Annotated in this window: 57 protein-coding genes (2 of these 57 running past the window's edge); 11 read left to right on the forward strand and 46 right to left on the reverse strand. The window is 46.5% G+C overall.

Going from position 1 to position 57486, the window contains the following annotated elements; genetic code table 11:
- From EVJ26_RS09645 to EVJ26_RS09705, 13 genes are all read right to left on the reverse strand, one after another.
- Positions 1 to 249 carry the 5' end (the start) of an abortive infection family protein gene (locus EVJ26_RS09645; protein WP_131470340.1) on the reverse strand. The gene continues 585 nt to the left of window position 1, outside the view, so only the first 249 of its 834 coding nucleotides appear in the window; its start codon is at positions 247 to 249; its stop codon lies off the left edge, out of view.
- 69 nt (positions 250 to 318) lie between these two features.
- A complete protein-coding gene (gene pglX, locus EVJ26_RS09650; protein ID WP_131470341.1) occupies positions 319 to 3843 on the reverse strand; it encodes a BREX-1 system adenine-specific DNA-methyltransferase PglX in 3525 nt (1174 codons plus the stop codon).
- Positions 3844 to 3854: 11 nt separating this feature from the next.
- Positions 3855 to 7421 (reverse strand): BREX system P-loop protein BrxC, encoded by a 3567-nt coding sequence (gene brxC, locus EVJ26_RS09655; RefSeq protein WP_131470342.1) that lies wholly within the window; start codon positions 7419 to 7421, stop codon positions 3855 to 3857.
- A 22-nt stretch (positions 7422 to 7443) separates the two neighbouring features.
- Positions 7444 to 8022, reverse strand: a complete 579-nt coding sequence (locus EVJ26_RS09660; RefSeq protein ID WP_131470343.1) for a DUF1788 domain-containing protein — start codon at positions 8020 to 8022, stop codon at positions 7444 to 7446.
- A complete protein-coding gene (locus tag EVJ26_RS09665; RefSeq protein WP_131470344.1) occupies positions 8019 to 8621 on the reverse strand; it encodes a DUF1819 family protein in 603 nt (200 codons plus the stop codon). The genes EVJ26_RS09660 and EVJ26_RS09665 overlap by 4 nt, the downstream gene beginning before the upstream one ends.
- Before the next feature lie 24 nt (positions 8622 to 8645).
- Positions 8646 to 8888 carry a TIGR04540 family protein gene (locus EVJ26_RS09670; protein ID WP_131470345.1) on the reverse strand — a complete coding sequence of 81 codons (243 nt, stop codon included), beginning with the start codon at positions 8886 to 8888 and terminating at the stop codon, positions 8646 to 8648.
- A gap of 546 nt (positions 8889 to 9434) precedes the next feature.
- Entirely contained in the window at positions 9435 to 10151 is a 717-nt protein-coding gene (gene istB, locus EVJ26_RS09675; protein ID WP_131459130.1) for an IS21-like element helper ATPase IstB, read from the reverse strand.
- Entirely contained in the window at positions 10148 to 11584 is a 1437-nt protein-coding gene (gene istA / locus EVJ26_RS09680) for an IS21 family transposase (RefSeq protein ID WP_131470346.1), read from the reverse strand. Before istA ends, istB begins: the two co-directional genes overlap by 4 nt.
- A gap of 143 nt (positions 11585 to 11727) precedes the next feature.
- The gene (locus EVJ26_RS09685; protein ID WP_131470347.1) at positions 11728 to 12411 is read right to left on the reverse strand and encodes a hypothetical protein; all 684 of its coding nucleotides are present in this window, start codon (positions 12409 to 12411) and stop codon (positions 11728 to 11730) included.
- A 7-nt stretch (positions 12412 to 12418) separates the two neighbouring features.
- The gene (locus tag EVJ26_RS09690; RefSeq protein WP_131470348.1) at positions 12419 to 13693 is read right to left on the reverse strand and encodes a TIGR02679 family protein; all 1275 of its coding nucleotides are present in this window, start codon (positions 13691 to 13693) and stop codon (positions 12419 to 12421) included.
- Positions 13690 to 17784, reverse strand: coding sequence for a TIGR02680 family protein (locus EVJ26_RS09695; RefSeq protein ID WP_131470349.1), 4095 nt, complete (start codon positions 17782 to 17784; stop codon positions 13690 to 13692). Before EVJ26_RS09695 ends, EVJ26_RS09690 begins: the two co-directional genes overlap by 4 nt.
- The gene (locus EVJ26_RS09700; protein ID WP_131470350.1) at positions 17781 to 18938 is read right to left on the reverse strand and encodes a TIGR02678 family protein; all 1158 of its coding nucleotides are present in this window, start codon (positions 18936 to 18938) and stop codon (positions 17781 to 17783) included. The genes EVJ26_RS09695 and EVJ26_RS09700 overlap by 4 nt, the downstream gene beginning before the upstream one ends.
- Entirely contained in the window at positions 18935 to 20410 is a 1476-nt protein-coding gene (locus EVJ26_RS09705) for a TIGR02677 family protein (RefSeq protein WP_131470351.1), read from the reverse strand. Before EVJ26_RS09705 ends, EVJ26_RS09700 begins: the two co-directional genes overlap by 4 nt.
- 262 nt (positions 20411 to 20672) lie before the next feature.
- On the opposite strand from EVJ26_RS09705, the gene EVJ26_RS09710 reads away from it, so the two are divergent.
- On the forward strand, positions 20673 to 21545 hold the full coding sequence (locus EVJ26_RS09710; RefSeq protein WP_070329022.1) for a tyrosine-type recombinase/integrase: 873 nt from the start codon (positions 20673 to 20675) through the stop codon (positions 21543 to 21545).
- Positions 21546 to 21641: 96 nt separating this feature from the next.
- Here EVJ26_RS09710 and EVJ26_RS09715 read toward each other — a convergent pair whose 3' ends face one another.
- From EVJ26_RS09715 to groES, 4 genes are all read right to left on the reverse strand, one after another.
- Entirely contained in the window at positions 21642 to 22391 is a 750-nt protein-coding gene (locus tag EVJ26_RS09715; RefSeq protein ID WP_131468230.1) for a hypothetical protein, read from the reverse strand.
- Positions 22379 to 23338: a hypothetical protein gene (locus EVJ26_RS09720; RefSeq protein ID WP_131468232.1), complete on the reverse strand. Its 960-nt coding sequence runs from the start codon at positions 23336 to 23338 to the stop codon at positions 22379 to 22381. Before EVJ26_RS09720 ends, EVJ26_RS09715 begins: the two co-directional genes overlap by 13 nt.
- Positions 23339 to 23472: 134 nt before the next feature.
- Positions 23473 to 25113, reverse strand: coding sequence for a chaperonin GroEL (gene groL, locus EVJ26_RS09725; protein ID WP_016510836.1), 1641 nt, complete (start codon positions 25111 to 25113; stop codon positions 23473 to 23475).
- A gap of 42 nt (positions 25114 to 25155) precedes the next feature.
- On the reverse strand, positions 25156 to 25440 hold the full coding sequence (gene groES, locus EVJ26_RS09730; RefSeq protein ID WP_016510840.1) for a co-chaperone GroES: 285 nt from the start codon (positions 25438 to 25440) through the stop codon (positions 25156 to 25158).
- A 213-nt stretch (positions 25441 to 25653) separates the two neighbouring features.
- Here groES and EVJ26_RS09735 point away from each other — a divergent pair, with 213 nt between their 5' ends.
- On the forward strand, positions 25654 to 26349 hold the full coding sequence (locus EVJ26_RS09735) for a CPBP family intramembrane glutamic endopeptidase (RefSeq protein WP_236635546.1): 696 nt from the start codon (positions 25654 to 25656) through the stop codon (positions 26347 to 26349).
- A gap of 16 nt (positions 26350 to 26365) precedes the next feature.
- Positions 26366 to 26575 carry a YdiK family protein gene (locus EVJ26_RS09740; protein WP_070329018.1) on the forward strand — a complete coding sequence of 70 codons (210 nt, stop codon included), beginning with the start codon at positions 26366 to 26368 and terminating at the stop codon, positions 26573 to 26575.
- Positions 26576 to 26588: 13 nt separating this feature from the next.
- On the opposite strand, the gene EVJ26_RS09745 is transcribed toward EVJ26_RS09740, so the two are convergent.
- Positions 26589 to 26990: a hypothetical protein gene (locus EVJ26_RS09745; RefSeq protein ID WP_070329017.1), complete on the reverse strand. Its 402-nt coding sequence runs from the start codon at positions 26988 to 26990 to the stop codon at positions 26589 to 26591.
- A 176-nt stretch (positions 26991 to 27166) separates the two neighbouring features.
- Positions 27167 to 27544: a hypothetical protein gene (locus EVJ26_RS09750; RefSeq protein WP_131470352.1), complete on the reverse strand. Its 378-nt coding sequence runs from the start codon at positions 27542 to 27544 to the stop codon at positions 27167 to 27169.
- 121 nt (positions 27545 to 27665) lie between these two features.
- Between EVJ26_RS09750 and EVJ26_RS09755 the strand changes: the two genes are divergently transcribed.
- The gene (locus EVJ26_RS09755) at positions 27666 to 27944 is read left to right on the forward strand and encodes a hypothetical protein (protein ID WP_131470353.1); all 279 of its coding nucleotides are present in this window, start codon (positions 27666 to 27668) and stop codon (positions 27942 to 27944) included.
- Between the two features lie 55 nt (positions 27945 to 27999).
- Here the strand turns inward: EVJ26_RS09755 and EVJ26_RS09760 are convergent, their stop codons facing one another.
- On the reverse strand, positions 28000 to 28644 hold the full coding sequence (locus tag EVJ26_RS09760; protein WP_131458217.1) for a response regulator transcription factor: 645 nt from the start codon (positions 28642 to 28644) through the stop codon (positions 28000 to 28002).
- Positions 28645 to 28851: 207 nt separating this feature from the next.
- Here EVJ26_RS09760 and EVJ26_RS09765 point away from each other — a divergent pair, with 207 nt between their 5' ends.
- Positions 28852 to 29832, forward strand: a complete 981-nt coding sequence (locus tag EVJ26_RS09765; protein WP_131458215.1) for an arsenic resistance protein — start codon at positions 28852 to 28854, stop codon at positions 29830 to 29832.
- A 16-nt stretch (positions 29833 to 29848) separates the two neighbouring features.
- On the opposite strand, the gene EVJ26_RS09770 is transcribed toward EVJ26_RS09765, so the two are convergent.
- From EVJ26_RS09770 to EVJ26_RS09810, 9 genes are all read right to left on the reverse strand, one after another.
- A complete protein-coding gene (locus EVJ26_RS09770; RefSeq protein ID WP_070329012.1) occupies positions 29849 to 30493 on the reverse strand; it encodes a response regulator in 645 nt (214 codons plus the stop codon).
- Complete coding sequence (locus EVJ26_RS09775) at positions 30490 to 31545, reverse strand: sensor histidine kinase (RefSeq protein ID WP_083274130.1); 1056 nt, start codon at positions 31543 to 31545, stop codon at positions 30490 to 30492. The genes EVJ26_RS09770 and EVJ26_RS09775 overlap by 4 nt, the downstream gene beginning before the upstream one ends.
- Positions 31542 to 32573, reverse strand: a complete 1032-nt coding sequence (locus EVJ26_RS09780) for a cytochrome d ubiquinol oxidase subunit II (protein WP_070329011.1) — start codon at positions 32571 to 32573, stop codon at positions 31542 to 31544. The genes EVJ26_RS09775 and EVJ26_RS09780 overlap by 4 nt, the downstream gene beginning before the upstream one ends.
- Positions 32567 to 33970, reverse strand: coding sequence for a cytochrome ubiquinol oxidase subunit I (locus EVJ26_RS09785; RefSeq protein WP_070329010.1), 1404 nt, complete (start codon positions 33968 to 33970; stop codon positions 32567 to 32569). The genes EVJ26_RS09780 and EVJ26_RS09785 overlap by 7 nt, the downstream gene beginning before the upstream one ends.
- Positions 33971 to 34005: 35 nt before the next feature.
- Complete coding sequence (locus EVJ26_RS09790; protein ID WP_236635548.1) at positions 34006 to 34755, reverse strand: sulfite exporter TauE/SafE family protein; 750 nt, start codon at positions 34753 to 34755, stop codon at positions 34006 to 34008.
- 115 nt (positions 34756 to 34870) lie between these two features.
- Positions 34871 to 36253, reverse strand: coding sequence for an MBL fold metallo-hydrolase (locus tag EVJ26_RS09795; RefSeq protein WP_131470354.1), 1383 nt, complete (start codon positions 36251 to 36253; stop codon positions 34871 to 34873).
- Between the two features lie 15 nt (positions 36254 to 36268).
- Positions 36269 to 36832: a hypothetical protein gene (locus EVJ26_RS09800; RefSeq protein WP_131458213.1), complete on the reverse strand. Its 564-nt coding sequence runs from the start codon at positions 36830 to 36832 to the stop codon at positions 36269 to 36271.
- A gap of 11 nt (positions 36833 to 36843) precedes the next feature.
- Complete coding sequence (locus EVJ26_RS09805; RefSeq protein WP_131458211.1) at positions 36844 to 38037, reverse strand: NAD(P)/FAD-dependent oxidoreductase; 1194 nt, start codon at positions 38035 to 38037, stop codon at positions 36844 to 36846.
- Between the two features lie 196 nt (positions 38038 to 38233).
- Complete coding sequence (locus tag EVJ26_RS09810; RefSeq protein ID WP_070329005.1) at positions 38234 to 38881, reverse strand: peroxiredoxin; 648 nt, start codon at positions 38879 to 38881, stop codon at positions 38234 to 38236.
- A 290-nt stretch (positions 38882 to 39171) separates the two neighbouring features.
- Between EVJ26_RS09810 and EVJ26_RS09815 the strand changes: the two genes are divergently transcribed.
- Positions 39172 to 39624 carry a Dps family protein gene (locus tag EVJ26_RS09815; protein WP_070329004.1) on the forward strand — a complete coding sequence of 151 codons (453 nt, stop codon included), beginning with the start codon at positions 39172 to 39174 and terminating at the stop codon, positions 39622 to 39624.
- 250 nt (positions 39625 to 39874) lie between these two features.
- Here the strand turns inward: EVJ26_RS09815 and bsh are convergent, their stop codons facing one another.
- The 3 genes from bsh to EVJ26_RS14480 form a co-directional block, all read right to left on the reverse strand.
- On the reverse strand, positions 39875 to 40849 hold the full coding sequence (bsh, locus tag EVJ26_RS09820) for a choloylglycine hydrolase (protein WP_131458209.1): 975 nt from the start codon (positions 40847 to 40849) through the stop codon (positions 39875 to 39877).
- Positions 40850 to 40981: 132 nt separating this feature from the next.
- The gene (locus EVJ26_RS09825) at positions 40982 to 41377 is read right to left on the reverse strand and encodes a hypothetical protein (RefSeq protein WP_131458207.1); all 396 of its coding nucleotides are present in this window, start codon (positions 41375 to 41377) and stop codon (positions 40982 to 40984) included.
- 14 nt (positions 41378 to 41391) lie between these two features.
- Complete coding sequence (locus EVJ26_RS14480) at positions 41392 to 41550, reverse strand: hypothetical protein (RefSeq protein WP_016509914.1); 159 nt, start codon at positions 41548 to 41550, stop codon at positions 41392 to 41394.
- A gap of 117 nt (positions 41551 to 41667) precedes the next feature.
- On the opposite strand from EVJ26_RS14480, the gene EVJ26_RS09830 reads away from it, so the two are divergent.
- Positions 41668 to 42027 carry a TM2 domain-containing protein gene (locus tag EVJ26_RS09830; RefSeq protein WP_131470355.1) on the forward strand — a complete coding sequence of 120 codons (360 nt, stop codon included), beginning with the start codon at positions 41668 to 41670 and terminating at the stop codon, positions 42025 to 42027.
- Between the two features lie 38 nt (positions 42028 to 42065).
- On the opposite strand, the gene EVJ26_RS09835 is transcribed toward EVJ26_RS09830, so the two are convergent.
- From EVJ26_RS09835 to EVJ26_RS09855, 5 genes are all read right to left on the reverse strand, one after another.
- Positions 42066 to 42650 carry an NADPH-dependent F420 reductase gene (locus EVJ26_RS09835; RefSeq protein WP_236635547.1) on the reverse strand — a complete coding sequence of 195 codons (585 nt, stop codon included), beginning with the start codon at positions 42648 to 42650 and terminating at the stop codon, positions 42066 to 42068.
- A 14-nt stretch (positions 42651 to 42664) separates the two neighbouring features.
- Positions 42665 to 43138, reverse strand: a complete 474-nt coding sequence (locus tag EVJ26_RS09840; RefSeq protein ID WP_131458200.1) for a hypothetical protein — start codon at positions 43136 to 43138, stop codon at positions 42665 to 42667.
- Positions 43139 to 43235: 97 nt separating this feature from the next.
- The gene (locus tag EVJ26_RS09845; RefSeq protein ID WP_131470357.1) at positions 43236 to 44039 is read right to left on the reverse strand and encodes an ABC transporter ATP-binding protein; all 804 of its coding nucleotides are present in this window, start codon (positions 44037 to 44039) and stop codon (positions 43236 to 43238) included.
- Positions 44036 to 45082 carry a FecCD family ABC transporter permease gene (locus tag EVJ26_RS09850; protein ID WP_131458196.1) on the reverse strand — a complete coding sequence of 349 codons (1047 nt, stop codon included), beginning with the start codon at positions 45080 to 45082 and terminating at the stop codon, positions 44036 to 44038. Before EVJ26_RS09850 ends, EVJ26_RS09845 begins: the two co-directional genes overlap by 4 nt.
- Positions 45079 to 46059 (reverse strand): FecCD family ABC transporter permease, encoded by a 981-nt coding sequence (locus tag EVJ26_RS09855; RefSeq protein ID WP_131458194.1) that lies wholly within the window; start codon positions 46057 to 46059, stop codon positions 45079 to 45081. The genes EVJ26_RS09850 and EVJ26_RS09855 overlap by 4 nt, the downstream gene beginning before the upstream one ends.
- 125 nt (positions 46060 to 46184) lie before the next feature.
- Between EVJ26_RS09855 and EVJ26_RS09860 the strand changes: the two genes are divergently transcribed.
- The gene (locus EVJ26_RS09860; RefSeq protein WP_131458192.1) at positions 46185 to 47120 is read left to right on the forward strand and encodes an ABC transporter substrate-binding protein; all 936 of its coding nucleotides are present in this window, start codon (positions 46185 to 46187) and stop codon (positions 47118 to 47120) included.
- Between the two features lie 84 nt (positions 47121 to 47204).
- Positions 47205 to 47387 carry a PspC domain-containing protein gene (locus EVJ26_RS09865; RefSeq protein WP_035386443.1) on the forward strand — a complete coding sequence of 61 codons (183 nt, stop codon included), beginning with the start codon at positions 47205 to 47207 and terminating at the stop codon, positions 47385 to 47387.
- Positions 47388 to 47428: 41 nt separating this feature from the next.
- Here EVJ26_RS09865 and EVJ26_RS09870 read toward each other — a convergent pair whose 3' ends face one another.
- The 5 genes from EVJ26_RS09870 to EVJ26_RS09890 form a co-directional block, all read right to left on the reverse strand.
- Complete coding sequence (locus EVJ26_RS09870; RefSeq protein ID WP_131458190.1) at positions 47429 to 48775, reverse strand: FAD-dependent oxidoreductase; 1347 nt, start codon at positions 48773 to 48775, stop codon at positions 47429 to 47431.
- Between the two features lie 192 nt (positions 48776 to 48967).
- Positions 48968 to 49261, reverse strand: coding sequence for a hypothetical protein (locus tag EVJ26_RS09875; protein ID WP_131458188.1), 294 nt, complete (start codon positions 49259 to 49261; stop codon positions 48968 to 48970).
- A 266-nt stretch (positions 49262 to 49527) separates the two neighbouring features.
- Positions 49528 to 50316, reverse strand: coding sequence for a twin-arginine translocase subunit TatC (gene tatC, locus EVJ26_RS09880; protein ID WP_131458186.1), 789 nt, complete (start codon positions 50314 to 50316; stop codon positions 49528 to 49530).
- 3 nt (positions 50317 to 50319) lie between these two features.
- Entirely contained in the window at positions 50320 to 50538 is a 219-nt protein-coding gene (locus EVJ26_RS09885; RefSeq protein ID WP_016509907.1) for a twin-arginine translocase TatA/TatE family subunit, read from the reverse strand.
- Positions 50538 to 51194 carry a redox-sensing transcriptional repressor Rex gene (locus EVJ26_RS09890; protein WP_131458184.1) on the reverse strand — a complete coding sequence of 219 codons (657 nt, stop codon included), beginning with the start codon at positions 51192 to 51194 and terminating at the stop codon, positions 50538 to 50540. Before EVJ26_RS09890 ends, EVJ26_RS09885 begins: the two co-directional genes overlap by 1 nt.
- Before the next feature lie 149 nt (positions 51195 to 51343).
- Between EVJ26_RS09890 and EVJ26_RS09895 the strand changes: the two genes are divergently transcribed.
- Positions 51344 to 53245, forward strand: a complete 1902-nt coding sequence (locus EVJ26_RS09895; protein WP_131458182.1) for an ABC-F family ATP-binding cassette domain-containing protein — start codon at positions 51344 to 51346, stop codon at positions 53243 to 53245.
- A complete protein-coding gene (locus EVJ26_RS09900; RefSeq protein ID WP_233589699.1) occupies positions 53242 to 53649 on the forward strand; it encodes a hypothetical protein in 408 nt (135 codons plus the stop codon). The genes EVJ26_RS09895 and EVJ26_RS09900 overlap by 4 nt, the downstream gene beginning before the upstream one ends.
- Positions 53650 to 54029: 380 nt before the next feature.
- On the opposite strand, the gene EVJ26_RS09905 is transcribed toward EVJ26_RS09900, so the two are convergent.
- From EVJ26_RS09905 to rimI, 4 genes are all read right to left on the reverse strand, one after another.
- Entirely contained in the window at positions 54030 to 54986 is a 957-nt protein-coding gene (locus EVJ26_RS09905; RefSeq protein ID WP_131470358.1) for a DUF2599 domain-containing protein, read from the reverse strand.
- Positions 54987 to 55576: 590 nt separating this feature from the next.
- A complete protein-coding gene (locus EVJ26_RS09910) occupies positions 55577 to 56143 on the reverse strand; it encodes a hypothetical protein (protein WP_071399028.1) in 567 nt (188 codons plus the stop codon).
- Between the two features lie 13 nt (positions 56144 to 56156).
- On the reverse strand, positions 56157 to 57179 hold the full coding sequence (tsaD, locus tag EVJ26_RS09915; protein ID WP_131470359.1) for a tRNA (adenosine(37)-N6)-threonylcarbamoyltransferase complex transferase subunit TsaD: 1023 nt from the start codon (positions 57177 to 57179) through the stop codon (positions 56157 to 56159).
- Positions 57176 to 57486, reverse strand: partial view of a ribosomal protein S18-alanine N-acetyltransferase gene (rimI, locus tag EVJ26_RS09920; protein WP_131470360.1) — the 3' portion only. It continues 151 nt past the right edge of the window; only the last 311 of its 462 coding nucleotides appear in the window; the start codon falls outside the window, past its right edge; its stop codon occupies positions 57176 to 57178. The genes tsaD and rimI overlap by 4 nt, the downstream gene beginning before the upstream one ends.

The following is a 57486-nucleotide window of genomic DNA, read 5'->3' on the forward strand; positions in this document are numbered from 1 at the left end:
ATCATAGTAACCTAGTAATTCGTTCATCAACTTTCCGACTATTAAATCTGATTCTTGATTCCAGAATTGACGTAATTTATTTGCTTTAGAACAGTGTTCTTCATAACCTCTGTCCGAATAAATATTTAAATTCACAGTATCAGCAATAAAACTTTGAAAAGTAGCATTAGTAAAATCTAACACATAGCCACCAGACATCTCGAACATTTCTTCAAATTTCGCTTTTTCTAGTGCCGATAGGTTAGCCATCTTCAATCCTCCAAAGTTTTAGTGAATACAAAGTGCCTGTGTAGAACACACAGACACTTATTTAATCCTTCAGTTAATTTTTGCAACAAGCCCTTTAAATTTCTCATAGTTTACTTTGACACCATCATCCAAATCAATCTCAATTTGTTGATCAGCCATATGATGCAACAATTCATCGTAAGCCTTCAACTCATCAATTTTCTTATCCAAGGACTTCAGCATTTTCTTCGAATTGCTGATTTCTTTAGTTGTGGAATCACCCTCAATGACAGCAAGCAAATCTTTCTTCTCAGCGTCCATTCGATTTTGTACCTCATGAAGATAGTCCGTACGAATTCGTGAGAGGGTTGTTTTATCGTAACGATGCATGTAAATAAGACAGTTAAATGCTTTTTCTTTTCCAGAGGTGAACAACCAATAGATTGGACGTTTTTTGTAAGTCTGGATATGATCTTTATAGAAATCATTTAAGAAATAACGTCGTAGTGTTTCTCTCGATGTTTCATTCGATTTACGTCCTAATGCGTCAGCAATAAAACTCAAGTTATCCTCTAAAGTCTCTTCACTAAACGTAACTCTTACAAAATCGATTACTTTTGTGACGATATCATCTTCAAAGTATGCCTCCGGTAAAATAGGGATAATATTGTCTTGGTCAGCAGGGAAGATTTGATAACGTGAAAAATTAAATTCTCCTCCAGCGTAGATGAGACCTTCTTCATCGAGAGAGTAGCGACCATACATACATCCAATGGCGTACGACAGGAATTTTTTTGTATCTCGTTCTGACTTTGAATTGAAGATCGTAACTCCCTGCTTTTCAATTTTCGGAGAGATTTCTTTTTGTAAATCATACATTTCAATAAAGATTTCATTCAATCTCTCTTCATTAAACACTAACTTATTAATATTATGTTCAAGAATTATTTGCCAAGCATTAAATGCACTCTCTATTCTTAAATCATCTTTTCGTAGCATTAAAAGTGGATTCATTTTAAAATCCCAAGAAGTTTCTTCTAAATCCCAATTATCTTTAGAAATTCTTATATTTTCCTTAACTAAATCGACTATTAAATCTTTATTATTCCATTCTTTTATCGGTAATGATCCAATCGTTCCTGGTTGATAATTCAGTGTTGGATTAATCAAAGGAAATATTACTTCAACTATTTTTGAACTCAGATAGCCCAGAATAATGTATAGTTCATCGATATTTTCATTATCGATAAATAGAGATGAACCCGAATTATCAAATAAAAAGCCAGAATTAAAAAAGCGAGAACTAAATTTTCCAGAACTAAGAGCAGACCAGGTAATCCCTGGTTTGAATATATATTCCAGATTATAATTATGTGATCTAACTTTGCCTTTGGCATCTGTAAAATTTCTTATTTTCTCTCCGTCATTTTCCCAATTCACAACATACTCATTATTACCATACCATTTTCTGTATTCTCCGCCCTTGTTATATGGAAACCATTTGCATTTACTAACTAAGGCTTCCTCTCTTAACCTTGCAGAAAGCTTGATTTTTTGCCATTCTACTTCGTGCCAAAACCTTAAAAATTGTTCATTGCTTGCTGTTGCCATTCCTAATCTAGGAGATGAAATACTCGCTATATTCTTACTCTCACTAAAAACCTTCAGCAATTGATTAGACGTCCAAAAAGCAATTGGGTGACCAGGTATTTTAGAAAAATTAAACTGCTGAAAAGAATATCTATAGGATACTTCAGGATACTTTACGGCCTCTAATGCTTTTATAGACTGATTTGAAGCCCCACGAAAATCAGAAAGTTTGATATACTCTCCATTAATATCAACACGATAATTCTTTAATGTAAAAGTACAAATTGGAACTGTTGCTCCCTCAAATCCTGAATACTCAAGTTGAACTAATGTACTAATGTTTTTATTTTTAACAATTTTATTCCTTAATTTTTCGTAAGAAGAAATAAACATCCATACAAATGGTGTCATGAATCCTATTTGCCCGTGTTTTTTTGTAACCTCAAAACTATACTCTATAAATGCAGAGAATAAGTCTGATTTCACATCTGGATAATTCGTATTTAAATAGGTAGCTACTTCAGGAGTGACATATTTTGAACCGGCATAAGGTGGGTTCGTCACAAATACATCGTATTGCGTATTCATTAGGACTGCTTGTGTAATTAATGACTCGTAAAGTGGTAAATTCCTTTCTTTCTTTTCTATTTCAAATAAATCGCCCGTTTGTTCCTGTAGATTTTTTAAGCGCCCTATTAAATAATGGTAATCAAACTCTTCTAATTTTAGTAGAGAACCAATTGCTTTCGCATGCTGAAATTGAGTAATGAAAAGTTTCATTTTTTCATAAGACTCGCCTGAAGATTCGCCACTCAAAAAAACAATATCTTCATCTATTAATACATTAGTTTCTTGAATCGCTGTAAGATTCATAACGAGTCCTTCTCGTTCAATGTTTCTTAAAAATCGTTTATTGTACTGGAGCGCTTTCATCACGACAGAAAAACTTGCCAATTGGTAAGCTCGGTCATCGATATCGAGTCCATATAAATTGTTCTCGATAATTAGACGAGGGATCTCCCGTTCCATATATCCACACTTTATATAAATTTCGTAAAGTACATCAAACATGTACACAAGGATATGTCCACTTCCCATAGCCGGATCAAAGCATTTAATTTCTTCAACACTTAAATTTTTATTGATGTATGGCTCAATTTTTTCTTCGAAATGTGAATCTTGACTTTCTAAGAAGAACTCCCAGTTTTGCAGTAATTCTTTTTGCTCTGGATGCGATTCAATCCAGTATCGTCCTAACGCATTTTGTACCATGTAGCGAACAATCCACTCTGGCGTAAACAATTGCGTCGCATACGGTAATTCTTCAGCCTTATATCGCTTCTTCGCTTTAATAACCCGTTCGTTTTCTTCAGAAATATAATACTGATATAGCCAACCGATAATCTCAACTTTCTTCCAATCTTCCTCAGCAATCACTTCATAATTCGTCATTTTTCTCACAAATGAATCTGTCCCCAGCAATCCTTCGGGGAATAATATTTCCTTATAGTCCTCGATTGACTCAAACATGAAAGGCATATATCGATTTAAATCGTTACAGTGTACTTTAATTAAATATTTGAAAAGTCCATCCGTGTCATTATTCATTTTTAATTCATAGACTAGTTTTTTATCTACCTCTAAATCAAGTGATAGTGCTTCTCTCATCATGTCTGGTTCTACACTCTCTTCATTCGAAGAAGACAAGACACGAACCTTTGTCGGAAGGTACTCATTTACTTCCATAAAACGCAACGCAACGAGTCGGTTGAACCATGTATACGCAGTCTCATCCATCACACGTTCGAAGCCAATTTCATCAATACGTGCAATCAATTTATTCCGCTGCTTTCTTTCAACATGGGAAAGATGGATACCGTCAATAAAGACGGCATCCGAGCTTTCTACGTTTGCGGTTTGAATCAAATCTTTTGTGATTCCAATTTTGCGTGCCTGCAGTTCAACACGCTCCAATAGCTCTCGTCGAGCCTCAGTTGCGAATTTTTTTAACGCACCTTTATTCATCTCAGTCACCTTCACTCTGTAAATTCAATTTGTTTATTTGATTTAATGATTTCTTTTAATTTTCGTGACAACGTATTTACGTAATTCTCTACATCTTGTTCCGATGATAACGTTCTAATTGATACCAAATCTTGGACTCTTACTTTCTCTGTCCGAATCAATGGTTGAACAGGTGGATCAACAATGTTTTCCTTACCATTTGTAATTCGCTTTTCTCGCTCTTGTGCTTCTAAGATTTCACGTTTTATTTGTCGAAGTTTTTGTTCTTTAAACGTATGACTTCTTGCACTTGCTGCATCAACTTTAAAGATATCCGTGTATTGTTCTACTTCTTCGATTTGTTGAAGATAATGCGATTCAATCTGATGTCCCGTTTCTGGCAATACTCCGTATTGTGCAGAATGCAACTTTAATTCTTCTAAGTCAGCTACTAGGTTTTCCATGACCGTTTCTTTTTTCTCTGTCAGAATGGCTTCTAATTCTTGACGAAGTACGTTCACCAATCCAGGAATCTCTTTAATCTGTTTATAAGGACTTGAGTTATTTATTATCGATTCTAATTGACGCATCGCATGGTCTACTTCTTCAGTCATGAGGTATGTCTTATTTTCTTCGAATTTCGTCAGCCCATTTACTCCCTGATCAAAAATCTCTCGTTGACTCGACCCAAAGAAACTCTTCACGTAAGCCATATCCTCTTCCCAATCAGCTAACGGTTCTTGTAATTCTTTTAGTTTTTGTAGGAAAGATGCGTTATCAAGCTGTTTCGTAAATTGATTAAAGTATTCCAATCCCTTTTGTAGTAAAGAAAGGCCTGGATACTTATTCACATTATAGTTTGCTTTCAATACTGCAATCTCTTGACGCTGTTGCTCGATGATTTCTCGAATATCTTTTACCAAGCCATCTTCATCATCAGCCACGTCCGGCTTTTGAAATACTTCTTTACAGATTCTTCGCGCTGTACGGAGTAGTACCTCGTCTACTTTAACTCGTTTAAGCACAAGTGCTTTATCAGCCTCTTTTGCATTCGTTAATACTGTCATCAACTGATTGATATCCGTCTCCGTCTCTAAATATTCAGAGTTAAAGCGAACACGTATCCGCTGTTCTTTTAATGCTTGTACCAGTAAAGATGCAATATCTAACTGCTTCCATCCATATGGCTTACTCATAAAGCGATCATAAATCAGTTTGATCCGAATCTGTTTATCTAAATCATTTTGCATATCAACATATTGAGTGACTTCACGTTGCGCCAAATCATTTGGATGTGCTTGAATCGTATCTCCAAACGAAATTTGTTGAGTCGTGTCAGTCAATAGCGAATGAAGTTCTTTTTCATTCTCTACATGCTGTTTCACATATCCCAATTTCGTATAAACGTTATCGACTAGTTGCTTGAGTGCGACATTCATCTTTTCTTTCACCGAGGAACCTTTTACGTCAATTTTGTCTCCATTCACGAAGTAAGTACCAGACTTAATTGCTTCTTCGAGTAGCATTTTTACTCGTTGACGACGCTCACGAGCCTCAGCTTGCTTATTGTTTAAGATATTTTGAATGTTCTCCGGTAATTGTGTAATATTCTTTTTCTTGCGATACTCTTCAATCCGCAGTACCTCTTCCATTTCTTCTACATATAATTGGTTTCCACCGAGTTTCAAAATCAATTGATCGGCACTTGAAGATAACATCATCAATTCTTGTTCTGCACTCCCGAAGTAATCTGACAACGGAGATAGAATATGGATACCAATCGTAGCGGTTTGATTTCCGTATGGTCTCTCGTCCATCACTTGATTAAAAGCAAATGAGTATTCTTTCGAATATGCAAATCGTTTATCGTCATATAATTCACTGAAAACATATTGAGCCAATTCTCGTTTGACGAGTGTTTCGTCTATTTGAAGCTGTTTGATATCACGGTTAATGTCTTGTTCATCATCAGTTAAGAAAATATAGTCATCTCCGTTTTTACCAATCAATGTTTGTGACATTAGTTTACGAAGTGCAACCTTAATCTTCTCTTTCAATTCAAGTTTGTCTTCATCAATATGGTTCACCATTAACGTAGCAATATTATCTAAGTTTGCTGGCAACTCTTTAACATATTTGACCATGAATAGAACTTTCAACAAATCGACGTTAAATTCGTCATCCATTAATGCAGGGTTATGACGTGCCCCTTCGATCACACGTGAAATAGACGGATTTAAAAACTCATTAATCGTGTCGTAAAAAGCGTAAAACGGAATGAGCGATCCATCCTCGCTATCTTTATAACGAAGAGCTGCTTCTTTGAACGCAGACAACATCGATCGTTCTCCTTCTGACAAATGCTTCCCAGAAGAACCATGACGACGGACTTGTTCGAACACATTTTGAAGTAGTTTAAATTGATAAGGGACGAACGGATAAACTTCTGCAAATTCTACGTCATCTTGATAACCACGTAAGTCAGCCGTACTTTCTCGGAAGCTAATCAAGTTTTTTAAGATGGCGCTCTTGTTTGGGTGATCCGCTCGTAGTTGATCAAGCACATGAGGTTGCTTCTCTAAAATCCGTTTTTTAATGACTTCATCGACTGAAATCGAAGATAAAGAAAGACGTGTATCGAATCGTCCTTGGATACGTGAGAAATCGTCACCCTTTACTTTTATGATCGAGTCGATACTTTCTTGGGAAGTCACGATGATCCATACTTTTCCTTCCGCATGTGTCCCCAGGTCTTCAGCCACCGTTTGGAGATTTAACATAAGACCGCGGTTGTCTCCGATGTATTGACCAATCTCATCCACTAGAAAGACAAGATGGAAGTTAGATCCTTTGCTATCAACGTAGTCTTTCACGTCTTTCGCAAACTTTTCAATCGTAATTTCAACTTGATCGAGACGCTTCTCAAACCAGTTTCTTGCTGTCTCATCTGACATGTCTGTCGCTTCCGTTAGCGCCTTCACAATGTAGTCCATGTCGAAGTAGACACTGTTCCGTCGCTCTTCCCACGGTTCCCCAGCTGCTATTTCAAATGCTTGTTTAAATGTGTCGTACACACCTTGCTTATCAAGGTACTTCTCCATTTCCGCAACGCCAGGAGTATCGCTGTAACCACGATGCTCGTTAAATACATTTACAAACACTCGAAGAATCGCATCATTTTTTGATTTGTTATCTAAGGCACTCTTCGAATCGATATTGAATAGTACTGTTTCTGTCTCAAGTGTTGAGGTGCGTTTCATGTTCGCATAAACAAGCGGATCATTAATTTTTTGTTCAAAGAAATCAACCGGCAACTTCCCGTTTACCGGCTTATTTTGCAATAAGTACGATAAGATTTTCAGGAAGTGTGATTTACCAGACCCAAAGAAACCACTGATCCATACACCCATCTTGTCCGTCTTTCCGTCTATTCCTTTTTGATAGTTAGTGTAGAGCTTGGAAAAATGTTTATGTAATTCTTGCGTGACAACATATTCGTCCAATTCCTGATAAACATCTGTGTCAGTCGTTTGTGCGACTTTGATAACTCCACGGATATCACGTTCAATATCTTTTAAAAACATCTGCTTAAGTTGCATATATCATTACTCCTTTATTGATTTAGTCGACTAATCGAAAAGCACGGTAGTAGTTATCATCTTTAAATTTTCCAAACAACCGTAATGACTGACCGTCATACGTGCCAGGGAAAAACATAATGACAGGCGTTTTATCTAGGACTTCTTGTAAGTTATTTAAAATAGTATGGGACCGAAGAAATGGATAGACTTTCCCGATGCCTGTTAAAAAAATGACTGGATTATTCATAGATACAGTTTCTAATCGTTCTCTTACTTTATTTAAGAAAATATCAGGCTTCGCAAATGTCGTCATGGCTTTAAATAAGGCATCTGGACCTTGTTTTTCTTCCATTTCAAATATTCGGTTGAATATTTTTTTCTCTTTCGTGATATCGATTAACATGTCGTATAAATCAAACTCGAGTATTTGACGATCTGTACCGTCGTAGTTGAATGTTTTTTTTATCACTCTTACGTAATCACGTACTTTTAGTTCATATTCAGGTTCATAATCAAAGACGTAAAAACTAATCTCATTTCCTAAGCCTCTTCCTTCGATGAATTTTGGTTCCTTCATCTTCGGAATGATCTCTCCTAGTCTTGCATCAATTGATTTCATATACTTTCTCCTATTGCTCGTAAATATTCTTTGTCTCCGATTGCGATGAGGTGTGATTTTAGACTCGGCTCTACCCAAAGCGGATTCAATTCTGTACCTTGTCTTGTTTTTAACAAACCACTCTCAAATAATACTTGCATCATTGCTCGCTTTAATTTTTGAGCATTGATTACACTCCATCCTGCAACTACAGTACTACTTTCCGCCTTCGTAGCAAAAAATAAATTCAAGTCTCTCTTTTCAATTGAAGGATTGTTCGAGGAAAATTTATCTCCTATTACTTCACTCATAAATTCGTAAAAGAGACGATCTGTCTTCATAATCGAGTATAAGTTGACGACCTTCGCATCTTCTAAAGAACCATGCAAAAGAGAATGACGTAGTGTCTCATCAAGCACTTTTAACCTGCGCATGATGGAAGGTAGTGTGCGATTAATACGGCCTTTGTTTTCAAACTGAAAATAGTTGTCATTCATGACTTTTAAACGTATTTCATTCTCGGTAAATCCCTGCTCTTGCAATTCGGCTGCTTTTTTTAATTCAAAAAGTAAAAATGATGCTCCATTTAAGCTAGATGAATACTCAAGTGAATGATTCATATATTCTTTCCTTCCCAAAACCATTTAATCAATGTGATCAGTTAGAATTCTTTTGACGATAGCTAATCTTCGCTTTCCACTCTGTTGTATTAAAACCGTTGTGAATTGACGATTTTTAATCATTTTGTCTCCGTTGTGTTCATAGAGGTCATGAACACCTTGAAGCAAATAATCTTCATCAATGTCACGATTCCAATATGAATCAATCAGTTCATTCAGAGCTTTGGCGACATCTCGCTGGGTGCGATAAAATAGCCTAAGTTTCATAAGCTCACTCCAACATTATTTTTTTCTTACTCTATTCTTATTCTAACTATGGCTGGTCAAAGGTACAATCTTATTTAGAAAGATTTGTGTAAGGAATATATGATTATCTTATAAAATTTTTAATTCTTACCCTTGTATTTTTTTATTTAAGGTTGAAGCCATTCCTTTTTCTTTTTGAAAGGAATGGCTTTAATAATAGAATTTATATTTTTTGAGAAGACTGAATTTTAATTGAAATAGCATCGTCATAGTTATATATAGCTTCAAAAGATTTAACAATCAAACTAGCGTCACTCAATTTATTGCCTGTGATTTTAGATATGACTTGAGTATCAATATTTTGTCTGATCATATTCACTATAGAGTGTTGAATTAGTCCACTAAAGTCATTTCTTTTAGTAATCTGTTCTAGTCTTTCAGCAAAAAAACCTGTTTTTAAATCTAGTCGATTACCGTCGAGACTTAGGAATAAATAATCTGATGTATTTTGCAATACAAATGTGCACAATAATGCAACGAAAAGTACAGAACTTTGCCAGCTGGGTTTTAGTGTTTCGACAACGCATGCGTGACACGATAACTGTCACCTGTGAAGTTTAGTATGTGAGCGTGATGGATGACGCGATCGACGAGTGCCGCCGTTAGGCGCGCGTCGCCAAAGATGCGATTCCACTGGCTGAACTCAAGGTTGGATGTGATGATCAGGCTCTTTCGCTCGTACCAGTCGGTGATGAGATGGAACAGGAGTTCCGCAGATTCTTTTGTGAGAGGGATGTATCCCATCTCGTCTAAAATGATAAGGTCTGCCGATTCGAGACGTGAATGGAAGCTGCTCAGTTTCCCATCCCGCCAGGCCTTGTTGAGTTGCTCTACGAGCTCGGAGACCCGGAAGAACCTCACCTCATAACCTTTGTGACAAGCTTCTCTCCCGAGTCCGATGGCCAAATGGGTCTTTCCTGTTCCCGGGGACCCTGTCAGAACGACGTTCTGTGAATGCTCGACGAAATTCAGTGAGGTCAGTTCGTCCTTATCCAAATGCTTCGGAAAGTAGATGTGATTGCCCCAGTGATAGTCGTCGAGTGACTTGTTGTTGATGAATTTCGCCTTTTTGATAAATCGTTGCGCCTTCGCTTCTTCGCGGAGGCGCATTTCCATAGAGAAAAGTTCCATAAGAAATTTTTCAGGAGATTCCGTTGGAATCGATTCATAGATTTCGGCGACGTAGGCAAGGCGGAGCGACTTGCACATTTCTTTTAGGCTCATGCAGTGCCACCTTCTCCCCACGGCCGGTTTAGGCTATCATATTTGCTCCAGTCCACATCATAAGGATGGTCCTCAACCACGGCTGGATCATCGTCCTCGCTCAGGAGTTCGTATAGGCGTTCATTGACCTCGAGGATCGGATACAGTGCGAGCTTGGCTCGGATCCAGGCCAGTCTTTCTTGCCGGACGAGTAAGTTCGGTACGCCCAGGTACTCTTTGATTCTACCCGGCAGGTATTCGGAATAACGGGAGTGACCGAAGCTTCTCGGTTTCTTGTGCCAAGTGCTGATGATGTTTTCCCACGGGAGCGCACGTTTTGTCATCATGTAGGGACGTTTTTCTTCGTAGAGGATTTCTCCGTAAAGTGAGAGAATCTTCATCGAATCCCATCTTAGTATGGCGCGTACTTGCCCATGACGAGCTCCAGAGGGGATCAAGACTTTCGTCTTATCGATCGTTATTTCGCCGTACTTGTTCACCTTGAACAGTTCTACTTTGAAGACAGGGAAGTCTTCTTGGGGCAATCGCAATAGATGTCTCTGCTCTTCTTCGAACAGCTCACGGATCAGCACATGCTTTTCGTAATGCACTCTCTCCATGTCGTCCCGTAGGGAAACTGCGAGTTGTCTGTTCATCGAATCGTAATCATGCATGACAGGGGCCGGGACAAGAAAGTTGTATCGAACGTATCCCACCTTGTTCTCGACACTTCCTTTCTCGTTCCCACTGTAAGGATTACAGCTTTGGACTTGGAAGCCATAATGAGCCATGAACTGCAGGAAAGCATCAGTATAGATCGCCTCTTCTTTCGTCGTTCGCGGTTGGATGACTGCGGCAGGGAGATTATCGATTCTGAGTTGTTGCGGCACACCGCCGATTTCTTCAAAAAGCATTTTGAGTCCCGTAAGGAAGCACTCTTGGTTTTCTGCGGGGAGAACGACGGCTGCCGTGCGGTTGCTGAAGGGCAGACTCATGACGAGGCACTTCACATCGACCGCATGACTATCTTTGACGACTTCCATCGTCCCGAAATCCACCTGCGCCTCACCCGGAGGGTGCTGCAATCGTTCGTGCCTTGTGTCGTTTTCCTCCTCGCTCGTCATATGCCAGCTCTTGATGAAATTGCAGACCGTTCGGTAAGAACCCTCGAATCCGTTCGCCACCAGCGTTTCATAAATCTTTTTATTCGTTCGTCTTAACTTTTTCTGAAGCATCTGATCCTCGGTCAACCAATCCTCGACCATCTCGCCCCATTTTGTTCCGTACATCATGCCCCTCTTGGGGCGAATGGTTTCACTCGGCAATTGAGCTGAATCCGCGTATTTTTTTACTGTCCTCCAATTGAGGTCTAGATTTTTAGCGATTCGATTGATTGAATGTGATTTGTGGTTTCTGAGAAATTTGATACAATTGATATCGGACATTGCTAGCATTCCTTCCATCTCCTAACGTTCTTGTGTCGCAACTTAAACGTTAGGGTGAGATTGTGGTTGCTGGCAAGTCCTTTTTCTTTTCTAAAATAGGAGTGCAGAGTTGTGTACGTTTCCGTTGCACACTTCTGCACTCCTATTTTGCACTACACATCTGATTCAGATTTAATATTGTTTCTAATATTAATATACTTCTCTAAATCATCTAAAATTTTTTCGTTGAGATGTACTTTTATACCATTGATGTATAAGTAGTTATATTTAAAATTTAAATCATTAATTTTTATATTTCTTAAAACACTATACTTTGTTCCAAAACAATAAACAAAATTAATTACCATAGCAAATAACATATCGTTGTAAGTTTTCTTTTGATTTTTACTCTGATGATCCATTAATTCTCGACATTTACTAAGCAGTAATGACATATCCTTATCAGTGTATGGATTAAACGATACGTTTTCTTTTAATTGGGGATGATTTTCTATAAAATAATTTGTCTTAGACAAAAATGAATTTTTACTGCTGTTTCCTTCTGCCAATTCTAATTTAAACTCCGAATTTCTAATAACACCTTTTTCAAGTAAATAATTGAAGTAATTGCGTAATCCTGTCCTGTAGTGTTTTGCTCTTGCTTTAGAAGAGATTCCTTTTTCGATGATAAACTGATTGATACTTTCAATTACTAAATCAGTCCATATACCGTTAGAAAAAACTCTCTTTTGTTCATCAATGTTAGAAATGTAATCCGCAAAGTATCTGACGTGACTTTCATACTTAATACCATCACTTAGTATAAAGTCATTAATTGTTTTCTCTGAAAAAGGCACTATCTATTCACTCCTCACAATTATTTAAATCATTTCTCATTCTTTTTATAAACGCCTCCTGATACCCCGCTCTCCTTCTCACTTTCATCTCTTCCACCACGTCTTCCAACTCAACAGCGGTCACCCGAGTCAACTTCACCAACCGTTCTGTGGACAACTCAACACTCGGTTCGGACGCGACATAACTTTCTAAATCCATGCACCAATAATCGAGCTTGTCGTCATAGCGATCCTTTAACCGTGCCGCCATCTGCAAGCCTTCCGGATCAAAGTCTCCGGCGTACTTCAACTGACAACCCGATGCAACGAGCGCGTCTAGTAAGCGATACGCCGCGAGTTTGAACTGTCCGTGGGTACAAACGAGCGGAGCATTCGGCACGTCATCGAGTAAACTCGAGAACACTCCTGAGTTTTCAACAATCCACACCGTTTCCCCATAACTCGGATAAATCCGGTCTACGTTCAACAACTCCCGCATCGGAACGTTCAAGACACTGTGTGTCGTTCGTGCCCCTTGCCACATCGCATGTTCTACACCCTTACTGTCGGCCGCTAAATTTGCACACGACACATAGTTCGTGATGTCGTCCCGAAGTAGTTTGTACTCAAGCAACAGTTCGTTCACCCGCTCCGTGTCGCTCGGTGGCGGACCACCTTGCCCACGTTTGACGTGCAGTACGTGAATCAACAGTCGCCCTAAATCGTTCGTTCGGTCGAACGCATGCGGATTTCCGACGATGCGTTGCCCAAACACCGGCAGCCGCTCATAATCGAGCGGCAACCCGTCTAGTGCTTGCGTCAGCTGTCTACAATACAGATCAAACTGATCCGTTCCAAGCATCCGGTTGATCCAATGCGTATCGGCTGACTTTTGTTCGATGTGGGTGAACCAATAGCCAAGCTGCGGATACGTCAGCGCGAGCTCACGAAAACGTTCCGTCCGCTGTTCTTCCATTTGGATAAGCGCTTCTTGTTTCGTTACGAGCGCCTCCCCGAAATACGCCTCGAGTAACTCGAGTAACATCACGCCTTCAAACTTTGTCGTCTGCAGTTTCTTCTCGAACGCTCGAAGCGTCACCGTTTTCTTCAACCGGATCGTCGCAACGTCGTCTCCGAAGAAACGGGCGATCGCGTAGAGTTCATCATCTTTAAACGATTGAACCGAAACCGATCCACCTATTTTCCCGAGCGAGGCATACTTGTTTCGAAACTGTTCAAACAGACGCAAGAATCCTGTCGATGTTTTAAAATAGTGTGCGGCTTCTTCGACTAGCATCTTCATTGGAGTGTCTCTTCTCTCGCGTGCCGTTTCTCCCCGTCCCACACGTAATGGAGGACGGTGACATAGTCCGCGTTTTTCGGGCGCAACAGCTCACAAATCGACAGCGACGAAATCGTATCGTAATCGCCCCACAGAATTTGGGAGTTCATGATGTAATCGAAGCCGAGCTGCTCGACAATCTCGAACATCTCGCGGATGTTGTTCTCGTCGACCCCGGCGAACGCCTCGTCGAGAGAGATGATATACGGCGCTGTATCAGCCGCCTCTTGATAACGCGAGTAACACGCTGTGAAGAGAGGGATGTACATCGCCATCGCTTTCTCCCCGCCGCTGAACTTAAAGAAGTTGTTATTTGTTAGTTCACGCTTTGGTTCATTCGTCCGCTCGAAGTACAATACGAACGAGAACCATTTCCGATAATCGAGCACTTCACGAAGCACTTGCAGGAGCGTCTGTCCATCCCCGTCTTCTTTGATCATCTGCTTCGCTTTAATCAGTTTCGACCGGAAATGGGTCGTGATCCGCTCGAAGTCCTCGTCTTTCAACAGCTTCGCATCTTGTTTCAAAATATGGACCAAATCTTTCGTGTCGAGTTCTTCCTCACTCTCTGCCGTACGTGGCCGCCATTTGATTGAGAACGTAAGGCCTGACGACGTGTTCCGACTCTCCATCAACGCATTCATTTTCTCAGTCCATTGTTCGGCGCGGCGAATACGAGAGCGGAGCTTCGTCCCGACTGATTTGAAGAGGATTTCTTCATACAGTTCTTTATCGCTCTCATTCAAGATGCTCTCTTGGCGTGCGAACTCTTCCTCGACCGTTCGTTTGACCGCTTGCGGGCTTGCCTGCTGACCACGTAAGTCGAGCGAGATGATACGACGTGTCGTCTTCTGTTGCCATATCTCGACTTCTCGTCTGAACCGGTCGTCGACGCCCTGCATCCACGCTTCAAGCGGTAGCTCTTCGGTGAAGTTTCGCATCCGATATTCCATCAAATCATTTTGTTGGTCGATGAACGCTTTCGATAAAAGTTCGTCGGCTTTTGATGCGCTACTCGTAAGTCGTTTCCTGTATACCGCTTCAATCGTTTGGGACAACACTTCGGGATCATCCCCGTCCACGTCGAGTGAGACGATTCCTCGTTTCCACTCCGCTTTTAGGGCCGTGTCCCATGCTTGCCGCATCTGTTTTGACAGCGTATGGCTATGACTCTTAGCGTCTAGCTTGGTCGCATCCGCCTCAAGTTGTGTTTCTCGAGTCGTGACGAGCTTCCACGATCTACTCAATTCAGATTCAATTCTTGCCAACTCCGCTTGAACAGCTTGACTTTGTTGATGGATGTCGTCAGCGTCCTCTTGTTTCAGCTGTTCTTCAATTTTCGCGATATTTTTTCGAACTCGTTCCATCCCGTCCTCGAGCTCGTTCAGTGCACCCATCAGTTCGATGATGTCTTCCTCTGCTTCCTCGATGGTCGCCTCGATCGTTGCGAGCCGTTTGTTCGACGCGACCGCATTGTCGTGCTCCCGATGCGTCTCGAGTAATAAATCTTTATAATTCACCATCGCCCGCTTCGCTTGCTCAAACACGGATTGCGTCTTTTCTAGTTCGAACGGCTCGGCCAATGTATATACTTCACGCTTCAACACGTTGAAACGCTCACTCGTCTGTTTCAACATGTCTTCAATCTGCCGGCAACGTCGCTCCAGGCTCTCGATCTCAAATCCGACCTTTTGAATCTCTTGATGGCTCATCCGCAGATCGCGGTCGGACGGAAACACGTTCCATGCCGCGTCGGCCAACTCGATTTGTTGGCGCAACTCCGCTTGCTCACCACGTAACGTCACGCGCTCGAGTTGAAGTTGTTCAATCTCATGCGTTAACTGTTCAATCTTCTCGTCCCGATAACGTTTCCGGGCAACGCGTCCGAGGAAACGGACGTGTTCGACCGGCACCGCATGTCCTTTCAATTGTCCGAGTCGATACGTCCCGTCTTCTCGGATCGACGTCTCACCGTCGCCAATGAGGACGCTGCGAAGCACGTCGTCGATCCGGTCTGAAGCAATCCCCGTATCCCCCGGGCTCGGCTTCAAATAATCGGCTAACGTGTGTGCCATCATCTGTGGCGCCGGCAACAAGACCCGGTCGTATGTGACATCCGCCTCGGTGATGAGGGCGTCTAACATCCCGCTGTCAATCAACGCCGCTTCGATCCGTTTTTGAATGTCTACATCCACCCCATCCACGAACTCGACGAGCGCATATAGTGGCGCGAAGACGACGCCGTCGGCCCGCATCTGGTCACGGTATGCTTTCGTCATCGGATCGATGGCTGGTTCGGGATCAGTCTTCATTTCCCACTCAGAAAGCGTCGTCTCGACGGCTTGAATGTTCGTATTGATCGCCTGTTCGGCCGCTTTCTTCAAAGCAACTTTTTCGCGCAGTCGGTTCTGATAACGGACCACATGTGGTTGAACGAGACGCAACACATCCTCATACGTCGACGGGTCATAGTCGTTTCGAAGCGTGCGCTCGATGTGCCCGACCGTCTCTCTTTCGACGTCAAATTCGGGATGTTCCTCGGTCCAGCTGTACACGTCTGCGAGATGACGCTCGATGTCTTGATCGAACGTCTTTTTCCAATCATTCTGTTCGTGCTTTTTCTGATCACGCGCTTGTTGCTCGTCGGCGAGTTGCTTGTTTTCCGTTTGGAGCTTCTGCTTCGTCTCTTCGAGCGCCCGCATCCCTTCTGCTACTTTGCTGAGGCGGTCCGTATGTTCGACCACTTCTTGTTTCCACGTCAGGAAGTCGAAGTCTTGATTCAAGCGTCGATAGTCGGAGACGTTCAACTCATGACGGTCGAACGCCGCCTGTTCCGCGTCGTACTCCATATCCTCGATCAGTCCGTCAATTGCTTGACGCGTGGCGCGATGGACCAACTGTTCTTCGTCTTGGCGCTGTTTCGTATCATGGATTTTTTGAGCGGTCTTCGTTCGCCGCTCGTCTTGACGTTGATAATCAGCCGTGATGCGCTGTAACGTCTTCCCTTCTTTCTTCAACTCGTCTTCTAAGTTCCAAACTTTGTGGGACGCCAAACGTTGACGCTGACGTTCGGCCGTCGCTTTGTCTTGCTCGAGTTGTTGAATCAGTTGCTTCAGCGTCTCGACCTCACGCGTCCTTGACGCTTGGAGTTCACGTAAATCATGAAGTTCTTGTGTTTCTGTCGTCTCTCGTTCGGTCGCTATCCGGTACTCGACGGCGAGGTCGGCCACGTGACGCTCGTTATACGCATCGTACGTTCGACTCAACTTCTGCAACGCGATGAGCTCACGTTCGAGCTGCTCGAGTTGTTGCTTCGTCTGGTCCATCTGTTCGATCGTGTCGGACAAGTGGCGTAAGTCGTCATCTGACAACGGTGGCAACGCCGCCTCGAGAATCTCGTAGATGACGGTCGGCCGGAAGTCTTTTGACAGTTTCGGGCTCCGCAACTGGATGAGTAGCTTGATTAACTCTTCATAGGCGTCGATCGACTCAAAGCCGAAGACGTGTTTGTTGACGAGTTGCATATAGTCACCTTGCGTCGTCACGACTTTTCCGCCTTCCCCGATGACCCGTTCGAGTTCGACCCGCGAGTACGGGATCTTACTCGTCTGCGTCCCTTGACGGTCGAGTTTATACAACTCGATGTCGATGTTGATGCGGCGATTGTCTGTAATGACAAACCCCCAGAATTTGAGTGGCTTCCCACGCTTTGCTTGGAGCCCGATGCCTGTCGTCACGTATTGATTCGTCTCGGTCTTCTTGTATTCGATGAACAAGTAGCCCGTCCGCTCTTCCCGTTCGACGACTTCTTTTTCACCGAGTAAGTAGTCTTCCATCTTGCGCGCTCGCGAACCGAACGGGTCGAGCCGGTCCGGTGACTTCTTCCCGTCGAGTAACACGGGCAGAAAACTCTGCATCGTCACGGATTTCCCCGAGCCGTTACTGCCTCGAAGCAACAGCTTCCCGTCCGAGAAATCGAACGTCTCTTCTGTGTAATACCAAAAATTGAGCAAGCCTGCCCGGTTCATTTGCCAGCGATTTTGCGCCCTCATTTATTCGCCAACTCCTCTACGAATTTTTCTGGATAATATCCTGTCGTGCGACCGAACCCGGACTGGATGACAAGGATCCCTGAATCCGCCTCCACGTATCCGAACTCCCATTCACGTAGGAGCAAAACGAGTTCTGCCGCTACTTTTTTCGGTGTGTCTTCCCGGTACTGTTTCGCCCAGCCCGGTCCCCACTCAATCTGGACCGCCTCAACAATTCGTTCAAATTCAAGCAATGTAATCCGGATCTCGCCCATCTCGTTAATCGGTAGTTCACGTTTCCTGATATGGTCTGCCACGTGCAAGGAGACACCCGTGATCCCTTTTTGGTTTGGGAACAACGTGTAGCGCTGTTTTTGCTCGGGCAAGACGAGCATGGCCGCATTTTTGAACACTTCTAACCGGAACGGGGTGAACTTCTCGAACTCTTCCCCGAGCCGATTCCTGAAATTACGGATATAGGCGAAGTCCGGGTCGTCTTTTGACTCCCGGTACACGATTGGGGAGAACATGAGCTTGCGGTACACTCGTTTCCGGCGCTCATCTTCTTTTTGACGGCTCCACTCACTCGTTAAGATGTCTTGAATCGTCGCATAGTTGAACAAGTCCTCTGGATAAGACCGCATGAAATAGCGTGCGTGTACGCTCACTTCATACAACACTTCTTCCGTCTCGCTCGTCGCGAACAAGTCGACATCCCCATCAACCGCCCGAATCAACTTCAGTTCATCGAGTTGTTTGAGCGCGCGGACGAGTGATTTGCGATGACGGTAGTTCGTCCAATCGAGAGACAAGTCGCCCGGGTACATCTCTTGAACGTCCTCCGTGATATGGGATAGCAAGAACTGCTCATCGACCGACTTGCTCTCCGTAAATGCAAGCGCGCAACAGAAAATGGCGTAATCCATCGGTTCGGTGAACGCTTGGATACCCATCCACGGCTTCGGGTCGACCGGAAGCTTCTCGAGTTTGATGAAATGTTGATGTACGATCAAATCGAAGCCGAACTTCTCTGTCACGTAGCGTTTCAACTGATGTTCACGTTCACGGATTTTTTGGTAGACGAGCGGTTGCTCCGCCCGAAGCACCCAAAACTGTTCGAATAGAATCCCAAGTGCCTCAAGCATCCGTTCATCTACTTTTGTTTCCCCACTCATGACGTCACCTCCTCATCGATAAAGTGATACTCTACGTTCGGCATCTCAAGTGATCCGTCGGTCGCCCGCAGGATGACACGCTCTTCCTCGAGCGTCACGCGCACGCGGCGGCCATACTCCGTTTTGACGACCCGATCTTCCCGTACCATCGCTTTACCGAGCCACGACAGTAACAGCTTCCGCACGTGCGGCTCGATGACCGGGAGCGCTTTGATCGAGATGACGCCCGCTTCGATGTAATGTTCGATCGCTTCTTTCTCTTCTTCGAGTTGCTTCAAGTGGAGTTGGCGCATCTCCGCAATCTTCTCAGACCGGTCGATGATGGCCCCGGCTTTCGTCGATTCTTTATATTTCGTCGTCCGTGGTTTTGTCTCGTGCTGCATCGGCGCCTCGTCCCACACGTCGACGTACATGTCGTCGGTCGGGACTTCTTCTCCGTACAAGTGCCGGGTGTGGAACACGCCGAACACGACAGAAGACAGCTCATGGGCCATTTCAATCGTCTCGATCCCATCGAACCACTTTGCCAAATGTTCGTAATCACGGCGCCGGCTCCGGAACTGTTGATGCCGTTCGCTCATTCGTTGGACAATCCGGGTGATCCGTCGGATGGCTTCGTTCGTCCGTTCCTGTAGACGTTCAAACTCACTCTCGCCATGCGTCGTTCCAAGGAACCACGCTCTCAAGTTACGCCATTTTTCGACTAAGTCGATCATCGGGTCCATGTCGTCTTCTTCGAACCGGAACGCCTGATGTTGGTGTCGGACGACTTGTTGGAAGAACGGTTCGAGCCGCTTCGTCGTAAGCGACGTTAGCAAGTCTTGAATTTGCATCGCCGTCCGCTGCAAGGCGATGATGAAGTCGCGTAAATACGTCGTGAATCGGTCCTTATAGACGAGGAACGCTTCCGTCTTCATCTTGTCGACGACTTTCTCACTATGGATGTAGGCGATATAGTCCGACGTGTTTTGCGTGATTTTACGGAAATAATCCATCACATCATCCCAAAGCTGTGCGCATTCAGCGTCGGACTGTCCGTTTGCTTTCTCGATGGCGTCGAGGACGTGATAGAGCCGCTCGAACTGCGTCTTCTCGAGTGAGCCGCCGAAACTGTCACCGAGTTGTTCGAGCTGGATCATCATCCGCTCGAATTCGACCGTGTACGGCGTACATTGATAACGGAAACTTTTCTTTTTGTATTCTTCAATCGTCTTCGCCTTCCGGTGCTCTTGGCTCGCGATCAAGTTGCCCCATTTGACGAGCGACTCCAAATCCTGATGCAATCCGTCCATCGTGTATTCTTGAAATTCTATGTACTGACTTAAATACTCATAAATCTCTTCCGGATATAAAAACTCACGCATCCGTTCATGTTGGATGTAGAAGTAACGTAAAATCGGACGATAGCTCCAAGCCTTATCCGCCGTCAAATACGTCGCTTCTTTGATTTTCTTTTGCAGCCCTCGTTGCATCTCGTTGCCCCTCTCTATGTTCTCCATGATTAAGCATAATACAGATCCATGAGAGCGGAAATAGACAATTCCTATTTTTGGAAGAGGATGAACAATTTTGTGTTAGGTCAAATTTAATGGAATCAAAATCCTTAGTAAATAAGTAATATTGTTTCTACTCATTTTTATGAGAGAATCAAATCAATAGGTTCATCTTTCTTATGTTATGCCAAAAAGTAATAAGGTCTTTGGAGAATAGACGAAATATTAAGAGGTGAAATAAATGAACGAGAAAATCAAGTTAAGTGACGCCTTCGCCATCTATTTTTATGATTTGGAATTTAATCAAAAGAAATCTAAACAAACACTTAAATCTTATCGAAATACATTAAAGCAATTTGAACAATTTGTTTTAGACAAAGGCGTTGTTTACATTCAAGACATTACCGAAACAAAACATGCGATTCCTTACCGACGCTCACTAATTGGAAAATCAGAAAACACAGTTAGCTCATACATTCGTTCAGTCAGTAGCTTCTTCTCATTCGCAATTAAAGAAGATTGGATTATAAAAAATCCTTTTAAACTCATCAAAACAAAAGCTGCTCCTCCAAAACAAAAGACTGGGCTATCCCGTGAACAGTTCGAAAAAGTTCTATACTATGCCCGCAACGAGACCCTATACACAATTTATTTAATAGGCGGTGATGCGGGCTTACGTATCACTGAAATCCTAAATTTAAAAAATCATCATATTGATTTTAAAGGAAACTGTATTATTGTCGAAAAAGAAAATAAAAGTGATCGTCGTATCGTACCTATGACTACGCGCTTAGCTCAAGCTTTGAAGCAATATATCGAAAAAAGTCGTCCTAAATTTCAAAATTCAAATCTAGTTTTTATTATGCCGAGTGGACGACCTGTTAATTCTAACTTTGTAAATGAAGACTTAATGAGGATCAGCTCTTCAGAATTAGGATTTCACATAACTAGTGAAACGTTGCGATATAGTTTTGCCATGGCCCTTTATAGTCGAAAAGTTGATTTGATGATGATTCAAAAACTTCTAGGTCATAGAACAATAAATGCCACTGTCGCATATTTAGAAATTCCAGAACCTAACGTAAAAGACGCAATAGTGAGTTTAGAATGCTAATGTCTATTTCAACTCCCCACGCTTTCCATCCCTGATAGTTTTTAGTGACTCGAACAAAAAATAACAGGAGCGCCTTATTGATTCACGGCGCTCCTGTTATTTCGTTCGATACACTTGGTCTAACACTTCGATGATTTCAGCCGACGTAATCGGCAATTTTAACGATTTAGGGTCGGTCGGTTCTTTACGATATAATGCCATAAACTGATTCATATCTTCTTGAATGCGGGGTGGCAACTCACATACTTCATTGCTGATGAGTAGGGATGCCAATCGCGTCACATCATTTTTATGTTTCTTAATATCCCGTGAAGATAAAGATGGATTGTGTCTCTTACGTTCAGTCAAATCGAGCCAAGCTTTTGCCTTGAAGGGAATCAAATAACGTTCAGATAATACGACGACACCATCAATCGTTTTACGTCCCTCTACGAGCATGTGATAATAGTCTTCGTCGAGCAAAATCGCAGATAAGCTTGAGACAGTATCGTTGATCGGTAGTGGTGTCAGATGATTGGGGGTATTTAATTCAAATGGAGATCGACTGAATAACTCAATCATATAAGGAAAATGATTAGTTTGTGGCTTATCAAAACGATAAAACTGCGGGGTACCTGTGCTTTTTGCAGTATGTTCATACTTTCCATCACGGATAAATGACCAAAACTGCTCTCCAAACTCTGGCGTCAACGCTTCAACTATCAACACCATGTCCAAATCTTTTGTCGCTCGGAACGAGGATCCGTCTTCTTCCGAGAAAATAACGTCACAGGCAGCACCACCAATTAGAACGTAGTGGTCTTTATACTCCTTGAAATATTGTTTGAACGTTTCTAATCCTTCCATCCCTGCAACACCCTTTCCATTAATCGCTCGATTTCAATTCCAATCCGAGGATCTTCTTTCTCATAATCAGACAACGATAAAATGACAGATAAAGGATCCATGTGTCGCCCTTCATTTAACTCTAAGCGATATTTCACAATCTGCACTACACATGCAGGATCTTCATCGGACCGGACCGTCTTCATTTCTTTCAATAAAAGTGCTTTTTCTTCTTCACGTGTGATCGCATAAATTGGATAGTCAGGTCCGTTTAACATCGTATACTCACTGAATGCGGATAAACCACTTGTCATGAGTGTATTGGGTTGAATCTTTTTCTCTAATCGATAGTCACGGACCACCGGGTTAAATAAATACGGATAAAATGTGTCCCAAAACGTGTGTGTGTCTTCTTTTCTAGAAAAAACTCGTTCTTTACCATCTCGATATACAAGTGGTGAATCAATTCCCTCTAACTCATCAAATATACGTGAAACCGTCATCTTAGAGACACCTAACTGAATCGCCACCTCAGCTAGAGTCAGTCTTGTCCAATTCTTATAAATACTGAGCAAGATAAAACGTTGAGTTTGAAGTGAAACCTTCGTCACTTCCGATAATTCACGGAGATGAGACTTGTGCAGTAGAATTCCCATAAACGGCATATAGATCTGTTGCTCATTCAGAATAAAAGGAATTCCTTTTGCTGTCATCTGGTTCACTTTATACGTAGACAACGTGTTAAAACCAAAAACAACTGGTGTATTCGTCATTTTGCTCAATTTTTTAAAATGTTTTTCAAGTGTTATGACACTCACATTTGTTCGAGGAAGTGCAAACAGAATAGATTGACCCTGAATGATCCATTGACGAAACTTATACGCATTGTTTATTGAAAGAGGCAATTGCAACTGCTTCTCTGTTTCTTTTACGTCGACATGCATCGTTTCTTCGACATAAGATTTCATCGGGGAATCCTCCTTAACATGTTTTTTTTAATCATAACATAATTTATGTTAAGGTTTAAAAATTTATGTTAAAGACAAAATAAAAACCACCCATCAGCTTTCGCTGATGAATGGTTCCGGTTAAAGCGTATGATTTACATCATTCCGCCCATTCCACCCATGCCGCCCATGTCAGGCATGCCGCCGCCAGCGCCTGCTGGTTCTGGCTTGTCTGCGATGACCGCTTCTGTTGTGAGGAACATGGCTGAGACTGATGCTGCGTTTTGAAGTGCTGAGCGCGTCACTTTCGCTGGATCGACGATACCGTATGCGATCATGTCGACGTACTCGCCAGTCGCGGCGTTGTAGCCGATGCCAACTGATTCGTTCTTGAGCTTCTCGACGATGACCGAACCTTCTTCACCCGCGTTTTCCGCGATTTGACGGACCGGTGACTCAAGCGCACGGAGGACGAGTTTGACACCTGTCGCTTCATCCGCTGTCACTTCAGAAAGAAGTGCGCGAACCGCTGGGATGACGTTGATGTAGGCTGTACCGCCACCTGCGACAATCCCTTCTTCGACCGCTGCGCGTGTCGCGTTGAGCGCGTCTTCGATGCGGAGCTTGCGTTCTTTGAGCTCTGTCTCAGTCGCTGCGCCGACTTTGACGACGGCTACGCCGCCTGCGAGTTTCGCGAGACGCTCTTGGAGTTTCTCACGGTCGAAGTCAGACGATGTCTCTTCAATCTGGTTACGGATCGTTTGAACGCGTGATTTGATCGTTGCTTCATCGCCAGCACCTTCGACGATCGTTGTCGTGTCTTTCGTGACGACGACTTTCGATGCGCGTCCGAGCTGGTTCAGTGACGCCGACTTGAGCTCGAGACCGAGGTCTTCTGTGATGACTTGGCCGCCTGTGAGCGTCGCAAGGTCTTCGAGCATCGCTTTACGACGGTCGCCGAAACCTGGTGCTTTGACTGCGACCGCGTTGAACGTACCACGGAGCTTGTTCAAGACGAGTGTCGCGAGCGCATCGCCTTCGATGTCTTCAGCGACGATCAAGATCGGTTTCCCTTGTTGCACGACTTGCTCGAGCACTGGGATGATCTCTTGGATGTTCGAGATCTTCTTATCTGTGATCAAGATGAACGGGTTGTCGAGCACCGCTTCCATCTTGTCTGAGTCGGAGATCATGTATGGTGATAAGTATCCGCGGTCGAACTGCATGCCTTCAACGACGTCGAGTTCCGTCGTGAAGCCGCGTGATTCTTCGATCGTGATAACGCCGTCGTTGCCGACACGTTCCATCGCTTCAGCAATCAATTCGCCGACTTCTTCGTCAGCAGCCGAGATGGCCGCGACTTGCGCGATCGCTTCTTTAGACGCGATCGGTTTCGAGATCGCTTTTAGTTCTTCGAGCGCACGGCGGACCGCTTTGTCGATCCCTTTACGAAGGATCATCGGGTTCGCGCCCGCTGTGACGTTTTTGAGACCTTCACGGATCATCGCTTGAGCGAGGACTGTCGCTGTCGTCGTACCGTCCCCTGCGACTTCGTTCGTCTTCGACGCGACTTCCGCGACGAGCTTCGCGCCCATGTTTTCAAAGTGGTCTTCAAGTTCGATTTCTTTCGCGATCGTCACACCGTCATTCGTGATGAGTGGTGAGCCGAACTTCTTCTCGAGGACGACGTTACGTCCTTTCGGTCCGATCGTTACTTTTACCGCGTCAGCGAGTGCATCGACGCCGCGAAGCATCGCGTGACGTGCGTCTTCTGAGAATTTGATTTCTTTTGCCATTGTTCATTTCCCCCTAAAAAAAGTTTTGAAGAATGGTGAGTCTTAGCCTACGATTGCTAGAATGTCGCTCTCACGAACGATTAAGTATTCTTTTCCATCATGCTTCACTTCGGTACCCGCGTATTTCGAGTAGATGACCAAATCATTTTCTTTGACGTCGAGAGCGATCCGCTCGCCTTGGTCTGTCACACGGCCTGTGCCGACTGCGAGGACCTTCCCTTGTTGCGGCTTTTCTTTCGCCGTGTCAGGAAGCACGATGCCTCCGATCGTCTTTTCTTCTTTCTCCACGACTTCGATGATAACGCGATCTCCTAGTGGTTTTAACATTGAAAAAACCTCCTCCGAATATGAATGATGTATCGTTGTATCGTAAGTTTTAGCACTCATCAAAATGGAGTGCTAACACTGTTTAGTGTAGTATGAGACGATGAAAAATGCAAGCGGGAACATCGGAAAATGCTTCCACTCGCGGTCAAGAGACCTTATTTGTTACAATGGTCAAAAGGAACGCTTAACTCTTGTGAATAAGGAAGTGTTGAATTGGCCACATTAAACTCAAACCAATCGATAAATACCCGGTTTTCGATGGCGCCTAACATTCGGATCCGGCACATCATCCCAATTCTCCTCTACGCGTTCGTGCAGTTCTTCCCGCTGCTCATTAGTGGAGTCCGTCCCGAGTGGATCACCCCGCTGTCGACCGGCCTTTGGTTCGCAATCGGCTTCAGTTTAACGATTGTCATCTCGTTCTTCTTGCTTTGGCCGGACTTGAAGCTGTATAAGCAACAAGGCATCCAGTCGAACTTGAACGACACGGTCAAATGGATCGGGCTCGGGATTTTGATGCAGTACGGGCTCGTCATCGTCGCCAACCTGATTGAGACCGCGATATCAGGTGATCTCGTAGGGTCACAAAACACCGAGCAAATCGCTGATATCGTCCGTCTCGTCCCAGTCATGACGCTCTCAGTCGTCTTGCTCGGACCGATCATGGAAGAGATTTTGTTCCGCCACATCCTGTTCGGGAACTTGAGCGCCCGCTTCGGGTTTTGGATCGCGTTTGCGGTCAGTTCACTCTTGTTCGCACTCATCCACGGCGACAACAAGATCCTTGTCTATGTGGCGATGAGCTTCGCCTTCACGGTCGCTTACGCTAAGACGCGTCGCTTGATCGTCCCGATCGCGATTCACGCGTTCAACAATGCGCTCGTCATGGTCGTACTATTTTTAATGTAGAAATGAGGTGGCACATATGCCGCGACACTTAAAAGTCATGTTTTTGTTCAGTCTCTCATTCGGGATTCTGTTTACGGTCCTCGCCTACTACTCGGTGCAGGAGTATGGCTTCAGCTTCTGGACGTACTTCATCATCGCCGTAGCCGCTTACGACTTCTTCAAGGTGTATCAAATCTTGACGCTCGCTCGGAAAGAGAAAAAAGACGGGTCAGACAAATCTGCATAACGAAAGCCCGGGCTTAGGAGCTCGGGCTTTTCTTCATGTAAACAATATTTGTCGTATCAATCATTTCATCGAGTATGGCGCGTCGAAGCAAAAGACCCCGTCGTACCATCACCAATCCAACGATGACGTACAGCGTATCAAGTAACGGAACGGTCATCTCATCAAAGAACCAGACGACGACAAAAAATACGAAAATCGTCACGAACGAGAGCGACGACACCAACTTCGAATCGACCGTCCGTTGTAGCGATATGATTGTCTCGGCGTCGAGCCGTTCGAGTTGCTCATGATAATACGTGTGCACGACAACACCGAACGCTGCCCACGTGATCATGATGAACTCCCCATTCCACCATCCCAATACAAACACGATTGGGTTAAAGAGCAGAAACGCAAACAATATTTTTTTCCTCATTAAGTCCCTCCTCACGATACAGACGTCCCTCCGTTCTTCATTATAAAGTGAAATGAAATAAAGGCCTTCGTTCAACTCACGCTCGATTTGCCAATGGAGCAACTACGCGTCGAATGTCCGCGTCAGCCTATTGTCGTATCCGTTCTGTCATCTCGTCTTTGTCACAGCCAGATGCCTTACCTCTCATCCTGTTCCTGTTCAACCGCTTGCTCATACGTATGTATCTCATTCATCAAGAACAGTCCTTTTGTCGCAAACAAATACGTCAACGCGGTCAGTGCGAACTGTTGTGTCGATTGCGTCACACGCGTCGCACCAAACCCGATTAAGAAGATCACAATGAACACGATGATTGCGACAAGCCATGTCTTCTCACTAGAGCGCCAAAACAAGCGTTCTCTGATCGAGGTCGGATACTGTCCGGCTTTTCGTCGGTGCCACCGATAAAACAGCACACTCGCGATGAGAAACAATAGATGCGAAGACACACCGAATAGGACGGATCCGGCCATTAAACCAATACTCACCGCTACTGCCATGTTACGTCCGCTCATCATTTCCCCTCCTATGTTCAATCTATACGAAGAAAAATGATCAAAGTTTCATTCGCTTTTGAAAAAGACGTCAATCTACGTTATATTTGATAGACGGACTATCAAATAAGGGGAGATATTGATGAAGAAAGTACTTCTCGCGACGGTTGCTTCCCTGTTTCTCGTCGCCTGTTCAAACGCAGACGACCTGTCAACATACGAAGAATATGGCGTGCTCGAAGAGACGATTGATGTCGCACAATATGAACCGAAAGTCGAGACAGACAACGACGGCAACCGCGTCATCTTATTCTATGAAGATGAACGTGTGGCGTATAAAAGCGTCTATGTGAAAGACGAGCGTCATTTGAAAGTCATCAGCACAGGCGCTGAAGCCCCGCTCTATAACAATGTCCTCTGATCGACGCTCTCATTCGTGAGAGTGTCGTGTTTGTTTAGACTGTTAATTCGACGATTTATTCGTCCATCAGTCGATTTTTCAAGACATACTGGACGAGCTCATGTCGATGATTGAGTTGCAGCTTTTGCATGATTCGCCCTCGGTGATTCTCAACCGTCTTCGGACTGATGTTTAACCGCTCCCCAATCTCCGAAAGAGAGTAGCCAAGGGCAGTACAACGAGCGATCTCCTCTTCACGACGTGATAAAATCGATGCATCTTTCTTCTTGCTTTGCTGAATCATGCCACGAATAACCTCATCCTTCAAATAAGTACGATACACACGCCGTCCTTTTGCCACACTTCGGATTGCTTCCACCATTTCATCGGGATCCGTGTTTTTTGACAAAAATCCACGCACACCAATTTCTAACGCCCGCTTCACGTAAGCCTCCTCATCATGCATCGTCAACAGAATGATTTCTCCATCCGGATGTTCGTTCTGCAAAGCAGTAGCGGTCAAAAACCCATCCAACCCTGCAGGCATCGTAATATCCAGCAACGTGACGGTCGGCCTTTTTTGAATCGCCAATCGGATTGCTTCTGCCCCGTCTGCGGCTTCACCGACGACGTTGATCCCATGTGCAGTCTGTAACATTAACTTGAGCCCTCGTCGAACGAGCGCATGGTCATCTACGATTAACACCGTTATTACTTCCATGACTCCTCCTTCTCCCTAGATTAACCGTTCCCGATGTAGGGAATTCCCCTCAACTTCTAACTATGATTCATTGATATAAAGCCATTCTTTGTCGTTTCCTTGTTTTTCATCAGTTGACTTCAGATACCCTAAATCGTATATTTCAGTTTATCAAAACCCACGTCAGTTAGCGATAAATTCTCTAACGACGGACAAGGAGATGTTTGTATGCGTAATCTATATGTACTCCCCCAAAAATTTTTGACACTCAGCGTCCCAATTGTCCTGTTTCTCGGCTTCACCATCGGTAGCCTCATCGATACGAGAGCGTTGCAGCCTTTTATTTTGATTGCGACCATCCTCATGATTTATGCGACGATGGTAGGTTTCAAATGGAGCGAGCTCACATCACGACGAGGGAATAACGTCGTCGGTTACTCCCTACTCTTAAACTTTATCGTAATCCCAGCCATCGCGTATGTCATCGGACACACGTTGCTAGTAGACGAGCCTCTCTTGTTTGCAGGTCTTGCCTTGTCGGCTCTATTACCCACAAGCGGAATGACGATTTCTTGGACGATGCTTCAAAAAGGCAACGTCTCTGTCGCCATCAAGCTGACGATTATCGGTCTTTTAGTCGGTTCCTTGTTAACCCCTTGGTACTTATATGGCATGGTCGGACAGCTCGTGGAGATCAATCTTCTTGCCACGTTTCAAACAATTGTTCTTATCATCCTCGTCCCGATGATTCTTGGTCAAGTCACTTATGTCTTGATTTTGCACTGGACCGATGAACAGACATTTAAACGCACAATTAAGCCGAATTTCGCCCCTCTCAGTGTATGGGCGATGTTATTTGTCGTATTTGCGAGCGTCAGTATGCGTGCCACAACGATTTTGGAAAATCCTGCTCTTTTAGTTCAGGCACTCGGCGCACTCATTCTATTCTACGGACTGAATTACGTGATCAGCACATGGGTCGCCGTGAAGCGATTGAGCCGAGCCGATGGCATCGCTCTCGTCAACGGGACCGTGTTACGAAATTTATCGATTTCAATCGGTCTCGCCGCAACCTCGTTCGGTGCGGAGGCGGCACTTCTCGTCACATTGGCTTTTATCGTTCAACAGCAATCCATTCCGCTTTACAGTTCCATCGCACTAAACAGATGGTTCAAAGATTCGACAGAAAAAAAGGAGATGATTTCCTGACCATTACTTCATTTAATCAAAGGTCAATCATTCGATTCTTGATTGCAAACTGCACGAGCTCGTGCCGATGTCGGATTTGAAGTTTGTTCATGACTCTCCCTTTGTGGTTCTCCACTGTTTTCGAGCTAATATTTAACTGCCTGCCAATCTCGATATTGCTGTATCCGAGAGACGAGAGCCGAACGATTTCTAGCTCTCGTCTCGTCAGAACAGATTGCTCTGATGACTTTGATTGGTTGAACATCTGCTTTAATACTTCTTCTGGGGCAAGTCCCCTATAAAAACGGTTCCCTTGATGGACTTGTCTGATTCCTTCTACAAGACGTCCCGGGTCACTGTTTTTTGACATATATCCGGGAACACCAAGCTCGATCGCACGTCTGATGTAGGCCTCTTCGTCGTGCATCGTCAAAAATATGACTTTCACTTCAGGTGCTTCCTCTTTTAGTGCCTGGAATACTAAAAATCCATCTAGTCCGCTACCCATTGTGATATCAAGAAGAACAATGTCGGGACTGAACTGAATTGCTGATTGAATCGCCTTCGTCCCGTCTTCTGCTTCTCCGACCACATCGATTTCTTCATACGACCGAAACATTAATCGGAGTCCTTTCCGGACGAGTTCATGGTCGTCCACAATCAACACTCTTATGCGATTCATAATGTACGCCTCTCGATCGGCACCGATACCGCAATCTCTGTTCCATGCCCTGGAATGCTCACTAATGTAAATGTGCCATTTAGCGCCTTTGAACGTTCTTCCATGTGACGCAGTCCTAGACCACTTATATACGCAGTATCTTTTGTATCGAAACCCTTACCATCATCTTTTACCAACAAATTAATCCATCCATCCTGTTCAAACACTTTGATTTCAACCGTCTTCGCATCCGCATATTTCACACAGTTCACAAGTGCTTCTTGCACGATTCGGTAAAGGTTAATCTCGATGATGTTATCGTAGCGTCGATTCGTAAAAGTTTGTAATCGAAAGTCTGTATACTTATATTGCGTCATAAAACTATCGACCAATACGTTCAAGGCAGATACAAGGCCAAATCGATCGATTTCAATCGGTCTCAGCTGGCGAGAATAATTTTTGACATTATCGATGAGGCGCGCCACCTCGTCAAGTACAGAGGCGATATAAGCACGTCGCTCAGGGTCTTGGACATCTGCCCGTAATGACCCCAAAGCTAATGAAATCGTGAATAATGACTGACCTACGCCGTCATGAAGTTCTTTCGCAAGACGCTCGTGCTCTTCCTCTCTTGCACGAATTAACTCCCTCATCATCCGCTCTCTCATTTCGTGTGCTTCGCGCTTTCTTCGCTCTGTCAAATCTCTCAAGACAAGTACATATGCCATCGTTCCAGTTAGAGGATCTTCTAAAATCTGAGCTGTACTCATTTCTACATCTAACATTTTCCCCGAATATATTGGCATCTCTGATGTCAGATATGGTGACTGTTTATGCTCCATCAGGTAACAGCGCTGTTCACCTGCCACCACTTCTCTATTTTGACAAAAAGAGCAATAAGGTACATCTTCTCCAACCACCCAGCCAGTGAGCATCGAGGCGGCTTCATTCATTTCTAAAATAATGCGACTAGCATCCATTACAATGATCCCATCTTTTATAACGTCAAATATTTGTCTCTCTAGTCTTTTCAATCTGTTATCACCGAACAAGAGGTGCTCCTCTCCACTCATGCTTTTCCACCTCGATTCATTCCCTTCACGTAAGTTTGGTCAAACAAGAACAAACGAAGCAACAAATATAAAGCAGGAACAAGTAAGGCGAGACCTGCGATAAATGCAATAATTAATGTGACCGCCATCGCTTCATTGACCACACCGTCTTGAATATTTATATATGGATACAAGATGTAAGGGAGATGCGTGGCTCCATATCCAAACCATGCCGCAGCATACTGTGCCATGACCGCTAAAAAACCAAGACCATACTTTTTTCTTGAAAAACTAAAATAAAGGGCGGCCAAGAAAAAGATGAAGCTCGCGAGAAATGCAATCCCATTCGTATCCATAATCTGTTCGAAGTGCCAAGGTGCATGGGACTTCAATCCGATGAACACAAAAACAGAAGCGATTATTGTCGGAATGCTCCAAAGTTTAGCCCAGCCACGCACTAAATTCTCCACTTCTACATTCTCTGCGCGATGCGCATAATAGAGTAAGAACATAGAGCTGATGTAAAGAACCGATACAACGGCCATTAAAACGACAGACCAAGAATAAAGGCTTGTGAATAACTCGATTGGTTTAAACACGACCTGGTTTTCTACTTCTTCAATAAACCCACCTTGACTGACCGTTAAAACGGTCGACATCGCGGCCGGGATAAACAGCCCCGTCGCGCCATATAAAAACACATAGAGTGTACTTTCTTTTGAACCATAATTCGCAAACGCATAAAAGCTACCTCTTACCGCCAAAAGAATTAACACAATCGAAGCCGGTACTAAGAGGGCGCTACCATAATAATAAGCCGTATCCGGAAAAAAACCGACAATCCCAACGAAAAAGAAAACGAAGAAGACATTCGTCACTTCCCATGTCGGAGAGAGATAACGTTGAATCAATGTATTGACTTGTTTTTCTCGATTCTTGATTTTGCTGTAGAAGGCGAAGAACCCTGCCCCAAAATCAATCGAAGCCACAATCAAATATCCATATAGAAACGTCCACAGCACTGTAATTCCAATCATTTCAATCATGATGAGGTCCCCCCTTCATTTGATGATTCCTCAAAGAAAGATTCACCCGTCTTCTCGTTCCGGTCTAATTCTTTTTGAATCGGGTTCTTTTTGAACATCTTAATCAAAACAGAAACTGTAACGGTACCTAATATGGCATAAAGAATCAAGAATAGGATAAACATCCAGCCGACCGAACTAGAAGTTGTCGCCGCTTCACCTGTACGCATGAGCCCGTATAGAATCCATGGCTGTCTTCCGATCTCAGCAAAGAACCAACCTAACTCAATTGCGAGCATAGAGAGCGGTCCACCTATCAAAATTGCACGGAGCATCCAAGGGTGAAACGAATCAAGACGACGAATATAATTCCCGAGCACGAATAGAAACGCAATCAAAGCAAGGAGCATTCCGATTCCGACCATTCCATCGAATAAGTAGTGGACGTATAAAGGAGGCTGATCTTCAATAGAAAACTCGTCGAGACCAGTCACTTCGTAGCTTGGAAGTCCTCCTGCTAAAATGGACAAGGCGTAAGGGACCTTGATCGCACCACGGACTTCATATCCACCTTCCCCATCTTGCTCTAACCACCCTCCAAGAATCAGTTCCGCCTCAGAGGAAGTCTCAAAATGCCATTCTGCCGCTGCGAGTTTTTCTGGTTGATATTTTGCTAAGTATTTTCCAGAGAAGTCACCAATAATCGCCGTCGCCATAGCAAAAATTAAAGCGACAGTCATCGTCAATCGAAGCGCACGACGATGATAGTGAACCCCTTCATGAGATAAGTCGTTACGGCGCAACAGATGAAACGCTGCGATAGAAGCAAGAACAAAAGCGGCTGTAAGGATAGCCGATGTGATGACATGCGCCATCTTCGTCGGCATCGCCGGATTAAAAATTGCTTCAATCGGATTGACATTCGCTAGCTTACCGTCGACTAAGTCAAACCCGATCGGTTGATTCATGAATGCATTTGTCGCAGTAATAAAAAAAGCTGACATGATTGCCCCAAAGGCGACCGGTATCCCTAGCAATAGATGATACCATGGGTTTTTAAAACGCCCCCATGTATACAGATAGATCCCTAAAAAGATTGCCTCAAAAAAGAAGGCGAATGTTTCCATGAAAAGGGGCAGGGCAACCGTCTGACCAGCTAAACGCATGAAGCTTGGCCATAGAAGAGAAAGTTGAAGGCCGATTGCTGTTCCTGTAACGACGCCTACCGCCACTGTCACGACATATCCTCGTGACCAACGTCTTGCGAGCAATAAATACTTTTCATCACTCCGACGAATCCCGATAAATTCTGCCAACAAAATCAACAAAGGAATCCCTACACCGAGTGTCGCGAAGATTACGTGGAACCCGAGCGTCAATCCAGTTAAAGACCGACTCATGAAAACCGGATCGTTGAACATATTTCATACTCCCCTTCTTTATTATATGCTTCTCATCATGCGAGCAAGTCCGACCAAATTTTGATTGCGGTCGCTAAAATAAGTAATGAAAGAATCCATTGGAGGATTTTTGTGTTCATTTTTTGACCGAGCTTCGCTCCAAGTGGCGACGCGATTACACTAGCAACAATCATGACAGCCGCAGGCTCGTATAACACTTGTCCCGTCGCCACTTTTCCGACTGTCGATCCAATCGATGAAATGAATGTGATGGCCAAAGATGTCGCAATTGTCACACGTGTCGGAATTTTTAAGACGAGCAACATGATTGGAACAAGAATAAAAGCCCCAGCCGCTCCGACGATACCAGACGCCAACCCTGTCACAAATGCAAGCGAGGCGGCCAGTGGTCGATTGAACTCAATCTCATCAGCTTTCTTAGATTCGTCCCCTTTTTTCGGAAGAAACATCATAATGACAGCTAATGTTGCCAATACGGCATAGACGATATTAATACCATTTTCAGACATATACGTTGATCCAAATCCACCAATCAGTCCGCCGATGAGGATACTACTCCCCATATATAAAATGAGCGGCTTATTTAAATATCCACCTTTTCGATATGCAAAAACTCCAGCGATTGTCGCAAAAAAGACTTGAATCGCACTGATTCCGGATACTTCATGCGCACTTAATGCAGCAAATCCTAGAGCCGGTGGAATATAGAGAAGCATCGGATATTTGATAATGGACCCACCGACGCCTACCATTCCTGAAATAAACGAGCCGATAAAACCGATCATAAAAATCGTCACAAACCATAACCAATCCAACATCCATCATCCTTTTCCTTATAATTTTTTTCATACTAAAACAGACCGGACGCAGAAACTCGCGTCCGGTGGGCCCTTCTGTTTCTTATTTGACGACTTCGCTTTCGTATCGGTTGTATCCACCAATCATATTGATAGCGTTAATGCCATGACGGCGTAAAATCGACGTCCCGATTGCTGAGCGTGCCCCGGACTGGCACTGCACGATCACTTGTTCAGCTTGAGGGATTTCCTCGATGCGACGATTTAATGAGCCAAGCATGATGTGTTGTGCGTCTTCAATATGACCAGCCTCCCACTCTGTCAAGTTTCGGACATCAATCAAATGAGCCCCCTGCTGAAGATACTCTCGGACATCCTTCGGTTCAATCTCTTCATATACATCATTGAACTTGACGTCTTCAGGTATCGCATATCCAGCTAAATTATCGATTCCAATCGAGCGAAGCGCGATTTTGATTGCCTCGATTTCCTCGTCTTCCGCAATAAGATAGAAAGGTGTATCATAGTCGACAATCCATCCCATCCAATTTGTAAAAGATGCGTCAAATGGCACATTTACTGTTTTTTCCAAATGTTGCACTTTGAATGAATCGGATGGACGTGTGTCGACTACAAGATGCCCATTTGACACGTAGTTTGCAATTATGTCTCCCTCCATTTTCTTGACAGCTGGCAACTCATGAACAAGCGGTACGCCGACTTTGTTCACGCGCTTCATGACGGCAAAGTATCGCGGCGGTTCCGGTTGCCCCTCGAGCAATGCCTTCATAAAGCTCGCTTCATCACTAAAACGCATCGCCCAGTTGAACTCTTTCTCATACCCGACTGTCGAAGAAGGAACAGCCCCAAGTGATTTACCACAAGCACTTCCAGCGCCATGGGCCGGCCAGACTTGAAGGTAATCCGGTAGTTGTTTAAATTTCTCGATTGATTGATACATCGCCTTCGCGCCAGATTCAGAAGTGCCTACAATCCCTGCTGCTTTTTCCAATAGATCCGGTCGCCCCACATCTCCTACGAACACAAAATCTCCCGTGAAAATCCCCATCGGTTTATCCGCGCCGCCACCTTGGTCGGTAAGCAGGAACGAGATACTTTCCGGCGTGTGTCCAGGTGTATGCATGACCTCAAACTTTAAATTACCAATCGGGAAAGAGTCCCCATCCTTCAAGAGCTGAGCCGTAATACCATCTAAATTTTCGTATTTCCAATTCTCATCACCTTCATCCGAGATGTACATAGTGGCACTAGTCTCAGCTGCGATTTCACGTGATCCAGCGACGAAATCCGCATGGATATGCGTTTCTAAAGCTCCTACGATGTGAATACCTTCCTTTTTCGCCGTTTCAAGATAAGGCGTAATGTTTCGCATCGGATCGACCACGATAGCCTCTCCTGTTTTTTGACAACCTACTAAATATGACGCATGTGCCAATTTTTCATCGTAAAAATAACGTAGTAACATGTGTGCGTATCCTCCTTATTTTTTGTTTATCGTTTTTTCTGACATGACTTCAATTGTGGCTTGGATATATCGTAGCCCTTGTTGTACTGAAGGTTCTTTCAACCATTTCATCATCATAAAGAGCGAAATCGGTTTTGTGTCATTCATGGCCCGTCGGCGAACCTCTTCTGCAATACTTTTAGTTTCAGTTGCTTTCTCGACCAACGGCTTCGTATAGCCTTCAAGGCGATCCGCGACGATATCTCGCGTCGATTCATCTTCATAAGCGTCTTTCATAAACATAAATAATTGTTCCATTTGTTCTATAAGCGTCAATAATAAAGGAAGTTTTTCTGTCAGCTTTATCGCACTTGTCCATGTATCGATATTCAGATTTGACGTATCCATTAACACGTCAAGCTTTTCCCGTACGGCTTGATCCATTAAACTGGCGTGCCCAAAATCAATCGCGTCCTCTACTCTTCGAAGTGATCGTTCAATCTCCGGCAAGCGGGCGGCAAGCGAAACTAATGCTTTTTCGACATCTTGCTGAGTCAAGACGCTCTCGAGAGTTTGTTCTCCGTGAACTGTAGAATTCATATTACTCCCCCTCACATCGTCCCTTTTAACATGCCGTTCCAATACATGATCGGAAGGAAATCTTTTTTCAAGATGTACATACTATGTCGCTCTTTTGCTTGATTGAACGGCATCGACTCTTGGGGAACCTTCTCATAATCAAATTCAGCGAGGATTAACTTGTTATATCCTGTGACAATCGGACACGAAGAGTAACCATCATAAGAAGCCACCACGGGCATGTTGTCGATAAGTGACAGCAAATTCGCCACAACGACCGGGGCCTGCTTACGAATCGCCGCCCCTGTTTTCGATGTGGGAAGGTTTGTACAGTCTCCAATCCCAAAAACGGTATTGAACGATTGATGTTGGAGGGTATGTTTATCAACATTGACCCATCCTCCTGCGTCACTTAAGGGACTGTTTCGAATGAATTGTGGTGAACGCATCGGTGGTGTGACATGAATCATGTCATAGCGAATTTCGAATCCACGATCTCCGTCTAAATCTTCGAATACAGCGATCTTTTCTTCAGCACGAATCTCTATTAAATTGACACGAAAATGTGTTTCGATGTCTTTTCGATCAACTACCTTCTCCAACGCGTTGCGATATTTTTCAACATCAAATATTGCTGGATTTGCCGAACCAAAAATGATTTCACTCTGATCACGAAGTCCTTTTTTCTGTAAATGGTCCTCGACGAGATACATAATTTTTTGCGGCGCCCCCCCGCATTTCACCGGAGATGCAGGATGCGTAAAAAGGGCCGTTCCGCCTTTGAACTGACGTAACGTTTCCCATGTGTAATCCACATGTTCAAACGAGTAGTTGCTACAAACTCCATTCGTGCCTAGTGATTCTTTCAAACCCTTGATTTTTTCCCAATCAATTTCAATCCCCGGCGATACGACTAAATAATCGTATTGTATCTTCCCGTGTTTAGATGTCTCTACTTGTTGCTCATTAGGTAAGAACGTGGTCACTCTATCTTGTAACCACTCAGCCCCTTCTGGAATCAACGTTTCCATATCACGTTCTGATTCTGACTTCTGGGCAGCACCAGCTCCCACAAGTGTCCAGAGCGGTTGATAATAATGTTTTTCAGCCGGATCGATTAATAACACCTCTCCGTTCAAGCTCTTTCGTTCTCTCAACAGACGCGCAGCGACACTGATTCCTCCTGTCCCAGCGCCAATAATAACGACTCGAAAACGCGTTTTCATGGAACTCCCCCTCTTTTGTTTTTCTCTCTGATTGATATCATCTCTTTTGAACAAACTACAACAATCAACCATGAGATTTATCACATTACTATCTTAGTTGAAAGCGCATGCAAGACACATAGGGGGATTCCCTCAATTCGACACGAGCCATACCCTTATCAGAGAATTCTGAGGAAGGTATGGCTCGTTTATAACTTTAAATTTCCTTTTTACAGAAATACCAATCTACACACTCGTATCGTGGGTCTTTTGCCCGTTCTTCAGCTTCTTTCTGTGTCTTAGGCGGTTTGACAATGACTTTATCACCTTTCACCCAGTTTGCAGGGATTGAAACCATATGTTCGTCCGCAGTTTGAAGTCCGTCGAGCGCACGCAAAATTTCTTGCATATTGCGTCCTAAGCTCAAAGGATAGTAGATGATTGTACGTACTGTTTGATTCGGATCAATGATAAAGACCGCTCGTGACGCCTCCGTTGTCCCGCCTTCTGGCATCAACATCCCGTAGTCCGTTGCGACTTTTTGATCAAGGTCTGCAATGATCGGGAACGTCAATTCGACACCGAACTTCTCTTTTACATTCAAAACCCAAGCAATATGAGATGACACACTATCAACACTGAGACCGATCAAGTCAGTATTGCGAGCTTTAAGTTCAGGGTAGATTTCTTGAAAAGCAATAAATTCTGATGTACAAACAGGAGTGAAGTCAGATGGGTGTGAGAAAAGAATCCACCATCTTCCTTCAAAGTCTTTATTCGTGAGCGTCCCATGCGTGGTTTTCGCTTCAAATGCTGGAGCTTGTTCACCGATGCGAGGCATTGGTTTAATAATTGTTTCATTCATAAATGATAATTCCTCCTACTTGATAATTTATATTACATGATAATTATTATCGATAATCACTTCTTCGTATATAGGGGTATTCCCTCAATTGTCACGTAGACCTTTGCATATGTTGAGCCAAGCCGTTATCGATATGGATATAATGGGTACCAAAGAGTTGTCAGAAATTCGTTTTTTATGTGTAACACTCTCGTTGCCCTTGAATGTTTAAATCGCATAATAATCGAGATGACAGCTTTTTTAAATGTGTTTGTTAAGAGATGGATAAAAATGCATTGGAGGAATTTATGATGGCAAGTCAGATTGCATTGGACACACTGAACAAAGAAGTTGCGAACTACGGACTACTCTATGTCAAATTACACAACTACCATTGGTATATTAGCGGCCCACACTTTTTCACATATCATGAAAAGTTGGAGGAACTATACAAATTAACCGCTGAACTTTATGATGACGTGGCTGAGCGTCTTCTTATGAATGATGGAACACCTTACGCAACGATGAGAGAATACCTTGATCATGCAACGTTAAATGAAGGTGACCGTAATAATTCTACGGATATGATGATTGAAGAAATAATCGAGGACTTTAAAGCGATTCGTAAAGAGATGCAAGAAGCCATGGAGCAATTCGAAGATGGAGATGAAGCCATCGAGGATACTTTTGTATCACACATCGAACAACTTGAAAAAGAAATCTGGATGCTCTCTACAGCACTAGGCAAAAAAACGAAGTTATGATGATTTACTATTTGGTAGAATGATACTGTTTTTAATAACTAGATAGGTGAACATAAAAGACTATCGTGCACTCAGAATACATTTGAGGCAGCGTAGACATAAAAATGGTACACAGAAGCAAACGACGACTGTGTAAAAACATAAGAGACTGAGCGTCTATACGAAAATTGGCAACACGAACGATAAACCTCCGCTCTATAACACACAAGCTCTCTCGCTTCAGCTTTCTGCTGGGCAAGAGGGCTTGTTGTCAGTTCGCGTAATGAATCTGTTGCCCGGTGACGAGCGGGTAAACAATCAGCCGCGTCCCGTCTAAGTCTTCATTGAACAGCGACACGGCCGTGATCTGGCTGTTCTCATACGTTTGATAGTAGTAGATGCCTCGGTCCATATTGCAGCAAGACGAGTAGGTCGTATATTCGAACGTCCCATCTGCTGCCTCGTTCAGCCCCCGTGTCTGCATCACGGTGTCCAACAGCTTGAAGAACTGGCTGACGCTCTCGGACTCGGCCTGCCCGGAGACCGAGTTGAATTTGGCGAACGTCGCTCGTACGAATCGCGACGTCGACGATAAGTCCCCGGGTAACCCATGACCGCCTAAGCCGAGGCAATACGGTTCGAGCTCGAGTGCTTTCGCAAACGTGTTGTCCGGTAGCTTCGTCGACACATGACGGTAGTCGTTCAAATTGAACAGTTGATAGTCGAACGACGGATTGTTCGTCAACACGCCGACCGGATTGTCGTACACACGCAATCTATTTTTAAGTGGTTCCACGACGATCGACTGCTGTTGGTCGGCAATCAGCCAATGGAGCGGGTGAAGCCGAAGTACGTCGCTGAAATCGATGTTGACTAAGTTGATCGTCTCGAGTCGTTGCTTCACCTCGCCCACCGTGGCACACTGTCCGAGTATCCAAGGGATGAACTCGAACGGAGACACATTGTCTAACCCGCTCGCCTCCGGTTTGAAGTCGGCGTTGCCCGGAAAATTAAGACCGGCCATACTGAGACCCGATTCATTTGTCGCATCATAATAGAGCGGATAGTCGTCGACGATTGTCGCCATCCCGATCATCGCGTAATGATGAGGGGCATCGTCGACTCGTCTATATTTAAAGGGATAGTTCCTGGGCGTGATCGTCACTTGCTCGTGATAAGAGACGTTCAGGTCAAGATTGCGTCCGAAATAGTGGTCTTTTGTCGAATACGTGATGGCTGTACACATAACAGGACTCCTTCCGTTCAAAAACAGACAACGACACTCTTTGGTCTATTCACGTTATCCGGGGACTTCAACCACAGATCCTGACGACAAAAGACCGGTCAAGCTGTCGCTTTACCGGTCTCGCTCGCTATGTTATACGTGACGTTCGACAGAAGGTTCCAGGTCTTGAAAAAACCAGAGACCAAAGCCCTTTAATCCGAAGACGAGCGCCAGTCCGTAATGCATGAGCGCGCGCAACGAATAGTCGATTGTCTCGACCCGAAACGAGATGAAGAACCCGATCATCAACGCGACAATCACGACGCGAAGCGTGAACGTACTTGCTTGTTCCCCGATGGCTTTCCCCGTCGCGTCACCCTGTGAATACGCCACGTCATGGCGCCAATAATAAAAAACTAACGCGAACGACATCAAAGTACTTTGAGGCACGTCCCCGAGCAGGAGTTCCACTACGACCATCCCGAGCATAACGCCCGTCCCTAGTTTCAGTACGTCTTGGTTCGAAAACTTCTCCCGAACACGAAGCATTACCGAACGCTTCTTCATAACACGATAAACCCGACCGTCAATAGTCCATACATGAAGCCAAGGACAATCACGCTGATGGCAATCGATTTATATTGCGGATACTTATGTAACACGACCGCTCCCGCGATGATGTGAATAAACGCGACGATGAACGTCAAAATGGCAAAGCCCATTTGGTTCTTCCTCTCTTCTAAAAAAATAAATAGAAATTCATGGGAATTCATCCGTTTCCCGGTACAATAAAGAATGCATTTATTATATCAATTTTTGGAAAGAAGGCACACCACACCATGAATTATTCACGTACCGATTTAACGACTGAGGAAATGCTCCTCGTCAACAGCGAAGTCGAGAAAAAGAAACGCAATCTCGTCGTTGCGTATTTGCTTTGGTTCTTCCTCGGAGGATTTGGTGCTCACCGCTTCTATTTCAAGAAGACCGGGAGCGCCATCGCGATGCTCGCTCTCATGGTCGGTTCAATCGTCCTTACGATTGTGTTGATCGGTTTTGTCGGGCTGTTCGCGGCAGGAATTTGGGCGCTCGTCGATGCGTTCCTCATGCCTGGTTGGCAACAACGCGAAGTCGAAACAATCGAGCGGGAGACGATCGAGTCGTTGAAAACTCGTAACGAGCAACAAGCAGCCTTTTAACGATCAGACGGCCACGCAAGCGCGCGGCCGTCTTTTGGTTAGAAACTATTCTCTTTTAAGTAGAACGCGAAATTGCGATGTTTCCGCTCTTTCGTCGCGTAATGAATCCATAACCAGGCGAGCGACTCGAGTTCACGGGCGAGCTTCAAGTGGTGGAGCGTATGCGCGTCGAAGCCGATCTTCGAGGCCAAGCCTTGAACGGCCCGAACCGCCTCCTGATCGTCCCCGGCGATGAACATCATCGACTTGTTCGGGTTCTCCAAGGTCTCGACCCCGGTCTGGTTGAACGCCTTGACGATGCGGACGTGCGGGGCCAAGTCCTGCAGATGTTCGGCCCCGGACTTCCCTTCCGGCCGCTCAATCGCATCAAACTCTTTGGCAATCGGGTTCGTCACATCGATGACGATCTTGTCGTCCAAATCCCGGAGCGACTGAATCAAATCGATCGCCGCCGCGAACGGAGTCGTCAGTAACAGAACGTCACTGTTTGACGCCACTTCTTGGAGCGACATCGTTCCCTCTCGTTCCGTCCGAGTCCCGTATAACACGTCATAGCCGACGTCCTCGAACTTGCGGCCGAGCGTACGCCCGACCTTGCCGGCTCCTAATATCCCGATCTTCATGTATCGAGTCCCCCTTATAATTCTTCGTCCGTCCGCGTAATCGTCCCACCGAGTTCGCTCGCGAGCCCATCGAGCACCGAATGGTCAAACTCTTCCCCGATCCCCATCACACCGGTCTGCCCGGGCTCGATGTTGCCGACGGTCCGTTTGAACGTCTCTTGAATGCTTTGGACGTGCTTCAAATCTTTCGTCCCACCGATCAGTCCGCCGGTGAGCGTCCCGAACAGAATCCCGAACGGACCCCCGAGAATCCCAACCGCCATCCCGATCAACGCGCCTTTCGTCGACTTCGTCACCGGTTTCAGCTGCACCGCGTCCTCAAATGAAAACGCCCCGTTGTCCTCACGCTTGATGACGACGAGTTGTTCGAACCCGATAAGCCCGTCGGCGTGATATTTTTTCAACTTGCTGAACGCCTGATACGAAATCGACTCTTCTGGAAACGTGAACGTAACGATATGGTACGGCTGTTTTTCCTTCTTACTCATGTTGGCTCCTCCTTTTACACATACAGGGACACATCAGCTTTCCTTTAGTTCTTCCCCGGGTTCAGACGAAAAAAAACCTAGTCCGAAGACTAGGCATTCAAGGATGTTTCTCATTCAATTCATAATGCGAGTACGGGATACAGAGCGGCGTCCCGTACAGCGGGTCTTTCGTGACGACGACTTTTAAGCCGAAGACGTCGTTCATGAACGTCTCATCGACGACGTCGTTCGGATCGCCTTGACGGTAGACGTTGCCGCCCGCGAGTGCGATGACGTGATCAGCGTAACGACAAGCGAGATGCAAGTCGTGGAGCACCATGATGATCGTCTTGCCTTCCAACCGGTTCAACCGGTACATTAAGTCGAGGATCTCGATTTGGTGCGACATGTCGAGATATGTCGTCGGCTCATCGAGAAGGATCGTCTCCGACTCTTGGGCCAAGGCGAGGGCGATCCAGACGCGCTGCTTCTGCCCACCCGACAAGTTGCTGACGAGCGTGTCTCGAAGCGAGACCGTGTCTGTGAAGGCGAGCGCCCGCTCGACGGCGCGCTCATCGTCTTCCGAATAGCGCTTGAAGAACGTCTGGTACGGGTAACGGCCGAAGCGGACGAGCTGTTCGACGGTCAGGCCGTCCGGAGCGACGTTCACTTGCGGCATGAACGCCATGAGCCGGGCCGCTTCCTTCGCCCGGTAAGCGTCGAGCGGCTTATCGCGGAACGAGACCGTGCCTGCTAAAGCGTTGCGCTGCCTGGCGAGCGTCGATAAAAGCGTCGACTTCCCGCACCCGTTCGCGCCGATGAGCACGGTGATCTTTCCGTGTGGGATCGAGAACGTCAAATCGTCGAGCACCGTCTTCTGTTCATAGCCGATGGCGACTTGCTGTAAATCAAATGTATTCATCTCATGCTTCCTTTCATCATACGGCGAAGTAAATAGAAGAAGTACGGCGCACCGATGACGGCTGTCATCACACCGGTCCGGAGCTCATACGGATAAAAGATCGTCCGCCCGATCGCGTCCGCCAACACGACGATCGTCGCCCCGACGAGGAGCGTCGCCCAAACATAAGGCAGTTTCAATCCTTGACGGGCGATGTGCGGTGCCATCAGTCCGACGAAGCCGATGGCGCCGACGAAGGCGACACCGATGCCGGCGAGTAAACACGACAACAAGAGCGTCCCCCGTTGGATCCCGCGCACCGGCACCCCGATGCTCGTCGCAACCGCCTCACTGATGTGGAGCGGCCGGACGTGCCGTTCAATCAAGAAAGCGGCAAGTAAAAACAGGATCGCGAGCGGGACCATGATCGTCAGTTGCTTCCACGTCGCTGCGTACACCGTACCGGTCAACCATTGTTGAATATCGTTCTTCCGATAAACGTTCGAGGCGAGCATCATGAACTGGACGAGCCCTTGCGAGAAGATGCTGATCCCGATCCCGATGAGTGCGAGTCGGACCGGCGGGACGCCGCGCTTCAATAAATAAAACAGAAACGCCCCGACCACGAGTGCCCCGGCAAACGAGGCGAACGGGATATAGGCGAGCGGGACGGACAACTGATTCGTCCGCTCGTCGGTGAAGACGGTAAAGAACGTCGCCGTCGCCACCCCGGCCCCACCGACGATCCCGAAAATCTCGGGTGAGGCGAGTTCGTTCTTGATGGTCAACTGTAACAAATGCCCGCTGACGGCGAGACAGGCCCCGGCGGTGATCGCCATGAGCACGCGCGGCATCCGGAACTCGTAGACGATGAGCTCCGCGAACGCGTCACCCGATCCAGCGAAGAGTGCCCCGAGTGACCACGGCGTCAAAAACGTTTCTCCGATGGCGAGACCTAAATAAATGGCAATGATGAGACCGATAAGTAAAGCAACCGCCAAGACGACTTCACGCCTCCTGAGCGTGAACGAGAACGGTCCTTTTCGAAAACTGTATGATTTCATGACTTAAAGACTCCTTGTCTAGCACTGACGAGATAGATGAAGAAAGCTCCACCGATGACGGCGAGCACGACACCGACCGTGACTTCGCGGGGGAATAAAATGATACGTCCGAAAATATCGGCCGCGAGCAACAGTACACTTCCGAGCAGGGCGCTCCCGAGCAACCTCGCGAAAAACGCCGTACCGAACATGTACCTAGCGAGGTGCGGGGCGAGCAATCCGACAAAAGCGATCGGACCGGCCAGCGCGACACCGAACGCCGACAAGATGACGGCGAGCGTCACGGCGACGAACTTCACAACCCCGACGTTTTGACCGAGCGAACGGGCGACTTGATCACCGAGCGACAACGTCTCAAGTTCTTTACTGATGAAGATGACGAGCACGGTCGCGCCAATCATCCATGGCAAGAGCGTCGTCACGAGCGTCAGCGATCGTCCCGCGACCGACCCGGTCAGCCAAAATAGCACTTCGTCGAGCGCCCCTTCCTCATACGCGATAATCGATTGGGTGAACGAGCTGAACAGCGCCGCGAGCGATGCGCCGGCGAGCGTCATATACATGACGTTGCCACCGTTCGCGCTGAGGAGATAGACGATGACACCGGCGATGAAAGCGCCAATGAGTGCGGCCGTCGTGAACGAGGCGATGCTGCTGAACCCGAACAACGTCACGAGCACTATGGCAAGACTCGCCCCGGCGTTGACGGCCAAAATATCGGGTGACGCGAGCGGGTTGCGCGTCACAAGTTGAAACAAGAGTCCGGCCAAGCCGAGGACACTCCCGACGACGAGAGCGACGGCGGTCCGCGGAATCCGGTTGTCCTCTAAGGCGATCATCGCCTTTGAAGATACGTCACCGCCTAAGCCGAGCACGTCTTCGTGACCGACCGGGATGACGCCGACCCGTAAACTGATATAACTCAAGATTGGTAATGCAATGATCAAGGCAAATAGTTTGATCCACGGTTTCATCATTTCCTCACTTCTTTCCTCCCCTACCATAGCAAAATCTCGCTGTTAGAAAAAGGGGTTGACAGTGATAATCATTATCACTTATAGTCGGGAAGGAAAACTTACTATACAAAGGAGACTTTATTCATATGAAAAAACTTGGATTAGCGTTACTTACGCTCTGTCTGACCGTTGTCCTCGCTGCTTGCGGCGGGTCGGAAGAGGCGACCAACTCGAACGAATCAGAAGAAGCAGCGACACGCACGGTCGAGCACGCCATGGGCACCGCTGAAGTCCCAACAGAACCGAAACGCGTCGTCGTCTTGACGAACGAAGGGACCGAGGCGTTGATCGCCCTCGGTGTCAAACAAGTCGGTGCCGTCAAATCATGGAACGGTGACCCGTGGTACCCGCACATCGAGTCTGAGATGACAGATGTGACAGAAGTCGGGACAGAGAGCGAGGTCAACCTCGAGGCGATCGCGAAACTCGAGCCAGACCTCATCATCGGTACGAAACTTCGCCAAGAGAACATCTATGACAAGCTGAACGCGATCGCACCGACGGTCATGTCAGAGACGCTCAAAGGCGACTGGCAAGAGAACTTCGCGCTTTACGCGAACGCCCTCAATCTCGAAGACAAAGGAAAAGACGTGTTAGCTGACTACGACCAACACGTCGAAGACACGAAAACTGAGCTCGGCGACGCCGTGAACAAAGAATTGTCGGTCGTACGTTTCCTTCCTGGCGCGTCACGCATCTACTTCACGGACAGCTTCTCAGGCGTCATCTTAGGCGACGTCGGCGTCAAACGCCCGGCGTCACAAGACCGCACGGAATTCGCTGAAGAAGTCACGATGGAACGCATCCCGGAAATGGACGGCGACCATATCGTCTACTTCACATATGGCGGTGCGGACGGATCGAAAACGGCCGAAGAATGGCAGTCAAACCAGCTTTGGAAAGACTTGAAAGCCGTCAAGGCCGGTAAAGTGACCGAAGTGAGCGACGATACGTGGAACACGTCAGGCGGCGTCTTGTCAGCCAACGAAGTGCTCGACGAACTCGTCACCATCTTGAAATAAGCACAAGCGCGCCAAATCGGCGCGCTTTTTTCAATACACATATGGTAAAATTTACATATCAAATTCGAGATGGGAGTCTACTTGATGCAACGTGCACTTCGAAAATCCGCGACCGACCGTTCTCTCGCCGGTGTCTGCGGCGGCATCGCCGAGTACTTCGGCATGTCCTCGCTCGGCGTTCGGTTACTCTTTCTTATCATGCCCGGAAACATCCTCGTCTACATCATCCTCGCCAACTCGATGCAGGACGCGCCACGTTACCTATGAAAAAAAAAGATTCGAAAGCGGCTGCTTTCGAATCTTTTGCGTTATGCGTTGACTTTGTCTTTCATCGCCGCGAGCGCCCCACTGTTGATGAAGTGCCACGGCTTGTTGTAGTGCGGTTGGAAGAAGAAGTCGACGTAAGCGAGCTCTTCGACCGTCATCTCGTTTTGGATCGCGAGCGACAACGTGTTGACCGCTTGCGTCATATCCGCTTTCGAGAGCACTTGTCCCCCGACGACACGGTGTGTGCCGACTTCATAGACAAGTTTGAACTGGACCGGCTCCGCCGTCGGCATGAACTCAGGGCGGTACGCGTCCTCGATCACGACACTCTCGACGTCGAGGCCGAACAATCCGGCCGCTTCTTCCGTGAGGCCTGACGAGGCGATGTTCCAGTCATAGAGACGAAGACCCGACGTTCCTTGCGTACCTTGGTAACGGACACGCGGCGTGACGAGGTTCTCGGCGACGAGCGTACCCATGCGGACGGCGTTCGTCGCGAGCGGGATGTAGGCGTGTGTGCGCGCCGGGTTGTAGTAGACGGCACAGCTGTCACCGGCTGCGAAGACGTCCGGGTTGCTCGTGCGCATATATTCGTCGACGATGATGGCACCGTTACCGAGCATATCGACTTGTCCTGCGAGCAGTCCCGTGTTCGGACGGAAACCGACACATAGAATGACGAGGTCGGCCTCGAACTCACCTTTGTCGGTCACGACGTGCGTGACGTTGCCGTCTGTCCCGCGGAACGCTTCGACCGTTTGGCTGAGCTCGAGATCGATGCCGCGTGACGTCATGTCGGCTTCAAGTTGGTCCGTGAACGACTTGTCGAGGTACTTGTTCAAGATGCGGTCAGCACTGTCGATGAACGTGACGTGCTTGCCGTACACTTCGAACGCCTCGACGAGCTCGACGCCGATATAGCCGGCACCGATGACGGCGATATTTGTCGCACCCTTCGCCCGCTCGATGATGCGCTGAGCGTGGCCATAGTTTTTGCAAAGTTCGATCCCAGTCATCTCGATGCCAGGCAGCGTCGGGACGATCGGCCAAGATCCTGTCGTCACGATCAAACGGTCGAACGTGTCATATACGTCTTCACCCGTCTCGAGGTTTTTGGCGTGGACCGTCTTCGCTTCCGCATCGATGTTCAACACGTCATGCTTCATGCGCATCGTCGCGCCGAGTTCTTCGAGCTCGGTCGGTGATGAGTAGAACAATTCTTCAGCGCGTTTGACGACGCCGCCGACGTGGAGGGCGATCCCACACGAGAGGAAACTGACGTTGTCGTTCCGCTCATACACGGTGATGTCGAGATTCTCGTGCTTGGCGAGTAAGCCTTTGACTGCTGCTGTTCCTGCGTGTGTACATCCGATGACTGCGATTTTCATATGGTAGTCTCTCCTTTGAGTTGTAGGCAAGTTAGTGTTTGTGACAAATATCACATTCGCTTTCTGAACTTAGTGTACTATTTCACAAGAAGGTTTGACAATCCCTTTGCTCAGTTTTTCACGTAATTATGTCTAAAGTTTGAACGCCGGTTGTGACGACAAAAAACCGTTCCTCGGCAGGAACGGTTTTGATCATGAATTGGACGTGCGTCTCGCTTTCATCCAGTGGTAGATGACGACACCGATATATGTGACGAGACCCATCACATACAATATAAAGCCGTACAAGATCCAGCCCAGGGCGTCCCACCCGCGGACGAAGACGAGTCCGATGATACACGACACGTATCCCACGACGAGCAGCGTCAACGAGAAGGCAAGTCTCCGCTTGAATGGCGACTTCCAAAAGTTCAGCACGGCAATCAACAGAATTGTCGTCAACACACCGATGATGATGAGCTCATCCCCGTAGTACTCCCAAGTCATCGTTTCTCCCCCTGACGTGTGTTTGATTGGTTTCATATGAGCATGTACTTCCTTGTTGCAGAAAAAGCGTTTACGACCAATATCACTTTGAACATGTAGTTTCAGTACGACAGTTTGCGACCAAAAAGCACCGTTATGCCAACCGTGATACGTGCCAACCGACAAGGAGAAACAGTCCGATCAACACGATGGCCAAGCCCCTTTTCAAGATACTTCCAGTTTAGCGCACTCGCATTAAAAAAACACCACGTCTCATGACGTAGTGTTCACTTCTCATTCATTTGCTTCATCAAATCCATCTGTTCTTTCACCATCGCCTCTTTCTCACGTCGGAGCACACCGCGGTACGTCATGCGTGAGATCGATAAGCTGATCTCATATAGGAAGAAGAGCGGCAGCGACACCATGAGGTGCGACGTCAAATCCGGCGGCGTGATGAATGCCGCGATGACGAACAAGGCGAAGTAGGCGTACTTCCGAATTTTTGAGAGGAAGTACGGCGTCACGACACCGATGCGCGTCAAGAACATCGTCACGACCGGCAACTGGAACAACAGTCCGAACGGGATTGTCAGTTGCAACAGGAACGTGAAATAGTTCGTCGCCCCGATGATTTGCGTCAGACCGAGGTCTTGCCCGAGGTCCGTCGAGATATCGAGGACGAGCGGGAACAACCAATAGTAGGCGAATGCGAGACCGATGAGGAACAAGATAAAGATGACCGGGATATAGGCGAGCGTCCATTTTCGTTCATTCGGATGCAGACCAGGTGCGACGAACGCCCACAGTTGATACAGTAGAAATGGACCAGACGCGACGAGCCCGATGACGAGCGCCAAGTTCAAGTAAATCATGAGCGGGTCCGCGACCCCAAAGGCGTTCAGCTCGAGCCCTCGTTCGACGAGGTCCGCCTGCAGATAGGCGAGCACGTATTTGACACTCGGCAAAGCGATCAGAAAGAAGGCAAAGACGACAAATGCCGACAGCATCAGTCGTCTCCGCAGCTCTGTCAAGTGATCGGACAGTGCCCGTTCTTGATCAGGTTGATGGCTCATGGCTTACTGCTCTTTCTTCTCAATTTCTTTCTTGTCGGTCTCGTCGTGCTCTTTCATCATACCGTTCGTGGCATTTTTGAACTCACGGAGCGTCTGCCCCGCTGCCCGGCCGAACTCTGGCAATTTCTTCGGCCCGAAGAGGATGAGCGCGATGATGGCGATGACGAAAATACTGACGCCACCTGGGATACCGACGACGAGTGATGATTGTAGAAATTCCATTATTGATGGACCCCCTCAGCGGATGGATAGTGTTGCATAAAGTAAATGAGCGACTGGAGTTCGATCGACAAGTCGATATGATGGACGCGGACCGTGTCCGGTACAGTCAATCGCGCCGGCGTGAAGTTCAAGATCCCTCGAACGCCATAGCGGACCAAGTCATCGGCAACCGGCTGCGCGTAAGCGGACGGGACCGTGAGGATGGCGACATCGATTTTGTTTTGCTTCATGATTTGTTCCATCTCATCGACGTGATGAATCGGGACACCTGACATCGTCGTGCCGACTTTTGTCTCGTCTGCGTCGAACCCGACGACGATATGTGTGTTATTGTTTTTAAGGAAGTTATAGTTGACGAACGCTGTCCCGAGATGACCGACCCCGACCAAGGCGACGTTCGTGATCTCGTCTTGATTCAGCGTCTTACGGAAAAAGTCTAACAGATACTGTACGTTATAGCCATATCCCTTTTTACCGAGCGCACCGAAGTATGAGAAGTCACGGCGAATCGTTGCCGAATCGACCTTGACCGCCTCGCTCAGTTCAGCAGAAGACACACGCTGTTTCCCTGACGAATGTAGGCTTTGGATAAACCGATAGTATAGTGGCAACCGTTTGGCTGTCGCTTGCGGAATCTTTGGTTCGTTTTGACTCAACGGAAAGAGCCTCCTTTTTACGACGCGTTTCAAACGAATCTGATTTCATACACCTTGATTGTAAACGAATTCACATAAGCACTCAATGAATATACCTGAAAAGGGGAAGAAATAAAGTATACTAAACAGAGAGAAAGGGGTTTTTTCACTTGATCCTACTGCAAGTCAACAACTTATCCAAATCGTTCGGCGTCGAGCCGATTTTAGAGAATGTCAAACTAGAAATCCAAGAAGGCGAACGCGTCGCCCTCGTAGGCCGCAACGGCGCCGGCAAGTCGACGCTGTTAAAAGTCATCGCCGGCGAGTACAATTATGACTCGGGCGACATCATGAAGCCAAAAGACGTGACGATCGGCTATCTCGCCCAAGACTCGGGGTTAGAATCGAACGAGACGATGTGGAACGAGATGCTCACCGTCTTCACCGATTTGATCGAACAAGAGAAGACGCTCCGCCAGATGGAGCAAGACATGGGCTCGGAGCGGATCTTGAACGACCCGGCCGCCTACGAGCGTCTGCTCGCGGCGTATGACGAGGAGCAGCACACGTTCAAAGACCGCGGCGGCTATCAGTATGAAGCGACGATCCGCTCGATCTTGCACGGGATGCGGTTTTACCCGGACGACTTCGAACGTCGGATCGACACGCTCTCAGGCGGACAGCGGACACGTCTTGCCTTAGCGAAGATGCTCCTGCAAAGCCCGGACCTGCTCATCTTGGATGAGCCGACGAACCATTTAGACATCGAGACGCTCAGCTGGCTCGAGAAATATTTGAGCGGCTATAAAGGTGCCGTCCTCATCGTCTCCCACGACCGTTACTTCCTCGACCGCGTCGTCTCGGTCGTCTACGAGCTGTCACGCAACCGCAGCCGCCGCTTCGTCGGGAACTATACAAAGTTCCTCGAGCAGAAGGCCGCGCTTTACGAGCAAGAGAAGAAGCAGTTCGAGTCGCAACAAGAAGAGATCGCCAAGATGCAAGACTTCATCCAACGGAACATCGCCCGGGCAACGACGACGAAACGCGCCCAAAGCGTCCGCAAGCGGCTCGAGAAGATCGACCGTATGGACGTGCCGGACGGTGACGAACGGAGCGCGGTGTTGTCGTTCTCGATCAAACGTCAAAGCGGGAACGATGTGTTGAGCGGCAGCGACCTCGCCATCGGCTACGAGGAACCGATCGCACAACACTTACGTTTCCAACTGCAGCGCGGCGAGTCGGTCGCCCTCGTCGGCCCGAACGGGGTCGGCAAATCGACGCTCCTCAAAGTGTTGACGAAACAACAACCACCCCTCACCGGTGACATCCGCTACGGTACCGGCGTCGAGATCGGCTACTACGACCAGGAACAACAGAACTTGTCGGACACGAACCGCGTCATCGATGAGATTTGGAACGACTGGCCGCTCATGCGCGAGCAAGAAGTCCGCAGTCTGCTCGGCCAGTTCTTGTTCAGCGGGGACGACGTCATGAAACGCGTCCAAGAACTATCCGGCGGCGAACGGGCCCGGCTGACGCTCGCCAAGCTCAAGCTCGAGCAACCGAACTTGCTCGTCTTGGATGAGCCGACGAACCACTTGGACCTCGACTCGAAGATGATCCTCGAGAACGCGCTCGTCGACTATCCCGGGACGATCTTGTTCGTCTCCCACGACCGTTACTTCATCGACCGGCTCGCGACGCGTGTCTTAGAGATCACGCCGAACGGCATCGATGAGTACCTCGGCGACTACTCGTACTACGTCGAGAAGAAAGAAGAGCTCGAGGACCTCGCCCGGCTCGCCCGCGAGGAGACGAAACAAGTCGTCGTCAAGAAGCAGCGCGCCGACAAAGAACAGCAGCGCGAAGAGCGCCGGTTGAAGCAGCGGGTCGAAGAGATCGAGCTGACGATCGAGCGCCACGAAGCGAGGCTAGAAGAAATCGAGCAGCTGTTGTGCGAACCGGACGTGTTCAACGACTTCGCTCGCGCCCAAGAACTGTCGACCGAGTCCGACGCGACGAAAGAGTCGATCACGGAACTGTTCGCAGAATGGGAGGAACTCCATTCATGATGCGTTCCCGTGCCATGCGGATCGATTGGATGCATGCGTTCCTGACCGGATTCGTCTACATCGTGCCGAGCGGGACCGAGTATATCTCGGAACTCATCCGTGGCGAGGCGACGAACGTCCCAATCATTTTATTTTACTTCCTGCCGATTGTCGTCGGGTTTATCATCCAAACATGGTCCGGTATCATCATCAGCCTGTTCAGCGGTCTCCTTATGAGCACGCTGTTCATCCGGCTTGTCATTTGGCCGATCGATGTCACGGTGCATAGCTTTTATGCGCCTGGCTCGGTCTGGGGCCACTTTTATCGAGAGACGCTGTTCATGTGGGTGCTCGCGTTTATCGTCTACGTCGTGAGCCGGGTGAATATGTGGTATCGAAATAATTATCGACAACCGAAAAACTGACGAAAGAGCGCCAATCCGCGTATAGCGGAAGGCGCTCTTTTATTATGATCGAGTATGCTGTTTGAACGTAAAACCCATCGTTAAAAAGATGTAGGGGAATGCCAACAAAATTAAATGGAAATATCCTATACTACCAAAGATGACTTCATCTTGTGCCGGATCAGACATCTCGTCTAAGTAAATGCCTAGGCTGTAGCTATACCAAATCACGTAAGCATAAAAGAATGCTGAAATACCGTAAATAATCTTTCCAATAAGATTTGTTTTACTCGTAGTCACCCCTACTAAAAGAAGGATTGGATAGAGGATTAGCAACGCGATTACAATGAAAAATAACGAATCTGGTTCAAAGTATTGAATGTTCATAGTTTACCTCGCCTTTAATAGTCTGGATTACAAAGTGCTTTATACGTATCCAACAATGAAACATCCGGTCGATTCGTATCTAGATTCCAAGATGATTTCCAAATCGTAGTCGGGTTAACTGCATGACAGATAAATTGATCTTTGAGCTTCGGGCGGTTTGCCGTACTTGTCGCTTGATACGAAGCGTCTGCTACAACTTCAGACCACATCTGTTTTCCGATGGCAGTTGACCCAAAAACGCCTAATAATGCGCCACCCAAAGTATAGCTAGCTGTAATATACGTTCGTGCACATGTCCGTGGATATACAGAAAAAGTATTAGAGTCCGTATACTTCGACGCTGTATTATCGATTGTATCCGAGCAGAACAATGGATCAGCGACTAAAGGATAATCCGTTCCTTCATAATCAATATGTTGGATCAACTGTTGGTCTTTAATCTCATAATATGTTTCGACTTCGTTTCCATTACTGTCTTTCGCCCAAGGGGAGCCAATGAAGACCTCTACCTCACCTTTTTCATTCACAATTTTGTACTCTCCATCTTCGTGAATAATTCGACTACCTTCAGTAATGTCTAAATCTAAGACATATTCTTTTGGCGACTCAGTTGATTCAATGTTGTAGAGGATTTGGACACCTCCTACTAAAGCCACATTTTCAATAGAATACTGTTCTTCTTTGTTTCTGAAAATCACTTTCCCTTCTTCTGTTTTATCGAATTCTAAATTTGAGTCTTCATGTATAATACTAAACTCATCACTTTCTTTCGTCATCGTAACTGATGGATTAGTGAAAAATACTTCAATTTCATTAAGCTGATCCGTATCGTTTACTAAACGATCCTCTTCAATCGAATCTACTTCTGCGTCTGGACGCAATTTCGATTCGCTCCCCCCTGTAGATGCGTAAGCTGGATGTGCTGTCCCCAGTATTGTAAATAAAGCCAAACTACTCATACATGCTTTCATTATAAAACCTTTACTTAACGTTGTGTCCCCCTACTATATAAGCTTTATATTTTGGGAAAAGACAAATATCGGCAGTTCAATCATCTGTTTTCTCTATTCTGCCCATGTCTTTCCCACCACTCTAATAGTATTCAAGATTGCTAATCAATTTTCTAGATGTCTTTTTTATCAAAACAAAAAGGACAATAGTACAACAATTTTCTTAGGTCATGAAAAATATACTAGGCTTATGGCCCTCAAAGTAACCATTTCCCATTTTTGTGATTATAATTTCATCCAGAGTCCACTATTAAAAAGATCACCATAAAGTGACGAGCCCGGTTCATCCGACTGTCAGATAGACTATGTAAACGAACAACAGAAAGTAGGTGAAATCAATGGAGTAGACTAAAAATATCCGCTTGATGGATTATGAATTGCGTCCCATCCATGCGCACATATTATTGGCCGGCTGACTATCGATACTCACTTGGCGCATTTTCTATAAAGTCTACCGTAGTTGCAGTTCTTTTCTCGTCGTCACGTTCTTCATCGAAGACAAATGAAAAAGGCTCACAGAGACGGACAATATCCGTTTCTGTGAGCCTTTTTTAGAAGTAGCGCAGCGGTTGGAAGCCGCGCGTGTGGAAGTCGAGCTTGATACCGTCTTCCGTGATAAAGAAGACGTACTCGTTCGTATCGACGTCGCGGACGAACACTTTATAAAACGTCAGCGTCTCTTCGCGATTCGTCACATAACGGGCCTCATGGGCCGAGATGACTTGCGCGAACAGTTGTTGTTCGTCGAACTCTTTGACGAGCGCATCGAACTTGGCCGCTTCTTCCTCGGTCGCCTCACGGCCCGGGAAGAGCTCGTAATAGGCGTCGCTCGCTTTCGGCTGCACGCCGAGGTTACGGTCGACGACGATGACGCTCTTGATGTCTTGGTCTTCTAGATTCTTATAACCATACAGCGTCTCGATGAGTGTGTTCTCACCGGTCACACGGGTGATGCCTTCGAGCGTATCAGCGCCCGTCAGCGAACGGACCCGCGTCTCTTCTGGGACGATTTCTTCTACATAAGCGATATTATAAGCGCGGATGATCTCACGTACTTGCAAAAACGTCGCAACGACGAGCAATACGATGAGCCCTCCAATGATGATACGTTTCGTCATCTCTCTGTTCCCCCTAGACTGTCATGCTGTCTTCTAAGGATAACCCAGGAACCGCATTCATCGCCAGTGTATCGCGCTTGCCGCGCACATACGCGTGATGCGCCGCGACACCGATCATACCGGCATTGTCCCCGCACAGATTGAGCGGCGGGATGACGAGACGGATGCCTTCCCGTTCCGTCGCTTCCTTAAGGGCGGCCCGGAGCCCGCGGTTCGCCGCGACCCCACCGGCGACGAGCAGCTGCTTCGCGCCTTTTTCTTTCACGGCACGGATCGCTTTCTCCACTAGCACCTCGACGACGCTCGCTTGGAAGCTCGCCGCCAAGTTTTCTGGGATCATCGTCTCACCGCGTTGTTCGGCGTTATGGACGGCGTTGATGACGGACGACTTGAGTCCGCTGAAGCTGAAGTCAAAGCTGCCGGCCTCAAGCCGGACGCGTGGGAACTTATACGTATCTTCCCCGCTAGCTGCCAACCGGTCGATGGCCGGGCCACCTGGATATGGGAGACTGAGCGTGCGGGCGACTTTGTCGTACGCCTCACCAGCCGCATCGTCACGTGTCTCACCGATGACTTCGAACACACCGTGCTCTGGCATGTAGACGAGCTCGGTGTGGCCACCTGAGACGACGAGACAGACGAGCGGGAACTGCATCTCTTCGACGAGTTCATTCGCATAGATGTGTCCGGCGATGTGATGGACACCGATGAGCGGTTTACTGTGGGCGAACGCGAGCGCTTTGGCCGCGCTGATCCCGACGAGAAGGGCACCGACGAGTCCTGGTCCTTGCGTGACCGCGACCGCGTCGACGTCATCCATCGTCACACCGGCTTCGCTAAGTGCGTCATCGATGACGTACGTGATCCGCTCGACGTGGTGACGCGAGGCGACCTCAGGTACGACGCCGCCGAACCGTTTATGACTTTCAATCTGCGACGAGACGACGTTCGATAAGAGCGTCTTGCCGTCACGAATGAGGGCGACCGACGTCTCATCACAGCTCGACTCGATCGCGAGAATGAGCGATGTGTTCATAGTGATTCACTTCCTAACTTCGCCCAGTAAATATAGGCGTCTTCATTATTGTCTTGATAGTATCGTTTCCGGCGACCAGCGTTCTCGAAGCCGAACTGTTCATATAATTTTTGGGCGCCGATGTTTGACACGCGCACCTCGAGCGTGAGCGCTTCGAGTGACTTCGAACGAGCGAACTCGACGAGCTGCGTGAGGAGCATATTGCCGACGCCTTGGCCCCGGTATTCTGGCAAGACGGCGATGTTCGTGATGTGCCCTTCGTCGACGATTTGCCAGACGCCGATGAACCCGATGATGCGGCGCTCAT

It is taken from the genome of Exiguobacterium sp. SH3S1 (genome assembly GCF_004337105.1).
Classification (GTDB): domain Bacteria; phylum Bacillota; class Bacilli; order Exiguobacteriales; family Exiguobacteriaceae; genus Exiguobacterium; species Exiguobacterium aurantiacum_A.

What these genes read in the sequence shown, in the direction of transcription:
- EVJ26_RS09670 (WP_131470345.1), bottom strand. Translation starts at nt 8,888, where the DNA reads ATGAAACTTAGGCTATTTTATCGCACCCAGCGAGATGTCGCCAAAGCT.
- EVJ26_RS09665 (WP_131470344.1), bottom strand. Translation starts at nt 8,621, where the DNA reads ATGAATCATTCACTTGAGTATTCATCTAGCTTAAATGGAGCATCATTT.
- EVJ26_RS09705 (WP_131470351.1), bottom strand. Translation starts at nt 20,410, where the DNA reads ATGCAACGAGGGCTGCAAAAGAAAATCAAAGAAGCGACGTATTTGACG.
- EVJ26_RS09695 (WP_131470349.1), bottom strand. Translation starts at nt 17,784, where the DNA reads ATGAGGGCGCAAAATCGCTGGCAAATGAACCGGGCAGGCTTGCTCAAT.
- EVJ26_RS09825 (WP_131458207.1), bottom strand. Translation starts at nt 41,377, where the DNA reads ATGCTTCGTGTTCGGGAGAAGTTTTCGAACCAAGACGTACTGAAACTA.
- tatC (WP_131458186.1), bottom strand. Translation starts at nt 50,316, where the DNA reads ATGAGCCATCAACCTGATCAAGAACGGGCACTGTCCGATCACTTGACA.
- istB (WP_131459130.1), bottom strand. Translation starts at nt 10,151, where the DNA reads ATGAGCCTAAAAGAAATGTGCAAGTCGCTCCGCCTTGCCTACGTCGCC.
- EVJ26_RS09850 (WP_131458196.1), bottom strand. Translation starts at nt 45,082, where the DNA reads ATGAAATCATACAGTTTTCGAAAAGGACCGTTCTCGTTCACGCTCAGG.
- EVJ26_RS09865 (WP_035386443.1), top strand. Translation starts at nt 47,205, where the DNA reads ATGCAACGTGCACTTCGAAAATCCGCGACCGACCGTTCTCTCGCCGGT.
- EVJ26_RS09840 (WP_131458200.1), bottom strand. Translation starts at nt 43,138, where the DNA reads ATGAGTAAGAAGGAAAAACAGCCGTACCATATCGTTACGTTCACGTTT.
- EVJ26_RS09815 (WP_070329004.1), top strand. Translation starts at nt 39,172, where the DNA reads ATGGCAAGTCAGATTGCATTGGACACACTGAACAAAGAAGTTGCGAAC.
- EVJ26_RS09775 (WP_083274130.1), bottom strand. Translation starts at nt 31,545, where the DNA reads ATGAGTGGAGAGGAGCACCTCTTGTTCGGTGATAACAGATTGAAAAGA.
- EVJ26_RS09795 (WP_131470354.1), bottom strand. Translation starts at nt 36,253, where the DNA reads ATGTTACTACGTTATTTTTACGATGAAAAATTGGCACATGCGTCATAT.
- bsh (WP_131458209.1), bottom strand. Translation starts at nt 40,849, where the DNA reads ATGTGTACAGCCATCACGTATTCGACAAAAGACCACTATTTCGGACGC.
- EVJ26_RS09845 (WP_131470357.1), bottom strand. Translation starts at nt 44,039, where the DNA reads ATGAATACATTTGATTTACAGCAAGTCGCCATCGGCTATGAACAGAAG.
- EVJ26_RS09710 (WP_070329022.1), top strand. Translation starts at nt 20,673, where the DNA reads ATGAACGAGAAAATCAAGTTAAGTGACGCCTTCGCCATCTATTTTTAT.
- EVJ26_RS09745 (WP_070329017.1), bottom strand. Translation starts at nt 26,990, where the DNA reads ATGAGGAAAAAAATATTGTTTGCGTTTCTGCTCTTTAACCCAATCGTG.
- EVJ26_RS09755 (WP_131470353.1), top strand. Translation starts at nt 27,666, where the DNA reads ATGAAGAAAGTACTTCTCGCGACGGTTGCTTCCCTGTTTCTCGTCGCC.
- EVJ26_RS09860 (WP_131458192.1), top strand. Translation starts at nt 46,185, where the DNA reads ATGAAAAAACTTGGATTAGCGTTACTTACGCTCTGTCTGACCGTTGTC.
- EVJ26_RS09910 (WP_071399028.1), bottom strand. Translation starts at nt 56,143, where the DNA reads ATGACGAAACGTATCATCATTGGAGGGCTCATCGTATTGCTCGTCGTT.
- EVJ26_RS09700 (WP_131470350.1), bottom strand. Translation starts at nt 18,938, where the DNA reads ATGAGTGGGGAAACAAAAGTAGATGAACGGATGCTTGAGGCACTTGGG.
- EVJ26_RS09760 (WP_131458217.1), bottom strand. Translation starts at nt 28,644, where the DNA reads ATGGAAGTAATAACGGTGTTAATCGTAGATGACCATGCGCTCGTTCGA.
- groES (WP_016510840.1), bottom strand. Translation starts at nt 25,440, where the DNA reads ATGTTAAAACCACTAGGAGATCGCGTTATCATCGAAGTCGTGGAGAAA.
- EVJ26_RS09765 (WP_131458215.1), top strand. Translation starts at nt 28,852, where the DNA reads ATGCGTAATCTATATGTACTCCCCCAAAAATTTTTGACACTCAGCGTC.
- EVJ26_RS09855 (WP_131458194.1), bottom strand. Translation starts at nt 46,059, where the DNA reads ATGATGAAACCGTGGATCAAACTATTTGCCTTGATCATTGCATTACCA.
- EVJ26_RS09905 (WP_131470358.1), bottom strand. Translation starts at nt 54,986, where the DNA reads ATGAAAGCATGTATGAGTAGTTTGGCTTTATTTACAATACTGGGGACA.
- EVJ26_RS09750 (WP_131470352.1), bottom strand. Translation starts at nt 27,544, where the DNA reads ATGAGCGGACGTAACATGGCAGTAGCGGTGAGTATTGGTTTAATGGCC.
- EVJ26_RS09740 (WP_070329018.1), top strand. Translation starts at nt 26,366, where the DNA reads ATGCCGCGACACTTAAAAGTCATGTTTTTGTTCAGTCTCTCATTCGGG.
- EVJ26_RS09800 (WP_131458213.1), bottom strand. Translation starts at nt 36,832, where the DNA reads ATGAATTCTACAGTTCACGGAGAACAAACTCTCGAGAGCGTCTTGACT.
- brxC (WP_131470342.1), bottom strand. Translation starts at nt 7,421, where the DNA reads ATGCAACTTAAGCAGATGTTTTTAAAAGATATTGAACGTGATATCCGT.
- EVJ26_RS09785 (WP_070329010.1), bottom strand. Translation starts at nt 33,970, where the DNA reads ATGTTCAACGATCCGGTTTTCATGAGTCGGTCTTTAACTGGATTGACG.
- EVJ26_RS09870 (WP_131458190.1), bottom strand. Translation starts at nt 48,775, where the DNA reads ATGAAAATCGCAGTCATCGGATGTACACACGCAGGAACAGCAGCAGTC.
- EVJ26_RS09720 (WP_131468232.1), bottom strand. Translation starts at nt 23,338, where the DNA reads ATGAAATCTTATGTCGAAGAAACGATGCATGTCGACGTAAAAGAAACA.
- EVJ26_RS09660 (WP_131470343.1), bottom strand. Translation starts at nt 8,022, where the DNA reads ATGAAATCAATTGATGCAAGACTAGGAGAGATCATTCCGAAGATGAAG.
- EVJ26_RS09715 (WP_131468230.1), bottom strand. Translation starts at nt 22,391, where the DNA reads ATGGAAGGATTAGAAACGTTCAAACAATATTTCAAGGAGTATAAAGAC.
- EVJ26_RS09885 (WP_016509907.1), bottom strand. Translation starts at nt 50,538, where the DNA reads ATGGAATTTCTACAATCATCACTCGTCGTCGGTATCCCAGGTGGCGTC.
- pglX (WP_131470341.1), bottom strand. Translation starts at nt 3,843, where the DNA reads ATGAATAAAGGTGCGTTAAAAAAATTCGCAACTGAGGCTCGACGAGAG.
- EVJ26_RS09835 (WP_236635547.1), bottom strand. Translation starts at nt 42,650, where the DNA reads ATGAAGATCGGGATATTAGGAGCCGGCAAGGTCGGGCGTACGCTCGGC.
- EVJ26_RS09690 (WP_131470348.1), bottom strand. Translation starts at nt 13,693, where the DNA reads ATGAAGATGCTAGTCGAAGAAGCCGCACACTATTTTAAAACATCGACA.
- EVJ26_RS09830 (WP_131470355.1), top strand. Translation starts at nt 41,668, where the DNA reads ATGAATTATTCACGTACCGATTTAACGACTGAGGAAATGCTCCTCGTC.
- EVJ26_RS09900 (WP_233589699.1), top strand. Translation starts at nt 53,242, where the DNA reads ATGATGCGTTCCCGTGCCATGCGGATCGATTGGATGCATGCGTTCCTG.
- EVJ26_RS14480 (WP_016509914.1), bottom strand. Translation starts at nt 41,550, where the DNA reads ATGGGCTTTGCCATTTTGACGTTCATCGTCGCGTTTATTCACATCATC.
- EVJ26_RS09810 (WP_070329005.1), bottom strand. Translation starts at nt 38,881, where the DNA reads ATGAATGAAACAATTATTAAACCAATGCCTCGCATCGGTGAACAAGCT.
- EVJ26_RS09805 (WP_131458211.1), bottom strand. Translation starts at nt 38,037, where the DNA reads ATGAAAACGCGTTTTCGAGTCGTTATTATTGGCGCTGGGACAGGAGGA.
- tsaD (WP_131470359.1), bottom strand. Translation starts at nt 57,179, where the DNA reads ATGAACACATCGCTCATTCTCGCGATCGAGTCGAGCTGTGATGAGACG.
- EVJ26_RS09875 (WP_131458188.1), bottom strand. Translation starts at nt 49,261, where the DNA reads ATGACTTGGGAGTACTACGGGGATGAGCTCATCATCATCGGTGTGTTG.
- EVJ26_RS09790 (WP_236635548.1), bottom strand. Translation starts at nt 34,755, where the DNA reads ATGATCGGTTTTATCGGCTCGTTTATTTCAGGAATGGTAGGCGTCGGT.
- EVJ26_RS09770 (WP_070329012.1), bottom strand. Translation starts at nt 30,493, where the DNA reads ATGAATCGCATAAGAGTGTTGATTGTGGACGACCATGAACTCGTCCGG.
- istA (WP_131470346.1), bottom strand. Translation starts at nt 11,584, where the DNA reads ATGCTAGCAATGTCCGATATCAATTGTATCAAATTTCTCAGAAACCAC.
- groL (WP_016510836.1), bottom strand. Translation starts at nt 25,113, where the DNA reads ATGGCAAAAGAAATCAAATTCTCAGAAGACGCACGTCACGCGATGCTT.